Raw genomic sequence first — 56,437 nt, forward strand, 5'->3', positions numbered from 1 at the left:
ACCTACGATTCAGCCCCTACCCTCAACACTCTATTCTTTCTGATGGCGCAATACGGGCCTATGGCAGTCATTCCGCTGGACCTGATATGCCGTGATTATTTCAGCCACCTTCCTCCCGACAAGTTTCTGCGGAAGGCCAGCCTCGGCGAACTACCCATTCCAATCATACGGATGGAGGCCAGCCAGAAGTGCCATAAAGGCGTGCATATTCTGGACCTCGTCAACTATATCGACTCCAGACGCGAGGCTGCCACCAAGGAATACAAACAAATGCATGGCTAGCGGAATGACCCTACCCACGATTTACACCCTCCACGAAGCGGCCGAAAAGCTGCGTATGAAGCCTAATGCACTAGGCCGTTTGGCCCGCAGACAGGGTCTGTGCTCAGCACATGGCAGAGAGCTTTTCTTCAGCGAGCAGGATCTGACTGATATTTGGGAAGTGATGAGGGTGGCGGCACGAGACAACATAAGGCCGGCACACGTATTCCCGTCTGAAGCGAGACTGATGGAGAAACTTCGGAAACTCACAGAAAAGAAAACACGTCGTACGGTACGCTGAATACAACTTGCATTCCTGCAGACCTGCACGCATAGATTGCATCCATTGGGTTGGGGGAATTCCTATGAAGTTCAAAATGGTGGCGCTAGCTTCTGCGTGCGCTCTGACCGGCTGCATGAGCGCGAACGTGAACATGTATCCAATCCAAGGACCGCTCGCCAAACAAGTGCCGCTACCCACAGTGAAGGCCGTTGCGATGGGCGTAGAGAATAACAGCGGGCCCATCAAGGCCACTCTCGCTGACGGTCAGTTGTGCAATGGCACCTGGTCGTCGGCTGCACCACGAATTGGCGCCGTCACCACAGGATCGCTCTTCAGCCTTTACGGTGGAGCTGTATACGGCTCATCCGTGACAACTGGCATCATGCCAGGCGTCAACAAGGGCCAAGCCTTCATGACTTGCAATAGAGGCACCACGGTAGACGCTGAGTTTTATACGGGAAGCGGAACGGCAAGCGGATATGGAATCGCAAAGGATAGCGCAGGCAACGTTTACAAGATGTTGTTCTAAGCTCAGTTATCGACTTTTTTTCTAGGTGCCGATTTCGCAACCATACGGCCTTTTTCCGCTGGACTCTTGACGGCCGGCTCTTTGTGAACAGGAAGTGGTGGCAGGCTGGTCGCCGCGGCCCAATCTAAAGTGGCGAAGAGACTCCTAAAGTATGGGTAACATGCAAATACAGCTACCCGATTAAGGAAAACCATCGTGGCCTCTTCGTCGCAGTCGACCAAATTATCGTATGTAACTGCGTATTCAGCCTTACAGACAAGGGTTTTTTTCCTGCCGGTTTTAGCAGCGACTTCGAAGCCAATAAACGCCATGGCTACGCAGTCCTCATGTGAGAACTGCTGTCCACCTTTTATAACAACGTATCCAAGACTCCTGTCGGCTTCGTCAGAGAAAAATTCGGGCTTTACGTTAAATTCTACTGACGTCACTTGAACCGCCCTCAGCTGGGCAACTCCCACGACATGACTGTATTTTTCGAGCCGATCCTTTTTTTGGTCTGACGGCCCAGCTATTTCGGACTTTTTTGCCATGCTAAGCTGCTTCGAGTATGAGGTCGTCTGCGTAGTTCTCGTTCGCATATGTTTCTTGTGCGCCCCAAGCTCTGTACGCCTCGCGAGCCTGACAGGCCATAATTGCGAAACCTCTGTCCGCCGTAGCTTCGACCACACGGTTTTCGCGATCGGTGTGACGGCGCCCATACTTTACGAGCTTCGACTGGTAGTCAGCCTTGATATCCAGAACGTGCAATGCGCGCCCGACCAACTTAATCGTAGGGTTGGCTTCGGAAGAGAGGAGTTGGCTAACACGTGCACGCGTTACGCCCAGCAACTCTGCGAGACGAGCCTGCGTGATACCCTTGCTCTTCATGGCATCAAGAATAGCGAACTGAAAATCCATCAAAGCATTTTCTTCTGCCTCGATGAAATCATACTCTGCCCGTTTTGCTACGTTCTTCATCACCCTACCTCTTCTGATTTCTCAGCCGCCTTTTTTATTTTTTTTGGATCGGCTTTATCTTGTTTTTTGCTGGGATCGCACGCTGTTCCTACATACGCTTTCCTGCCTTTATATTGCTTGATGACGCCATATATTCGAAATTGATACGACTTAAACTCATGTATCTGCACCGTGTTCCCAGCGCCGTCTTTCGCGCGGCCCAACGACTTGAACATCTTCTCGCCAAGAGGCTGGCCGTTCGAGAACCTTTCAAAGTACCGAGGAAGCTGCGCTGCAGATCGACGACTAGTCTCGTCCGTACGGTCGAGGAGGGCCTCGTACTCTTCCCTGGCTTCACCAAACAACCAGACATCTGCATGAGACCCGGACGCAACCAGACCTTCGCGGCCGTTGTCGGAAGCGTCTTTTCCAGGCTGTCGCCTATGAGAATGTGCATTGCGATCGCGGCTTCTTCTGTCCATATTTCACTTCAAGAGTTAAGATATGCCTAAACACGAATCAAGAGGTATGGCAATGGTTAACACATCAACTTTTCTTTATTTCGATCGAAACTACCTCAAATAGATTAGATTTGTATTTGCACTATCGCATAAATGTAACAACTTTCCATGAAAGCTTTGAACCATCAACAGAAACTATGTGCTTGAGAAACCATAAGTTTTTGCATCATCGGTTCGCCCCACATCCACACAATGATCACCCCCCCCCGTGCAAATTCAGGGCTCATAGACTAGACGGTGAGCGCCAAACCTCACCGTCATTTTTAATTGAAATCTGTGTATAGGATGAGCCGTAGGCCTTTAGTCCGTATTGCCACTGCCAATTGAAGGGCAGTTTGGAAGCGTCGGCTCCCCCGGGCCGGCAACGCCTGCCAAAGAGGATACCGCTTCTTTTTCACAGCAGGCCCAACGAGGCTCGAACCTCTGGTAATTTGCGTTCTGGAGGATCGGGCCTCACCTTTTGTTAACCATACAGGCGCACGCTTTGCACTGACTATAGTGCCCACTTTGTCGGCACCCGGCCTGCTATCGTTGTTGTGCGTATGTGACAGGCAGGTCGGGATGTTCTATCCAGATTGGGAGATGGTGCCCGTAATGCGTAAGAATGACATGACCCGCTTATCTGTGTTCGACTTAATTTTCATTGTTTCGGCCGTCGCCTCTTTGTCGGTTCTCTGCTGGTTCTTCCCGTCATAGCCGCGCCGCCTCGGTAAAGAACTGATCAACCTGCTCTTCCGTAAACCCGAGCGCGTCAAACCCGAGCACCAGCATTTCATCTGTCCGGACGAATGAACCCGATTCTTCGAAGGCTATTTGGACAAGCTCCGGCTGAGAGGCGATCCAAGTCTCCACCTGCGCACTCAAACCCGAAATGGCGAGTTGCATCTTGAATTGTCTACGAGAGACGGTAGAGGGCACTGATGCGCGTGCCTTATCTTCCGCCGTGATCAGTTTCGACCAATCTATGTTATTCACTTTCGGGCTCCTCCGATGGAATTGCTACCGCCCCGTCGGGCGCGTTCAGTATCGGTTCCGGGAATGCGACGATTGGCGAAGGGTTAGGCCCGTGAGGAAGGAGCAACGTAGTCGGCTTCCCATTGGGCGTGCGCAGGACACGGCTTCTCGGCCGCCGTTTTCACGTCGTTGTTCATGTTGGATTCCTTGATTTTTCAGCCGATCGATTCAAATTCGAGAGAGTTTGAGCGGCAAGTTTTTACAGTTCGGTGGTGAAATCGCGCGTGGGGAGTACGTGCCAATGTCGCCGTGGAAAAAGAGTTCAGCAGAGATTGTCGAGTTCAACTCGGTGCGGTATCGGCGCAAGGTCAGGTCGTACTACGATAGGGTGCGATCAGTACTTAGCTTCGCGTTCAAGCTCTGTGTATTAGCAATGGCTGGCATCGGGCTATATATTGCGAGTTCGTTCGAACCTCCCGAGTATTCTAGCGCAAGCAGCCTGATTACCCGGCCATCATACGTTCCGCGGACCTGCAGGACGGCCCAACCTTCCGCACGTCGTGGTCAGCCAGGTTATTTTGCGCACCTCGATCGCGATAAGGATGGCATTTCCTGCGAGCCCCGGCCGAGGTAGCTATCTCAACTTCACATTCGATTGATTGGCCTTGCGAACGGTGGCAACGATGGTCGCAGGAAGCTCTCGCCTCATCTGTGCGAGTGCCTGTTCGGTTCGTGCCACGGCTTCTACGGAGGCGCCGCGGTTGTCGATTGTGGGATTAAAGTTCACCACGACACTCTGGCCACCGCCGCTTACGCCTCGCAGTGGCGGCATGCTCGGGGCGGTCAGTCGATGGTTCGGGATGATTTGCGCACCTTTCGGCACATTCATGAGTTCGGGGCCCTTTTCTCCCACCCATGCTAGGCCGCCAGGTGCATTGTTCGTGCCACCTGCAAACCCCATAATTTTGCCGAGGCCCGAGAAGATGTTGCCGAAAGAGCCGCCAGCGTCATTTCCGGATGCTGGTTTGAACAGTGAATCAAAAGCCTGATTGAGCAGCATGTCTCCAAGCTTCTTCGCCAGATCTGACAATGCGTCGCCAAGACTTTTCGCACCTGTAATCGCGTCGATCGCACCGCTTTTGAATGTATCGTAAAACTCGCCAGCAGCTTGCTCTGACTTATCTTGCGCATCCTGAACTTTGCGGAGCTCATTGGCCTGGTTGGCATACGCGGCCGACACCTCGTCGATTTTAGCCTTCTGATCGTCGGACAACTTGATGTTCTCGAGGTCCGTCTGGCCTTTTCTACGGGCCTCTTCGCGAAGGTCAGCCAGAGCGGACTGCTCTAGGTCAAGTGCCATGCGTCGGCGTTCTTGTGCCTCGTAGCCTTTGCCCACCATGGCTGTTTCTTCGGCTAAAGCGGCAGTTCGGTCCTTCGTGGCCTGTATGTCGTCGTTGAATCTACTGTCTGCAGTCTTCTTTACCGCTGGTGCGCCTTTCGCCTTTGTGGCCTTCGCGGGCACCTTATAATCCGCCAACGACACAGGGCGGATTGGTTTTCCGCCTGTTACGTCGAGCGTGGTGCCTGGTTTGTCCTCAGTCGCAGTAGCGCCAAACGCATCATTAATGCGCTGTTGAATCTGACGGTCAGAACGATACGGCGTGGCGCCAAGCGATCGGCCTACCTCGTCAAGGCCCGTGGCAGCACCGAACGCAGCGGACATCTCAAGGGCAGCTGTAGTGACAGCGCTGACCCACCCATGAAGTTTTTCCAAGGGCCCGACGAGCGAATTGATGATGTTGCCGGACTCTTTCATAGCTCTGGCCATCCTGTCGATGGTTTGTGCTAGAAGGACCGCTGCATCCGAATTGTTATCGAACTGGCGGGCGGTATCGATCAGGATATTCTGAAGACGAGTAAAACCCTGCGAAACCGTTAGCTGCGAACCGCCGACCTTATCTTGCAGTGTGCTGGCGCCTGCCTCGAATGCACGGAAGAACGCTTTGGACGACACCTTCCCATCCTTCACCAGGCGGGTTAGCGCCGAGACCGAGCCGCCAGCTTCCTTGAGACCGGCCGCTGTTGCCTGCAGGAGGGGCTGGGCGCCATCCAGCAAGGAATTGTACTCCTCTGCTTGAACAACGCCATTGCCGAGTGCCTGGGACAATTGCAGGAGTGCGCCACTAGCTTCTTGCGCCGAGGTACCGCCAACGCGCAACGACAGTGCAACGTTGTCTGTGAACTTGAGCAACTCCTGCTGACTCACGCCCAAATCCGTGGCGGACTGCGAGGCGCGTCCGTACAGTGTTACTAGATCCTCGATCGGCGCGGCGTTCTTCTGCGCGCTGGCGAACAGACTGTCATACACAACGTTAAGCTGCTCACCAGATTGGCCGGCAACCTTAAGGGCGTTGGAAATACGCGTCGACGTATCAATAAGCGACTGAGCACCCTTCAGTGCGCCAGCCGCTGCAAACGCTCCAGCAAAACCCTTGCCTGCAGAGGCAAAGGACGCCGACAAGTTGCTGTTCATCTTTTTAGCTCGCGCCTCGACTGCACGCATTTGTTTGTTCGAGATGCCGTTCGCGCGATTCATCGCGTTTTCGAATTTTTTGATATCGGCCGATAACGAAACGACGAGAGCTTGAAGGTCCTGAGCCATTACTGCTCGCCTCGCGGTGCGGCCCATGCCAACAAGAAGCATGTTGCATCGGCCTTACGGCCAGTGTCTGCACCCCACAGCGCAAGCGCCTGAGTGATAAACGCATCCGCAACGGTAGTTGGCTCGATATCGCCGGCAACAAGTCGATCGATGAGACGGTGGGCACCGCGTGTTGCGGTTTCAAATTGAGTCATGGATTTCTTCTTCTCCATATGAAAGGCCCGCTCGATGGCGGGCAAAGATGGTTAATAATTGGAGCTAGGTCCAAGTGACTAAATCGTAGTGTTTGCTCTGTTGGTAACGGAGTGTTAAGGATTGTTACGTCCGCAAAAGCGGCACGCCTATGTTGAAAATACTTGTATCGTCATCGATACACTTCAAATTCAAAGGAAAGCATGTGCCAGACCCAGAACACGGCCTCATCGGCCGCGGACAAACAGTATTAATGGCGATTCTACTAGTTGGCGTATTAACTCTATCTTGGAGTGTGGGCGCATGGTTGGCCCCGACCAATGACGATACTGCCATTGAAACTTACGCCTCTGAGGCGGGGATAGACCTCACCGGAACAAATCCTCATCAGGATCCGCAGCTTCAGGCGACCAACTGATCTTGCCCGCACTGACGGGCGTCGCGCCAAGCTGACCAAGAACTTGCCTCAAAAGCTGCATTCCTGGGACGCCGAGTGTGCCAGCCTGCATACTGGCCTGGAGATGAGCGGCCAATGCAACGATGCAGCGATGACTGCGGTTCAGCCAAGGCAGGCGGTTGGCCATGTCATGCCAAGCCTCGCTTTGCGGCTTGTTCAGCCAAAACGGAGGCGAGCCAAGGCCCTCCGCAACGTTAGGCTCAGTTCGGTTGCGATAACGCTGCGGATTCTTTGCGATTGCACCCGATAAACGGGCTGCTGCAAGTGGTTTACGAGGTGGTGCCATAAGCTTGACCCATTGTTTGATACGTGGAAATGCGCGCGATGCGGGGGCACAGGTCCGCGGAAACGACCAAGCGACGAGTTGCGAGGCACCCCCGGCCATGCCACTCTGAGACTGCGTAAGCATAACGGGAGATTCGCGGTGTCAGACTGGAATGCAGAAGAGTTCTACGAGGAGAACAGACAGAACGAAGCGACCTTCATCATAGCAACTCAACCCATGCATGAAGACCTTAGATCTACGCTGAACGTTGTGCTTTCACAGATATTGCATATGAAGATTGGTGGTTATGGATGTCTCGGTGTGGTACATACTGATGAGGGCGACGTCCATTTATCGCCAGAACAGTATGCTGATCTGCTTCGCATGCAGCAACGGTTCGAGGACGAGCAGCTAACCTGAGTTGTAAGAAGAAGACGCCGCGCGCAAGGCCTAAGCCAAGGGGACTCGCGCAGCGCCGTGCTCAAGATGAATGAAGGAAGAAAGGTTATGGCGGGCCTTCATTCACCGCGACCGAGCAGGTCGTCAACACCCCCCGCCGAATAGTTAGCCGCTCACCGTGCCGTACAGATCGCCTGTGATGAATGCATCAGGACGAAACACAGCCAATGCCAAACGTGACTCGATGCGTATGGTGGCACGGTTGGTAACAAAGTCGTCTTCGTTCTCAGTCGAGAGAAGGACTTCAGTTTCCAATCGATCGTATATGGAAGCTCCCTCACCGAAGGCACCGGTAAGAAACTCACCCGAAGCCATGGCGTTCGTCGCAACAATCTGAACGTTCCACAAACGCGGGTCAGTCAGACCGAATGGCGACTGCCCGGATATGTACCGGCCTTCACCATCTTTCACGTTTGTAATACGACGCCAGTCCCGCTTGTTGAGGATGACAGCGTTGACTGGAATGTCAGAGTCCTCGGCCTGGCTGATAGCCTGCAGGATGCGGTCAATGGCGGTTTCGCTGGTCGAGGTAAACTGCGGATCGAACGCGGTTGCCTGCGGAACAATACCCAGCAGATTTTGGCCAGTACCAGAGCCGTTAAGAACCTGTTGCTCTTCCACAAACTGGAGGCCATAGGTGCCGCGTCGACCAATGTATGCCGCGAGCGCAGGAGCGTCGTCCAGCATCTGCCTAGATATCTTAAACGTATGGGCCAGTGTACGAACTGGCGCAGACTCCATATTAAAAGCCAGATCAGACTTCGGCTTCAGGGTCGTTTCAGCAACTGGAGCAGCGTTGTTGGTGAAGCTAGTTTCACGGACGAACTCGACGCTGTTAGACGTTGTGCGAGCGCTGCCAATAACGTCGCGAATTTTCAGCTCGCGTTCGTATGGAGTGATGATACCAGCGACGCGATGTCCAGCAACCAGTGATGTGCCCTGAGAACGGCCAGCGCCCACCGTAGTATTTCCAGACGTGATGTCCGCCCGTTCACCCGCAAGCTTGACTACAGCCTTGCCACGGAAAGACGATGTCAGGTCCTGAATCTCCTGGGAAGCTGCAATGGCAGCCGCTAGGGGATTATTGTCGTTTGCGGCGCCAATGTAATTGTCATTATCGTAGTGTGGATCGCGGGCCATTCGCTTTTCGATTTCCGAAACGCGTGTGCCGTATTCACTCTTAAAATCATTGATAGAGTCGGCGATTGCGCCAATTTTACTTGCTAGTTCAGACATTTGGATTCCTTAAGGTTTGTAGCCGGCAGCTAATGCTGCCGTGCATGCGAGGCGTGCCTTCTGACGGGCGTCGATGCGTGCGGATTGTATGTTGGATGGATGTTGTGCGGTTTGGGTGGTGGCTAGCTTGGTGCCGAGGGACGCTGCCAACCTGGCGAGTGCGTCGCCGTGGTCGTCGTGAATAGCGTCCTGTTCCGCAATGAGCTCGTTCAATCGGTAAAAAACCGATTCTCGCTTCGCTTGCGAAGACATTCCGTATTGAGCGTTTAGCTGTCGTGATAGGACAGCAGGATCCGAAATGTCGCTGTCTGCGTAGTCTTTGTTAAAGACGCCCTCTACGTCTAGATCGGGAGGCAAGCCGATCAATCCGCCCTCGAGCCGAGGGAAGATATAGGTCTTTTCAGTCATTTGATTTCCTTATTGGAAGGCTCTCTGGAGCCGAGCGAGTTCGACTAACGAATCCGCCTGAGTTGGCACATGTCCCTGCAGTTCAGCAGCAATCGCCATGAGTGCGTAACCGGGCACTATTGAAGCCTTGGCTGCGGTCTTGGTCGGGGTGTCGCTACCGTAGACGTGATGAGCGCCGTCAATGATTACCGAAACGCCTGGTGGGTCGTGTCGAAGAATGACGTGACCTACGTCGGCAGGAGGACCAAACAATACTTCGGAGAGTGCATCCCCGAAACGCAGGCCATTCTGGCTTGTAAGGCGCGAGAACGCCTCGACCGATGAATGAACATTACCCAGCCCATTGTCTGCCAATGTCGCTAGGACGAGGCGAGTAACCTCGATTTCGTTAAGTTCGGGCGGATACCTGCGCGAGCCTTCTGCTTTTGATATCTGGCCATCATCCGCCAACCTGGCTGCGATGTGATGCACGCGGCTGGGTAAAATATTGAGCCGACGTGCTAGAATTTCGACGGCATGCGATTTCCGCATCACGACGCCTCCATTTGTTGGTAATTGATATTGAGCGCTTAAAAAAACGCGGCGGAGGCTGACGAGTCACGGGAATGGGTGTGCCGTCCATTCCCGCGCTCAAGCCATCCACGATGAGGAGAAGCAAATCGTGGATTCGTTCGGGTCGCCAGTACATCCGTGGTCGACCAAAAAGTGTGGCGCTCGCCCCGCTACGGGAAACAAGCGCCGTATGCCGTGAGAACCGCCAAGAACGCACGGCAAAGAAAAAGGCCGCTCGAAAGCGACCTGAATTCTTGTCTCTACTATATACGCGCCCAGACGGCACGATTTGTAACATTCATGCGGCTTTTTCTTTTTCCTGTCCGTTGTCGTTCGCCACAAGCACCGAAACTGCGCGCAGGAAGGCATGCTTGCCAGCCTTGTCGGCATACCTGCCTTTGTATCCAAGTCGAGTTCCAATATCGGTAAAGGTCGAGTTTGAGAGTGCCTCCTCGAGAACGCGCGCCTCGGCCTCTGGCAATTCTGGCTTCTCGTACTGCTGCGCCAATGGTATCGCGCCCCGCGATGAAGTTTGCTTTGCTCTTACCACGCCACCAAGCCATATGGCGCCCTGGTAAGCGATGCCAGGCGGGCATTTGGTGACTGGAAATGCTGCGATTCTGTCCCGCCACACTGCAAGCTCGTTGTCCGCGTCTATCGCGCTGTCAGTACGCGACGCAGCTACATGCGCACCTCCCCGGAAGGACACTGGTACACGGTATTCATCGCTGCGATCGACGCCGCGCAAATCGAGATAACCAAGCTTGCGTGGATTGCGCTCGCCTACCGTGGGCAGCTTAACAACGCGTTTCTGCGTCTTGCCTCCCCTCGGCTTTTTAGTCTTGACCTCGGGTGCTACTGGCTTGCCTGCCTTGTCGGTTTGGTAGGAGACCATCAGGCCCGATGCGCGGCCATGCTCGCGGCGGATGGGATTGCTGCTGAAAACTAGGTCGCCAACACGTGTAGTGCGTCCTTCAGTGGCAGGCTGGTCGCCGTGCTCTAATGCAATCCATGTGGATGGCTTGGAGCTCTTTAACTGGCGCCTGCGCTCTACGGTGTTCGTTGCACGCGTGCGGTACGCCTGCGAAACCATGTCATCGGGCTTTGGCTTGGTTTCATGCAGATATTCAATAGATGGCTTTAGCGGGGTGTTGCCGTCTATATCTGTTTCACGTTCTAATGTTTGGTGGTTGTCATTGGCTGGCTTGCCGTATTGGCGCAGAACGTAACCTGCCTTTGGGTCTTGCTTTAACAGCCAGGTTACGAGGCGAGCGCCTCCGCGGAATCTATATGTGCTCATGCGTGTGAAATCATTTTGGCGGTTCCTTTGTTGAAGCCGGCGTCATTGCTGGCGTTTCTACAGTGTCTGATAAACATTAGATCGCGCAATCGAATGCGTGAATCTATGCCCTCTATACTGTTAGCAGATGATATCAGACCCACTTCTGATCTGTGTTAAGGGGCCATTTACTCAAAAAATAAATGTGGTGGAGGAGGCTATCGCTCTGGCAAGCGGTGTCTAAATGGGCGCCTCATCAGGAAAAAACACTCGCGGAGGATGGCAAGCGGGAACGTCAGCAACTCTAAGGGGCGCAAGACTCACTCTCTGGTTGGAGTCTACTCCAGTCCCAGAAGTTCTTGGCCGTTGGCTCCGGTCATTCTTGTCAACGTATGCCACACACAAGATAGAGTGTGTCGTTCCAGTTATGTTCACGCTATATGTTGCGTGAGCAATGTTGATGTGAGATAATAAAAAAACGGTCACGAAGGTTCGTAACCGTCTTTCTTTGTTTCTGGTGTTGCTGCGGTTTCGTGCTGCCGTCTCTACAACAGAAGGCGCGAATCCAACGTCCTGACAGGCTTGGTGTAGCGCTAAGAGGGATCCAATTCAAGCACAACGGAATACTCGAATGCTAAATGGTTTGTATAGGGTTCAATTCTCTACCCCTCAGGGCGGTATGGGCGCAGGTGTTGTGTTTGCGCAAGACGGTAAGATGTATGGAGGCGATTCGGGAATTTATTACTTGGGTGCTTATCGTGCAGCTAACGGGCAGATGCAGGCGCAAGTACACATAAACCGCCATACTTACGATCCAAACATCGTATCAGTGTTTGGCAAGGATCAAGTGACAATTGATATCGTTGGCAGTTACGATAACCAGAACAATGTTAAATGCACGGGAACGTCTGCCCAGGCGCCAGGGGTACCCTTTACCGCTGAGCTTAATTTGCTGCCCGGCTGATATACTCGTTACAACGCCCCTGCTTCACGGCCGGGGCGTTTATTCCTTTTTACGATGCTGGCCTGCTTAGAAAAAGTAATTGCAGCCTATTACAACTCAGGGGACAAGTAATGAACCCACACTCACACTGGCTTGAAGAACAAATAGCAAACCTCAAGCAAATAATTGCGGCGCTTGAAGGCGGCAACTATCGAACTTGGGATTGGAACCACGGCGAGAAGCAAAGGGAAACCACGCAAGACAATTTGGCCAAAGCCAAAAAGGATTTGCCCGAATTAGAGTCCCTGCTCGCCAGATTGAAGGCTGAATAAGAAGACACCTGAAGATCGCGGCGGCCTCCAGTAGTCTTGATACGTGAAGCGTGCGATATCTTTGCCTGTTGGGGGACAGAGTCATGAATAGCAACACCGCATCAATTATCGCATCAGTGTTTACCGCCTTGGCCACCATCGTCATTGGCTATGTCGGCTATTCTGTTAAGGCGGATAGCGAGAGAACGGTCGAGGCGATTCGGTCGCAAACAGCCCTACAGCAATCACTTATGAACTCACAATACCAAGCCAGACAGCTTGATATTGAAATGGTCAAACTAGCCCTCAACATACTCGGCGGCGATATCAGTGACAAAACCAACCAAAGCCGGCAGTTCGCAGTACAGGTCCTTCAACGCTATTCAGGAGTGGAGTTGAAGGACGAAGTAGTTGCGGAATGGGTTAAGACGGGTACTGTGGCTTTCAAACTGCCAGATCAAGGATTGTCTTCCGGTACATGGAAAGACCTACTGTCAGAGCGCACCGCTGTAATGCGCCAATTGGAAAACCTAGGAAAATACGGAGCAGACGGAGCGGATGCCTATCCTCAATTGAGACAGATTGAGCCTACTCCTCAATTGAAGCAGAGATAACGTCCATATCTAGAGATGGCGACATAAATATACGGTACGATCCCTATTTGACGGCGGACACATCTCAATATCTTGATTGATATATACAATATTATAGCAATCAGTGGCTTGCGCAGCACAGCGACTCATCGGATTCTATTCGATAGCCCTGTCAACCCCTGGCAGAGCTCGTCAAGAATAGAAAGGCAGGTGAGTTCAAATGAGTAAGATTGGCCGTAACGCAGGTAGTGGGAAGTTTACATCGGTGAAAACCGCCGTAACACATCCCAAAACCCACGTCGTTGAAACGATCAAACCGACTAAGAAATAGTCTGGAATGATCGGGGATCTGGGCGGTTGCTTTGGAACGGAGCCGCCCAGGTTCTTTTAGTAAGCGTATTCGCTTACTGTGTCACGTGAACTGTTAAAAAGTTTCCACACATTTGAGTGTCACGCCGCTTCCTGCAGATTGTCATTCTCGGGATGAGGCAAGTCACCTTCCAGTGAGCTAGCCACGTCACAGAAAATCAATCCGTCTTCTTGATTGATGACGACAAACTCAAACGACGAGTCTGTGCTTAAGGCCGGTCTGATGCCAACCACACTCACTGGTACGAGCGTGCCGCGTCTGTTCCACAACGCGCTAAACGGTGTGATCGGTGTGACTACAGGCTGAGGAACTGTGACCGCAGCAATGCGTTCCTCGATCAACGCTTCTATTTCATACGGTTCCATTATGCGGCCTCCTTGAGTGGTGCGTAGGAGATGATGCCTCGGTCAATCGTGACACTCAGGGGCGTGTAGTGCAGAGAGCAGGTGTCGTTTAACGTTCCTTCAAATCCAACAGCCCGCATGACGTCGAACAGAAATTGCTGCCCGCGCTCTTGCTTCGCCTGGTCTGAAGATTGGACAAGGAAAGTGTGGTCTACGGTGTTGCCTTGAACACCGCCTAACTCAATGGTTAGGACAACCTGCTCGTTATGCGGATCCAAGGTCGTGACCTCACTGCCGACGATCTGGGCATTGAACGTTCCAAATGGTGAGAACGGGCCAACGTCCCATTCGCTAGCCGGAGTCATCGGCAAGTCATCGTTGTCGGCAACGGCTGGTTTCTTCTTGGCTGGCTTAGGTTCGCGTTCCTTCTTCACATACGCGGAAGGCGGGTCTTCAAGGTAGTGCCGATCACGAAGCCACACATGCAGCCGTTTACGCGGTGCGTCTGGATTGTTCTGCGCCTTCCATGCATCGCGCCAGGCGGTTGCTGCTGCTAAGAGCGCCTCCATGTCCCATGTGCGTTTGGCAAATTCAGCCTCTGCCTCGGCCAGACTCTTCTTTACGCCATACGCAAGCCATAGAGTGTGGAAAGCTGAATCCTCCTTCCGTGCGTTTGCCGTGGCGGGCACCAGCCCAGCCACGGGCGGAACGCATGCATCCATATCTACCCCCGTCTCCGGGTCTGGTACCCGGGTCGGGGTAGATGGGTCTTCGTTCGCAGAATCCCGAACGCTATCGTCCGTAGTGTACGTATTTTCCAGAACGCATGTGTTAGTGTTTTCCCGAACGCTAGCTTCATCTTCTGTAGTGTTCGGGATTTTACGAACGCTAGCTAGTTTTTCCCAAATTGGGACATAGCGGCTGGCTTTGCGACCGCTCCCTTTTTGCTGATCCAGATACCCCCATGTCACAAGGTCAGTCAGTGCCTTGTGTATATCCCCGGCGTAAAGCCCCCTCTCGGATGGATCTCGTTCTTTTGTGATGCCGACAATATGGCGGACGCTTGCGAGAGCATCACCATATTTCGAATGGTACCAGTCGAGAATAAACCCATATACAAGGATATGTTTTCTCTTGGCGCGCGGGTCGTAGGGTAGCATCTGCAGGAGTTTGAACTTGGTTTCAAGAGATCCTGGCTTATCTGTGGTGGTCATAGGCTGTCGCCTCCAAGGCTGCTATCGCAGCTTCTGTGATTTCTTGAGCAATGATGGGGTGGAAGGTGGCAACGTTCTTCCCGCAAGAATGCGGGGAATGGATCCTGACCTTGCCATCGGCATTCTTTTTCAGCAGCAAGCTGTAGAGCCTGACGTGCTCGGTTAGCTCGACATCGACGCGAGCTAAAGCGGCCGGCCCATCTAGGCGCCGGATCGAAAGGATTCTCATGGAATCTCCTAGTTGGATGACTTCGGTAACTGCCTGCAATCAAATCAAAGGCTTGATGCTAAGGTGCGGTTAAAGCCGCTTCAGTTAATTAATGTTAAGGATCAAGGCATTGGAACTATGGACCCCCTCTCAGCCGGAATTGATGCGCTTCGAGCAGGACTAACTCTTCACACATACGGCTCCAGCATATAATGTTCGGTACGACTGCGGGTGCCCCTGCAGCCCCCTGCATGTATCGAGCTGGGAGAGTACACCGCCATGGCCGGAACGCGGCGCAAGCTGACGACGATCTTCTCCGGAGATGTCCAGGACTATACACGCTTGATGCGTACGGATGAGGAAGGAACCCTCGACACCCTGAGAAAATACCGCGACGCAATGTCCCGGTTGATCGAAATCCATGGTGGCAGGGTCGTCAACACCTGGGGCGATGGACTGATCGCTGAATTCGCCAGCGTGGTCGAGGCGCTGCGCGCAGCGCTCGATGTGCAGAACGAGCTTGCGGGCTACAACGCCGACCGCCCCGACGACACACGCATGTTGTTTCGTATCGGCATCAATCTTGGCGATGTTATCGCCGAAGGAGACGATATCTACGGCGACGGTGTGAACGTGGCTGCACGCCTGCAGGCATCTGCGTCGGCTGGCGGCATCGTCATATCCAACACGGTGTACGACCACGTGCGCAACAAGGTTGCGGTGGGTTTCGATTGCTTGGGACAGCTGCCCGTCAAGAACATCGAAGGTGGTGTGCTCAGCTACGCCGTCAGGATCGGAGAAGATCCTGCCCGTTCTGCGCAACAGGACCCCATTTCAGTCAGGGGCACAGCCGATGAAAAAACATGGGACCCAGTACCACCTACGACCCGGGCTCCATGACACCAAAGTGGCGCAACTACGGCGTATTAGGCGCAATCTCAGCCGGAATCGTCGTCGTCAATTTGCTGTCGTGGGACGGCGAGTTCTGGGCGCCATGGCCAATCCTCGCTATAGCAACCGTGGCTGCACTGTCGTGGATGCGCACCAACCGACAGGTTGATCAGGTTCTGACGGTTCTCACGATAGTCGGTCTTGCCCTCACCTGCATCAATCTGCTTTCCTGGCACGGCACTTTCTGGGCCGCTTGGCCACTGCTTGCGATGGCTGTCCTCGGCAGCATCCGCTGGTTTACGCGCCGCCGCGCGGAGCCCTGAACGCCAGGGTGTCAGATACAACCTCACGGAGTAAACTATGCGTTTTGTCGTTTTTGCTGGTTTGGTGGTGATTTTGAGCGGTTGTGGCGGTGGCGCGTTCCAGCGGCTCAATCCAAGCCCTGACGCGGAAGCGCAATATCGCCTCGGCGGCTGTCAGCTGCGCGGACATGGCGTTTGCAAGGACCTGCAGGAATTCTCTGTTCCCAGCCAATAAGCGCACTGATATCCGGGATTCCGTATAAAAATCATCGCGCGCGTAAAATATTATTTTGCGGCCCTTGAAAACTTGCCCGGGTAGTTCTACTTTAATCCTTGCGTAACGAGTGGTTCTCCTCCCATTTTTTCACTCGTTGCGTGTTCCCCTCTGGACGCTTTAGCGTTCACAATTCGCCGGGCTTCTGCCCGGCTTTTTTGTTTCTTCGATTTCGACTGGGTATCACCCGAATTTTACTTTCCCTTCTCAATTTTCGCGTATCAAAGGGAAATGGGTTCTGGGGTACACAATGTTATGAGCACGGGTGAAAAGGCACGCGTCGACTGGGTCGATATCGCCAAGGGTATCTGCATCATCTTTGTCGTGATGATGCATTCGGTGCTCGGCGTCGAGAACGAAGCCGGTGCGCGTGGCTGGATGCATCCTGTCGTCGCTTTCGCCCAGCCTTTCCGCATGCCGGATTTCTTCATGATCTCGGGTCTGTTTCTCGGCCTTGTCATCGACCGCTCGTGGCTGCGCTATGCCGATCGCAAAATCGTGCACTTCGCCTATTTCTACGTGCTCTGGCTGACCATCCAGTTCCTGTTCAAGGCGCCAGGCATAGTGGCGGAGAGCGGTCCAGGGGGCGCGGTATCCGCCTATTTGCTGGCTTTCATCCAGCCATTCGGCACGTTGTGGTTCATCTATCTTCTGCCGGTTTTCTTTGTTGTCACGCGCCTCGTGAAAGGCGCCAACCTCTGGCTCGTCCTGCTGATCGCTGCCGGGCTCGAAACATTGCCGATCCATACGGGCTGGCTGGTGATCGATGAATTTTGCAGCCGTTTCGTCTATTTCTTCGCCGGCTATGCATTTGCACCGGCGATATTCCGCCTGGCCGAATGGCTGAGGCAGCGGCCCGTTACCGCCCTCCTCATCCTCGGCGTATGGGCACTGATCAATGGTTGGCTGGTGTTCACGCCCGCATCCGAGGCCTTCGCTGCCTGGATACCCCCGGAAGCCTATACGTCGGGCGGGCTTGGCGGATGGGCTAACGTGCCGCTGATCTCACTCGCAGCCGGAGGCGCCGGAGCGCTGGCGATCGTGTCTGTTTCCGCGCTGATTGCCCATATGGCGCAATCGTGGGACGCTATCGTGAAACCATTGCGCTGGCTTGGCGCGCATTCGATCGTCGTCTACCTCGCGTTCTTTTTGCCGATGGCGCTGGCTCGCACCGTTCTCCTGAAGAGCGGAATCATTACCGATATCGGCACGATCTCGCTTCTGACCGTCATCTGCGGCGTGATCGGTCCGGTCGTTCTCTATTGGCTGATCCAGTGGAGCGGCTACGGCCAGTTTCTGTTCAGACGGCCGCAATGGGCCCATATCGATCGCGCCCCTGCGCCACGGGGCGCGCTGGCTTCAGCCGAGTGATATTCACGCCACGACGGCCTGCAAAATGGTGTAAATCATAGACTAGTTGTGTTGACAAAGTGGATTCCCAAATCAGCTTCGGTATGATTCAAGGCTGCCTTTTAGGAGGTAGCTTTGGCTCGCGGAGACAGATGCCGAGTGGCGGATTATTAAAACGCTTCTCCGACCTCTTGCCGCTGCCGCCTCTTACACGCCAATCCTACGCGCTCATCTCTGTATGCCGCATGTCGCGCGCTGGGGGGCTACCAAACAAACGGCCGTATTCGCGGGTGAACTGCTGTACGCTTTCGTAACCAACGGCAAACGCCGCTGAGCTTATGCTCATGCCATCTGCCAGCATCCGTCTGCGTGCCTCGATCAGGCGCAAGTGCTTTTGGAACTGCAATGGCGATAGAGTGGTGATTTCGCGAAAATGTTGGTGGAACGATGAGGTACTCATGCCCGCCGCAGCAGCTAACTCTTCTACGCGCATAGGTCTGGCATAATACTGTCTGATCATTGAGACGGCGCGCGCGACGCGTTGTGCGTGGCTGTCAGTGATGCCGAGACGGCGAATTGCCGTGCCATGCTTACCTGTCAGCAGCCAGAAATGGATTTCGCGAAGAAGTTGTTTTCCCAGCATCGGCAGCGCTGCGGGTCGGTCCAAAAGCCGCATCAAGCGCAGTGCCGCATCGGAAACATCTTCATCTGTTGGTTCGATCCGCACGGGGCTGTCGTCCCCATCGGGAATGGCCGCGATCTCGACTGAAAGTTCTCGCACCAAGGCTGGGTCGAGTTCAAGCACCAGCGAATAGTACGGCGCAGCGGGGCTTGCTTGTATGATCTGGCTGACCGTGGGAACGTCTGCCGAGATCAACAGCGACTCGCCTGGCCCGAATTCGAAACTGTCGGCCCCCATCGAAACGCGTTTCCTGCCTTGCAGCAGTATGGCCACCAGCGGTTTGTTGACAGCGACTTGCAATTCGTCTGTCTGAATCGCGCGTATCGCGGCCATCCCGGGAATGGGAGTCGGAGCAGCGCCGAAATGGTCGGCATGATCGTCGGCGTATCGCCGCACAAGATCCAGCAGGTTTCCTGTCATGCCATAAGAATGGACTTTGTCGTAGCTTCAGGCAAGGAGATATCTGGGATCAAGCAAGGTAATTCGACGTTTTCCGCACGACAGCGAGTATGATCAACGCTACATTTGTAGGATCAGGCAAAGTAGCGCGAGGAACGGGCAACACAAGACGCAGCATTTACTCCATCTTCCCGACATCACTTTTGATGAAAGGAAACTACTATGACCAGCATCTCTCTCGTAACAGGCGCAAACCGCGGCCTCGGACGAAACACGGCCATCAGCATCGCCAGACTTGGCGGGGACGTAATCATTACCTATCGCGGCAACGACGTTCAGGCTCGTGAAGTGGTGGCCGAGATCGAGGCTCTAGGTCGCAGGGCCATCGCGCTACAACTCGACATCGCCAGAATCGACAGCTTCCCCGTTTTTGCGGACACCTTGCGCGCCGCACTGCTACAGACCTGGGACCGCGACACGTTCGATCATCTGATCAACAACGCTGGCCATGGCGAATTCGCCATGATCGGCGAGACCACCGAGAGCCAGTTCGATGGGCTATTCGATGTCCATGTCAAAGGAGTCTTCTTCCTCGTACAGACTCTTTTGCCTCTTATCGCCGATGGGGGTCGGATCGTGAACTTCTCCTCCGGCTTGACCCGGGTCTCTTATCCAGGTTTTTCTGCATATGCCGCCGCGAAAGGAGCGATTGAGATTCTGACCGTTTATATGGCTCGTGAGTTGGGTAGTCGCGGAATCACGGTAAACACCGTCGCTCCAGGGGCTATAGAGACCGATTTCGGTGGCGGACTTGTCCGGGATAATGCCGACGTAAACGCCCAATTCGCAAGTATGACGGCACTTGGCCGAGTGGGGGTGCCAGACGATATCGGGCCGATGGTTGCAGGCCTGTTAGGTAATGACAATCGATGGGTTACCGCGCAGCGGATCGAGGTATCAGGTGGTCAGGTGATTTGACCTGACCACTTGTCGTCCAAGGCAACTCATTTCCTGTAAGTGCCGGCCCGATAAGTCTAGTTATCGGGCCGCCCGATGGCAAAAGGGAAAGCCAGATAAATTATAGGGCTTGTCCCGCTCAGGTCCTACAGTTCGATTACGTTCCAGAGCCACCAGAGACCGCCCCAGTCATGCAAAGTGTGAGAACGAGGCGGACCCGCCTGACGTTGCGGACGAATCGTTCTCCGTCCGGTGTAGCTTTGAATTTTTGATATCGCCGATGCCACCAATCAATGGCAGCTATAAACGCGGCGAAGGAGAGGACAGCGCCGACATACAAGCCTCTCTGGTAAGCCGCTCGTCTCGATTATGCCAAACGAATAGTTTTTTAAGTTCCGTATAGGCAACTATTTCTTATAGACCCATTTGGAAGATGCGCCCGACACCACTTTGTCAACACGGCCTAGCTATGCGCAAAGATATCCTGCTCGTCCCATCCCATCAGATCAAGCCTGGAGCGGGTTGGCAGGAACTCGAAGCAAGCGGCCGCTTCCTCCGAACGCCCATCGCGAATGAGCCGTTGCTGCAGGATCGTGCGCAAACGGTGCAGATAGAGTACGTCTGAAGCGGCATATTCAAGCTGCGCCTGCGACAGATCGGGCGCCCCCCAATCCGATGATTGCTGCTGCTTGGAGAGATTGACTTCCAAAAGCTCGCTGCAGATATCCTTCAGACCATGGCGGTCGGTGTATGTACGCACCAGACGCGAGGCGATCTTCGTGCAGAACACCGGCCTCGGCATGACCCCGAAAGCGTGGAAAAGCACCGCGAGGTCAAACCGTCCGAAATGAAAGATCTTGGTGATGGCGTCATCGCCAAGCAATTTGACGAGATTGGGCGCCGCCGTCTGACCCTTGTCGATCTGGATCACATCCGCCGAACCATTGCCCGGAGATATCTGCACCACGCAGAGCCGGTCGCGGTGCGGATTGAGCCCGAGCGTTTCGGTGTCGATGGCAACGGCATCGACCTGATAGTTCGTGAGATCGGGCAGATCATTGCGGTGAAAGCGGATGGTCATTGTCGTTTCCTGTCACTTCTATTTTTTGTCCGCGAACTTCCAAACGGAAAACCGTTTCACACTTGTCCTGGAATTGCCAAAGCGTCGAGAATGCGCGCCCAGGAGCGCTGACCCTTGTGGAAGGAGGTCAGTTCGTATTTTTCATTCGGAGAGTGGATGCGGTCATCTTCCAAACCGAAACCAACGAGCAGCGATTCCATGCCGAGCATACGCTGAAAATCCCCGACGATCGGAATTGATCCGCCCATGGCGATCAAAACGGCAGGCTTCGGCCACTCGTCGCTCAAAGCATTCTTCGCCTTGCTGAGCAGTGGCGATTCGTAGGAAAGCTGGATTGCGGGAGATGCACCGTGTTCATGGAACTCGACCGAGCAATCGGCGGGAACACGTTCGCGTACGAAAGCACGAAAAGCTTCGCGGATTTTCGCCGGATCCTGCTTGTGCACAAGCCGAAACGACACTTTAGCAGAGGCTTCGGCCGCGATCACCGTCTTGAAGCCCTGCCCCGTATAGCCGCCGGTGATGCCATTGAATTCGGCTGTCGGGCGCGCCCAGATCAGTTCAAGGAGCGAACGGCCCTTTTCTCCGGATGGTATCGAAAGGCCGACTGGCCCCAGGAAATTCTCCGGCGTAGCATCGAGCCCCTTCCACATCTGCAGGATCTGCGTCGGCGTTTCCTCAACGCCGTCATAGAAGCCTGGAATGGTTACCGCGCCATTCTCGTCGTGAATATCGGCAAGAATCTTGGTGAGGATGCGGATGGGGTTGGCGGCAGCACCGCCGAACATGCCGGAATGAAGATCACGATCCGCAGCCTTGATGACGATTTCTTCGCCGACAAGACCGCGCAGACCAACCGAGATAGCGGGTGTCTCTCCGTCCCACATGCCCGTGTCGCAGACGAGAGCAAAATCCGCCTTCAATTCGTCCCGGTGAGCGTCGAGAAACGGCTTCAACGAAGGGGAGCCTGATTCCTCTTCGCCTTCGAAGAGAATGGAAATCTTGACCGGCAACTTGCCATGCACCTGCTTGTAGGCGCGGCAAGCTTCGACGAACGTCATCAGCTGGCCCTTGTCATCGGATGTGCCGCGACCCGTCAGGATCTTGCGGCCATTGCCGACGTCCTTGATCGCCGGTTCGAAAGGATCGTGATCCCACAGATTGAGCGGATCGACCGGCTGCACGTCGTAATGACCATAGAACAATACATGGGGAGCGTCGGCGCCTGGGCCTTCATGATGACCAACGACCATGGGATGACCCGGTGTGTCGCGAACGCTGGCTTCAAAGCCGATCGACTTCAGATCAGCAGCCAGCCATTCGGCTGCCCTGCGGCACTCGGATTTGAAGGCGGGATCCGTCGAGATCGACTTGATTTTCAGGAGATCGAAAAGTCGCTCCAGACTTTTGTCCAAATTATTATCGAGCGTATTCAACACAGGTTCGAGAGCTGACATGCTATTTCCTGATTCTGGGCCGGAATTCGTGAAGGGAGTTCTTCTTAGCGCATTTTGCCGGGAGGAGCACAAAAAAGTACCAATATGCCGAGCAAGTTTTGTTCAGCCACAATAAAATTGCCGCATGAAACACCAAGCGTGGTTCGACAAGCTCACCACGAGGGAGATTGGCGGACTGCACGATAATCGCCGCCATTGCGGAACCTGGCTCCTTGTAACCCACGACTTCCCTCATGGTGAGCTTGTCGAACAACGGACAACGGAAGGGCGGCTCTTTTTTGCCGCTGGCTTACGACAACGCCACAAAAGAAATGGCCGCCGTGGCGGGGGGACCACAGGCGACCAGATCACTACACTCACTTTGCGGTCAACCCTGGAGAGGGGGATGAGGCTGGCCGCAAGTCCGGTGTTAGGCGGGGGACGAGCCTTATAAACCGGACATCGATCTAACGTCGACAAGTATGGATTTGGGGGGCAAACCGTGGCAATTCAAGGGCACAAGAGATTACATATTTGTAACAAAGGTGTGATGCGCAAATGTCAGGATGATTATGTTTCCAAGGGTAGTTTCCTCGAAACCGAAAGACACCGCATTTCCTTTTTCCCGATCATCATTTAATCGTAGGCGCCATGAAAAAAGGTGATCATCTCTTCCTCGTCGACGGTTCCGGTTATATCTTCAGAGCCTATCACGCACTACCTCCCCTGACCCGCAAATCCGACGGTTTGCCGGTTGGCGCTGTGTCAGGTTTCTGCAACATGCTGTGGAAGCTGCTGCGGGAAGCGCGCGACACGTCCGTCCGCGATACGCCCACACACTTTGCCGTGATCTTCGATTATTCGTCGCATACATTCCGCAAGGAAATCTATCCGGACTACAAGGCAAACCGCTCGGCACCGCCGGAGGATCTCATTCCGCAGTTCGGCCTTATTCGCCAGGCAACCAAGGCTTTCAATCTGCCCTGCATCGAAAAAGACGGCTACGAGGCGGACGATCTGATCGCCACCTATGCCCGCCAGGCCGAAGCGGCAGGCGCGGAGGTCACCATCATCTCTTCAGACAAGGATCTGATGCAGCTCGTCACGCCGATGGTGACGATGTACGACAGCATGAAGGACAAGCAGATCCGCATCCCCGACGTCATAGAGAAATGGGGCGTGCCGCCCGAGAAGATGATCGACCTGCAGGCGATGACCGGAGATTCAACCGATAATGTGCCGGGAATTCCGGGCATCGGACCGAAAACGGCGGCGCAATTGCTGGAGGAATTCGGTGATCTCGATACGCTGCTTGCAAGGGCCGGCGAGATCAAGCAGCAAAAGCGGCGCGAGAATATCATCCAGTATGCGGAACAGGCCCGCATCTCGCGCCAGTTGGTCACTTTGAAGACAGACACTCCGGTCGACGTCGGCATCGAGGATTTTAGCCTTGAACCCCAGAACGGCCCCAAGCTCGTCGCGTTTCTCAAGGCAATGGAGTTCAATGCGCTGACGCGGCGCGCGGCAGAGGCAACAGGCGTCGAGGCCAGCGAGATCGAACCGGCAAACGTGCTCATCCAGGCGGTTGCAGAGGCGCACGGCCCGGACCTCGATGTGGCATCCGAAGACGATCTCCCCAGCCCGCCAAAACCGGCTTCATCCGCATCGAACGGCGCCAAGCCGGCTTTTGGCAATGTGGAGGGGACACCGGCGGGCCTGGTGAAGGCCCGCACCGACCAGGCACTTGCCGCCAAGATCGATCGCAATTCCTATGCGACCATTCGGGATGTTGCTGCACTGCAGGTCTGGATCGACGAAGCGATGGCATCGGGTGTCATCGCCTTCGACACGGAAACCACCTCCGCAGACCCTATGCAGACCGAAGTCGTTGGACTATCGCTGGCGACGCGGCCGGGACGTGCCGCCTATATCCCGATCAATCATGTATCCGGCGACGGCGATCTTCTCGGCGGTGGGCTGGTCGAGCACCAGATACCCGAGCGCGAAGTGTTTCGCATGCTGAAGCCGCTGCTCGAAGACGCGTCGGTCCTCAAGATAGCGCACAGCATGAAATATGAGTGGCTGGTCATGCACCGCTACGGCATCGATCTTCATCCACTCGACGATACGATGCTTATCTCCTATGTGCTCGATGCCGGTGAAGGCAGTCACAGCATGGACAGTCTTTGCGATCGCTGGCTGGGCCACAAGCCTCTCGCCCATAAGGAGTTGATCGGCTCGGGCAAGTCTTCGGTCACCTTCGACAAGGTTTCCATCGAGCGGGCAACGGAATATGCGGCGGAAGATGCCGATGTCACCTTGCAGCTCTGGCGTTTGCTAAAGCCTCGTCTCGTCGCCGACGGGCTGGTGTCGGTGTATGAGCGGCTGGAGCGGCCGCTTATACCTGTGCTCGCGCGCATGGAAGAGCGCGGCATTTCCGTCGACCGGCAGATACTTTCGCGCCTGTCGGGCGACCTTGCCCAATCCGCCGCAGCGATCGAAGAAGAGATTTACCGGCTTGCTGGCGAGAAGATCAATATCGGCTCACCGAAACAGATGGGCGATATCCTGTTTGGCAAGATGGGCTTGCCAGGTGGTTCCAAGACGAAGACCGGGCAATGGTCCACATCGGCCCAACTCCTTGAAGATCTTGCTGCGGAGGGACACGAGCTGCCACGCAAGATCGTCGACTGGCGCCAGCTGACGAAGCTCAAATCGACCTATACCGACGCCCTGCCCGGCTATATCAACCCCCGGACCAAGCGCGTGCACACCTCATACGCCATGGCGGCAACCTCCACAGGCCGCCTTTCATCGTCCGAGCCGAACCTGCAGAACATTCCGGTACGCACGAGCGAGGGCCGCAAGATCCGCACCGCCTTTATTGCCGAGCCGGGAAACAAGCTGATTTCCGCCGATTACAGCCAGATCGAATTGCGGGTCCTTGCGCATGTCGCCGAAATTCCGCAACTGACGCAAGCTTTTGCCGATGGCATCGACATCCACGCCATGACTGCCTCCGAAATGTTTGGCGTGCCGGTGAAGGATATGCCGTCGGAGGTGCGCCGCCGCGCCAAGGCGATCAATTTCGGCATCATCTATGGCATTTCGGCATTCGGTCTCGCCAATCAGCTGTCCATTCCGCGCGAGGAGGCCGGCCAATATATCCGCACCTATTTCGATCGTTTCCCGGGAATCAAGGACTACATGGAAGCGACGAAAGCCTTCGCCCGCCAGCATGGCTATGTCGAGACGATCTTCGGCCGGCGCGCGCACTATCCGGAGATACGTTCGTCCAACCCGACACACAGGGCATTCAACGAGCGTGCCGCCATCAATGCGCCGATCCAGGGCTCAGCGGCCGACATCATTCGCCGCGCCATGGTACGAATGGAACCCGCCTTGAATGAAGCCAAGCTCTCGGCGCGCATGCTGCTGCAAGTGCATGACGAATTGATCTTCGAGACTGCCGAGGAAGAGGTCGAAGCGACTATTCCGGTCATTCGTCATGTGATGGAAAATGCCGCCATGCCTGCAGTGTCGCTGTCAGTGCCGCTGCAGGTCGATGCGCGTGCGGCGCATAATTGGGATGAAGCACACTAATCCATGCGCTGCATGATTATTGTGCGTGATTCGCCCTTCGACAAGCTCAGGATGGGGCTCACCATGAGGGAGGTGGGTTGTTTGCAGTAGGGAGATCAAGAAATTGCAACATATGCGATTATCGTTGCAAAACTACTACCTCCCTCATGGTGAGCCCCGTCGAACCACGCACAATCGCAATGCAACCTTCCTCAATAATTACTGCAGCGAATCCAGCACTTTGCGCTGGGCGTGCATTTCAAGAAAAATACGATAGTCGCGATCGAGGCGAGCCCGGGCGGTCGGGTCAGGCTGGCGCGATCGGCCACCCTGTTTCATGGCCAAACAAGCAGCAGGCAAGTCGGGATAGAGACCGGCTGCCGTCGCAGCCACCATGGCCGTGCCGAGCAGTACGGCGTCTTCGGCCGCCGACGTGATCACCGTGCAGCCGGTAGCGTCGGCATAGAGCTCCATCAGCAAAGGGCTTTTGGTATGACCGCCTGTCACATGCATCGTGTCGATGGCATAGCCCTTGTCGTTGAGCGCATCGAGAATGTGCCGGACACCCAGCGCAATCCCGACGCAGGTGCGCCAGTAGAGGCGGCACAGGCTGTCGAAAGATGCATCGAGTGTCAGACCGCTGATCACACCCACCGCGTGCGGATCAGCGAGCGGTGAGCGGTTGCCATGAAAATCCGGAAGAACGTGCAGGCGGCTGGCGAGATCCGGCCCTTCGCTTTCGCGCAGTTCCATGATGCGTTCGGTGATTTTCCTGTGTACGGCAGCATTTGGATCACCGACGGCTCCATGCCAGCGGGTGATATGGTCCAGCAACGCTCCGGTCACGGACTGGCCGCCTTCGCTGAGCCAGCAATCCGGCAGAGCAACGCCATAATACGGCCCCCAGCCGCCGCTGAAGGAAATCGGCTCCGGCGAGAGCGCCATGAGGCAGCTCGATGTACCGGCGATCAGCGCAAGGTGGCGATCGATTTGCGACAGATCGCCGGCAAAGCCGCCGAGTACGCCGAGCGCGCCAGCATAGGCATCGATCAACCCCGCTCCGACGTGGCAGGAAGTGGTCAGTCCGAGCGCCTTGGCAGCTTCGGGCGTCAATCGCCCGACATCTGCCCCCACGGGACTGGCACGGTCGGGCAGATTGCCGCGTTCGACCAGATCTTCGAGGCCGATGGTTTCAAGGTAGTCCGGCTGCCAGCCCTCCAGCTCATGCGCAAGGTACGTCCATTTGCAGGTCAACGTGCATTGCGAACGAGCGAGCGAACCCGATGCTCTCCAGCTCAGATAATCTGCAAGGTCGAAGAAATAGCCGGCTTTGTTCCATGTCTCCGGCAAATGCCGTTTCAGCCACATCAGCTTCGGGGTCTGCATTTCCGGCGACATGACGCCGCCAAGATAGCTCAGCACTTTGTGGCCGGTCGCCGTGCATTCATCCGCCTCGTCGAGCGCGCGGTGATCGAGCCAGACGATTGTATCCCAACGTTTCTCGTCGGAAGTCGAGACAGTGAGCGGCCTGCCGTCCCCGTCCCGGACAACGAGGGAACAGGTGGCGTCAAAACTTATGCCAACGACATGAGAAGGATCGACCCTGGAGGCGGCGACGGCGCCCTGTACGGCGATACAGACAGACTTCCATATGTCTTCAGAATCATGCTCTGCATGACCCGCAAGCGGCTGATTCATCAGGATTGGATGTTCGACGCGACCAAGGAGTTTTCCGCTGGCATCAAGAATGCCCGCACGCGCGCTCCCTGTCCCGACATCTACCGCGCAGACAAATTCCGGCATCAACGAACTTTCGGTGTGACCTGCGTGAGCAAGCCCGGCAACTCCAACATGTCGCTGAATATACGGTCTGGATTGCGGGACGCAAGTGCAGCCTCAAGCCGTCCGCCGCGCGAGTGCGTACCGCCTGTGAAAGCAAAGACCCGCATGCCGGCGCTCTTGGCCGCCTCGATTCCTGCCGGGCTATCCTCGATCACGAGGCAGTCCTTTGGTTCGACCTTCATCGTTTTCGCAGCCAGCAGAAAAAGATCCGGTGCGGGCTTGCCATGTTTGACCATGGTGGCACTGAAAATATGCGGATCCAGAAGGTCGAGCAATCCCGTCAACTTCAATGACAGGCGAATGCGATCGGGCTGGCTTGATGAGGCCACGCAGCGCGGCACATCAAGTTTGCGCAGAGTCTCGGCTATACCCGGTATCGGCTGCAGATCAAGCTCAAAGCGAGCGAACAGATTGGCCCGCATCTCGTCGAGATCTGCCTCGCTTGCGGCGAAACCGTAATCTTCATGCAGGACCTTGCTGATCGTCGTCATGCTGCGCCCGAGGAAGCGGTCATAGGCGTCATCCTCCGACATCACAGTGCCATTCTTGGCGATCATCTCGAGCAGGACGGCGATGGAAATCGGTTCGCTATCGACGAGAACACCGTCGCAGTCGAATATCACCAGATCTGGTTTCGCTGTCGTCAAAGCTTGTCATCCAGGTAAAGCCTGAGGGTGTCGCGAGCGCCCTTGTCCCAGAGCGTCCGGAGGATTCGCGAGAACGATTCGGCGAAAATCGGCGATGTGCCGACCTCTCCGAAAATATCGGTCATCGCGAGGAATGCTTTCGGATCGTCCTTGGCCTTCAAGGCTTCAACTTTCAAGCGTTCAGCACTGGCGTCAAGATAGTTCGTCGGCTTGCCTGTATCGGTCGTCCCTGCACAGAAGCGGCACCAAAGTGCTGAAACCAGCGACAGGCCGGTGACGCTCTTGCCCGCTTTCAGCCGGTCGGCAGTCGTCGGCAGAATGAACTTCGGCTGGCGATTGGAGCCATCCTGGCAGAGGCGCTGGATCGTATCGCCGATCTTCGGATTGGAGAAACGCCGTACGATGAGGTCGAAATAGTCCTCGAACGGCATGTCGGGAACGGGCGGCAGGACCGGAATGATCTCCTCCCGCTCAAGTTTGGTCAAGAATTCGCGAATCAACGGTTCTTCCATGGCCTCGTGGACAAAATGAATATCCATCAAAGCTGCGGGATAGGCAATCGCCGCGTGACCACCATTGAGAATGCGGATTTTCATCAGCTCATAGGGTGCGACGTCCTTGACGAAGGTAACACCAACCTTTTCAAGCGCTGGCCGGCCTGTCGGGAAATGATCCTCCAGCACCCATTGCTTGAATGGCTCGCAGAAGACCGGCCAATTGTCGTCTATGCCGAAATCCGTGGCCAAGAGGTTGCGTTCGCGATCGGTCGTCGCAGGCGTGATGCGATCAACCATGCTGTTTGGGAACGCAACGTTTTGCCTGATCCATTCGGCGAGATTCGCATCCACAAGGGTGGCCAGACCGCTGACGGCATCGCTGGTTACGTGGCCATTGCCTGGAATATTATCGCAGGACATGACCGTGAACGGCGCGGTGCCTTCGTTGCGGCGGCGAATGAGGCCGGCGAGGATCAGGCCAAACACGGTCTTCGGATTTGCGATGTCGGCTGCATCGGCCACGATGGCGGGATGCTGGGGGTTGAAAACACCCGAAGCCGGATCGATGAAATAACCGCCCTCGGTGATGGTCATCGAAACGATACGGATTTCGGGATCCGCAAGTCGGGCGATGGTGTTGGCGCTGTCTCCAGGTTGCAGATAATCGATCATCGACGACGTGACATGCGCGACCCGGTGTCCGCTGTCCTGTTCGACGACCGTGGTCAGCCAATCCTGCTCCTTGAGCTTCTGCCGCATGACCTCATCGGAGGCAAGCACACCTGCACCGACAAGACCCCATTCGTGATCTGTCCCCGCCTTGAACAACGCATCGAGATAGACGGCCTGATGTGCACGGTGGAAATTCCCGATGCCGAAGTGAACGATCCCGGCCTTGAGGTCGGACTGGCTATAGCCCGGAACGCCGACATTCTCCGGCAGCTTTTGCAGCGCGGCTTTCGAAAGTTTTACAGTCATCGGGCCTAACCCTTCTATTCTTATAGGTTGCGTGCACCGTTCAGCGCCGCTGAAACGTCAGCTCATCCAATTGCCGCCGTCGACATTGTAGGTCTGCGCGACGATGTAATCGCTCTCGCTGCTTGCGAGGAAAATCGCCATGCCAGTCAGATCTTCGGCGGTGCCCATGCGGCCATAGGGCACGGCTTCACCGACGAGGCGTTTCTTCTCGCCGCGCGGCCTGTTTTCATACTTGGCAAAGAGCGCATCGACGCCTTCCCAGTGCTCGCCGTCGACCACACCCGGAGCAATCGCGTTCACGTTGATGCCATGTTCGATAAGGTTCAGGCCGGCGGACTGGGTCAGGCTGATGACGGCCGCCTTCGTGGCGCAGTAAATCGCCACCAGTGGCTCGCCGCGACGTCCCGCCTGACTTGCCATGTTGATGATCTTGCCGCCCTTGCCGCGTGCGATCATCGCCTTGGCGACAGCTTGCAAGGTGAACAGCGTGCCGGAGAAATTGACCGCGAACAGCTTTTCATAGCTCTCGCGACTGATTTCGACGATCGGTGCCAGATCGAACAGAGCGGCATTGTTGATCAGCACATCGACGCCGCCAAACTTGTCGATTGTTTCCTTGACCGCAGCATCAATAGACGCCTGATCCGTAACATCAAGGCGGACGGCGTGCGCCTGGCTGCCAAGTTCCCTGGCGGTCTCCTGCGCACGCTCCAGATTGATATCGGCGATCACCACATGCGCGGCGCCTTCGCGTATGTAAGCCTCCGCGAACGTTCGGCCGATGCCCCGCGCCGAGCCAGTGATAAATGCCGTCTTGCCTGCCAGTCTGTTCATTTCAAATTGCCTGTCTTTCCATATTCACCCCCACCCGCAGCTTCGCTGCGACCTCCCCCATCAAGGGGGCGGTGGAAGATGCCACGACCCTCTTCACCCTCCCCTTGATGGGGAGGGTCGGACCGAAGGACCGGGGTGGGGTGAAATGTGCCTGATACGCCAGTTATGAGCATAATTCGAGCTAACCTCTAAATTGCCTGGCCGTTCGCATCGAAGCGATGCAGGCGCGCGGGCTCTGGTGTCAGGTAGACCTGCTGGCCGAAATCGGTGCTGAAATCGCCATCGGTCCGCACGGTGATCTTGCCGACGCCGTCGACCTGTACGTGGATGAAGGTGTCGGAGCCGAGATGTTCCGTCACGCCTACAGTGCCCTTCCAGGCGCCCTCGGTCTTCGAGATACGGACATGTTCCGGCCGCACGCCGAGTGTGACCGCATTTTGTTTCGCGGCTTCCTGTCCCTCGACGAGGTTCATGCGCGGCGAGCCGATGAACCCGGCAACGAAAACGTTCCGCGGGCTGCGGTAGAGGTCGAGTGGCGATCCGACCTGCTCAATGCGTCCGGCATTCAGGACGACGATCTTGTCGGCCATGGTCATCGCCTCGACCTGATCGTGGGTGACGTAAATCATCGTCGTTTTCAGCTGGTGATGCAGATCACTTATCTCCAGCCGCATGTTGCCGCGCAGCGCAGCGTCGAGATTGGATAGCGGTTCGTCGAAGAGAAACGCCTTGGGTTGGCGCACGATTGCACGGCCGATTGCGACACGCTGGCGCTGACCGCCGGATAGTTGTCCGGGCCGGCGATCGAGATAGTTGGTGAGATTGAGGATATGCGCCGCGTCCTTGACCTTCTTGTCGATCGCAGCCTTGTCCTGGCCATCCATCTTCAGGGGAAACGCGATGTTGCCGTAGACGCTCATATGAGGATAAAGCGCGTAGGACTGGAATACCATGGAGAGGCCGCGCTTGGCGGGCGCCTCGCTCGACATATCCTTGCCATCGATGATGATGCGGCCACCGCTCAAATCTTCAAGTCCCGCGATCATCCGCAAGAGTGTGGACTTGCCACAGCCCGAGGGACCGACGAAGACAACGAATTCACCATCAACGATTTCAAGGTCGATTTCCGGAATCACCGCTGTGGTTCCAAATGATTTCGATACTTTTTCGAGTGTAATGCTTCCCATAATATTTCCCCCTTATTTCACAGCGCCGAAGGTCAGGCCCCGTACCAGCTGCTTTTGCGAAAACCATCCCATGATCAGGATCGGTGCAATCGCCATGGTGGATGCGGCCGACAATTTGGCCCAGAAAAGGCCCTCGGGACTGGAGTAGGACGCGATGAAGGCGGTGAGAGGTGCGGCATTCGCGGCTGTCAGGTTCAGCGTCCAGAACGCCTCGTTCCATGCAAGGATAATGTTGAGGAGCATGGTCGATGCGATCCCCGGTACGGCCATCGGCGTCAGCACATAGACGATCTCCTTCATCAGCGATGCGCCGTCCATGCGCGCCGCTTCGAGGATTTCACCCGGAATTTCCTTGAAGTACGTGTAAAGCATCCAAACAATGATCGGCAGGTTGATCATGGTCAGGACCGCTACAAGGCCAAGACGCGAGTCCAGAAGCCCCCAATCGCGGAAGATCAGGTAGAGCGGAACCAGGACGCCGACCGGCGGCATCATCTTGGTGGACAGCATCCACATCAACACGTCCTTGGTGCGCTTGGTTGGCGAGAACGCCATCGCCCATGCTGCGGGAATGGCGAGAGCCAGACCTATCAGTGTCGAGCCGACCGAGATGACGACCGAATTCGTGACGTGTTTCATATAGTCGGATCGGCTTTGCACCTCGTGGTAGTTTTCCAGGGTCCAGTCGAAGAACAAGAACTGCGGAGGCGTCGCCACCGCCGTTCCTTCCGTCTTGAAGCTGGTCAGGAACGTCCACAGGATCGGAAAGAAGATCAACAGGCCGATAGCCCAACCGAGAATGGTGAATGTCAATTTGCGGCGATTTGTGACTGCTCGGGCCATGACTCTACCTCTCCAGGTTCTTGCCGATGAGGCGAATGAGGAAGAAGGCGACGATGTTGGCGAGGATCACCGCGACGATACCGCCGGCCGAAGCGCCGCCTACGTCGAACTGAAGAAGCGCCTGTGCGTAAATCAGATAGGTGATGTTCGTCGTCTGAAGTCCCGGACCACCGTTGGTCGTCACCAGAATTTCGGCGAAGACGCTGAGCAGGAAGATGGTCTGGATGAGGATGACGACCGTGATGGCGCGCGACATATGCGGCAGGACCAGATAGAAAAACCGAGAGAGCGCCCCGGCACCATCCATTTCCGCCGCCTCTATCTGTTCGCCGTCGAGCGACTGCAAAGCGGTCAGCAGGATCAGCGTGGCGAAAGGCAGCCACTGCCAAGCGACGATGAGAATGATCGAAAACAGCGGCAGCTGGGCGAACCAGTCGATGGGCTGGAACCCGAACGAGCGGGCGATCCACGCGAACAGGCCGTTTACGGGATGCATCAGCATATTCTTCCACACCAGCGCCGAAACAGTCGGCATGACGAAGAACGGCGCGATGACCAGAAGCCGGACGATGCCCTGCCCCCAGAATGGCTGGTCAAGTACCAGCGCCAGCAGGACGCCGCCAATGACTGTGATGAGCAGCGTGCCGCCGACCAGCATGAGCGTGTTGCCAAGAGCGGTGAAGAAAGCCGGGTCAGTAAGAAAGTACTGATAATTGAGAAAGCCGATAAATTCCTCGGTTCCCGGCATCAAAAGATTGTAGCGCAGGAACGAAAAATACAGCGTCATGACAAGCGGCACGATCATCCACAAAAACAGGAGGATGACGGCGGGCGACATCATGAGACGGGCGGTTGCACGTGTCTGAAGCGTAGCCATGGTCAGGGTTCCAATACAGCAATCATCAAAAAGCGAGAATGCAGAAGGAGGCCCGGGCGGATCCTGACATTCGCGTCAGGAAACCGTCCGGATGCCTGAGAGGACTCTACTTGATGTAGCCGCCCTTGGTCATCTCGCGAGTCGTGAGCGCTTGCGCACTCTGCAATGCCTGATCAACCTTCATCGAGCCGGCAAGCGCCGCCGAAAACTGCTGACCTACAGCTGTGCCGATACCCTGGAACTCGGGAATGGCGACAAACTGGCCACCCGTATAAGGCACCGGCTTGACAGTCGGCTTGGTGGTATTGGCAGCATTCATCGCATCGAGCGTAATCTTGGCGAAGGGAGCCGCCTTCTCGTATTCAGGGTTGGCATAAAGCGACTTGCGTGTGCCCGGAGGAACGTTGGCCCAGCCTTCCTTGCTCGCGACAAGCTCCGTATAGGCCTTGTCGGTTGCCCAGGAGACGAACTTCTGCGCAGCTTCCGCCTTCTTGGTGCCTGCCGGAATACCGAGGTTCCAGGCCCACAGCCAGTTACCATGGTTTTCGACGCCGCCTGTCGGGAACAGCGCATAGCCCACCTTGTCGGCAACCTTGGAATCCTTCGGGTTGGTCACGAAGGACGCAGCCACCGTCGCATCGATCCAGATGCCGCATTTGCCGGTCTGGAACAGCGCGAGATTTTCGTTGAAGCCATTGGACGAAGCTCCGGGAGGGCCCGCTTCCTTCATCAGGTCGACGTAGAAGGTCAGCGCCTTCTTCCATTCGGGCTGGTCGAACTGCGGGGTCCACTTTTCATCGAACCAGCGCCCGCCAAACGAATTCGACATTGCGGTCAGGAGCGCCATGTTCTCGCCCCAGCCGGCCTTGCCACGCAGGCAGATGCCGTAGGTCTCGGTCGACTTGTCCGTCATCTTCTTCGCCGCGTCGGCGATCTCGTCCCAGGTCGGCTTTTCGGAAATCTTGACACCGGCCTTTTCGGCCAGGTCCTTGCGATACATGACCATTGCGCTTTCGCCGTAGAACGGCGAGGCATAGAGCTTGCCGTCAACGGAGACGGCGGCATCGATAGCCGGCAAAAGGTCTGACTTGTCATAGTCGGCGCCAAGGCCGTCGAGCGGCAGGAGCCAGCCCTGCTTGGCCCAGATCGGCACTTCGTAGGTGCCGATGGTCATGACATCGTACTGACCGCCCTTGGTGGCGATGTCGGTCGTGACGCGCTGACGCAATACGTTTTCTTCGAGCGTCACCCACTCAAGCTTGATGTCCGGATTTTTCTTGGTGAAATCTTCGGTCAATTTCTGCATGCGGACCATGTCGCCATTGTTGACCGTGGCGATGGTCAGCGTTTCCGCATGCGCGAAACTCGACATGGCGAGTACCGACGCCGCGCCGAGCAGAAGCGTTCTTGATAACATCTCATTCCTCCCGAATGTTATGAGCAATTGCTTGTGGTATGGGCAAATACTCACACAATGGCAAAACAAGTCAAGAGCAATTCGTCGCTGCACTGCAATATTGAGAAGGATTTTTGCCTATTAACCCAATTCCGGACGGAAAACCGGTTCCCAATTTTCCTGGAATTGCTTTAGCCCGCGAGCAAGGTTTCCGCCGTGGCCTCATCGGTGATCAAGCCATTGATAAGACTGCCTTTTAGCGCCGCCTCGATGCCCGGCAGCTTTTTCGGCCCCTTGGCGATGGCGATGACCATGGCGGTGTCGCGCGAAGGAATATGCGCGCTGGCGACGCGGTCATTGGTCAGGCCCTTGAGCGGCACGCCGTTGCGGTCGAAGGCGCGCCCGACGATTTCGCAGACCCCGCCAGCCTGCCTGAGCGCCAGAAGTTCCTCGCGCGAGATGAAGCCATCGATGAAGAGTGGCGCATCCTCCGACAGGTCCCCGATGCCGAGGAAGGCGACATTCGCCTGTGCCGACAATTCAAGCACCGGGCGGATCATCGCCTGGCTATGCAGGAGCTCGCGCTCCTCCGGCGAAGAGGCGATGACCGGCAGCGGCATCGGGAAGGAGCGCGCCTTGATCTTGTCGGCAATATTGAAAATAACGTTGTAGAAAGCCGCCGAACCATCCGGCGCGATATTGCCGGTCAGCGACACCACCTTGTGCTGCGGGCATTCGATCGGTGACAGCAGCTCGATTGCCGCCTTCAGCGTGCGGCCCGTGCCGATGCCGAGAACAATCGGCGTTTCCGATTTCAGCCAGCGCGTCATCTCCGCCGCCGCCGCATCGGCAACGCCGAGCGTCGTCGAGGTTGAACCCGGGTCGGTCGGCACCACTTCCGCCATCTTCAGACCGAAGCGCTGCTTCAACTGCTCGGCGAGATCGAGACAGCGGGCGATCGGGTGGTCAAGCCGGACCTTGACCAGCCCTTCCGACACGGCGAGCGACACCATGCGCTGCGCCGACTGGCGCGAAATGCCAAGCTTGGCGGCAATCTCATCCTGAGTGTTGCCGGCGACATAATAGAGCCAGCCGGCGCGCGCCGCATCGTCCAATCTCGTTGTGGTGAGGTCGGGCTTGCTCACTTGTCTGCCCCGCCCTTAAGCTTCTCGCTTTGCTCGGCGCTGGCGGGGACCCCGGTATGCCCGTCCGAGTGGCCGAGATCGCGTTCCGGCCAGACGATATCGCGCACCTTTTGCTTCAGCACCTTCGCCTCGGGAAAGCCGCCATCGCGCTTGCGCTCCCAGATGAGATCGCCGTTGACATGGATCTCGAAGATGCCGCCGGTGCCGGGGATCAGGGCCACCTCGCCAAGATCGGCGCCGAAGGTGGACAGCAGTTCCTGCCCCATCCAGGCGGCGCGCAGCATCCAGCTGCATTGGGTGCAATAGGTGATGGTGATGCGCGGTTTCGTTGTCATGGTTCGTCTTCTAGCATTTCCGCACCCGGATGTAAGCTGCCGTCTGGCGCAACCATTGCACAATGGTTCGTGGCAACAATCCGGGACATCGCGACGATCCCACTACGAGCCCGTTCGGCCATCTCGACGGTACCGCAGAGCGGAAACAGCGGATCTGGATGATCGTCCTTCGAGTCCTCCAGCCTTATTCCGGTACAGCGGTGCTTGCTCCGGCATTGCGGATTCTTGCAGGTCTTGTGGTTTTGGGGGCGTTGATTTACTGGATGGCATCGCTGCTGTGCGTGGTTCGACAAGCTCACCATGAGGGAGATTGAGGACTGCACCGCTGGCCACAGACTCCACTTGGCTGCACCGCTAGTCACCGACCCTACTTGCCTCCACTGCAACCAACCCACTTCCCTCATGGTGAGCTCGTCGAACCACGCACAGCAGCGATGCCATCCGGAAAATCAACCCACCCAAAAAATTCCCCACTTCCTGACATCCTCCTGACAGTAGGTTGTCAGGAGCCCTGCGCTATATCTATCCACGAAACGGGATGAAATAACGGGAGGACAGCATCATGGACGGAGCGATCGACACCCTTGGCAGCGCAGCCGATTTTGATTTTTTCATCGGCGACTGGAACATCCGCAATCTCCGTCTGAAGGAACGTTTTGCCGGCTCCGATAACTGGGAGATCTTCCCCGCCACGTCGAGCGTGCGCAAGATTCTCGAAGGCACGGGGAATTTCGAAGAGATGCACATGCCCTCGCAGGGCTTTACCGGGATGACGCTGCGCCTGTTCAACCCGCGCGATGGATCATGGTCGCTGCATTGGGCCGACAGCCGCGCGAATGTGCTGTTTCCGCCGGTGATCGGCCATTTCGACAACGGCAAGGGCGTTTTCTACGGCGAGGATATGGATGACGGCGTGCCGGTGCGCGTGCGCTTCCTTTGGACCCCCTCGCCCGAAGCGCCACTTTGGGCGCAGGCGTTTTCCAGGGATGGCGGCGAAACCTGGGAAACCAACTGGGTGATGGAGTTTACGCGAGCGTAGCGTAAAGATCGTCCGCGCGCGGGTCGACGCTTTCCATCAATGCGGCACAAAATTAGCGTATTGCATAGTCTGATTGCCCTGCTTTGCGCCACGCCGCCCAAGGGTGAGCAGCGTGGCGCGATAGTTCAATGATTGATAATCAGCAGCTTGTCCTCGGGCTTGCCAGAGGCGGACTTGGGAGGTCCCCCATTGCCGCCGAGAGCAATGCCGCCGCTTGCCCCACCGAGCATCCCGGCCTGTGCCAACGCAATCTCAGCCAACCGCTGTTCACGCCCGAAGTTCTGCAGCTCGATATCGGTGATGGCAACCTTGCCACTCTCCTTTGGGAAAGCCAGCTTCAGTTCCTTGAGGTGTTCAAGATCGATGCCCTCGAAAGCCTTGAGCGGGATGGCAACCATGTTCATCAGGATCTTCACCTGCCCGTTGGCGTAGGGTGCGTCGGCCATATGATCGAGGAAAGGAATGTCTTTTTTGGGATCAGGTTGGCCAATCGATACAGCTGTGACCGAAATTCCCAAGGCAGGATCAGGTTGGCCGATCGAAGCTACCGCAGGCGGGGTTTCCGGGAACGGTGCGTCTCCTGCTTTGCGTCTCGGCGCATAGAGGGCATTGGTGAAATTGCTCGCTGTCACGGTGGCCGATTTGCCGGCAGTATCTGTTAACTTCACCAACACTTCCTGACCCATCGGACGCACGACGGCGATGCGGAATGTCAGGGAGTCGAAGTCTTTGGTAGAGAGATCTTTGAGATCGGTGGTGATCGCTCGCTCTACCGGCTGCGTATCCGTTTTTGGTTTCGACCAGGCAAGCTCCGCATGATCGGCAATGGAACGTAGCCCATTAACTCCGCCGCCATTGAATTCGAATCCTGACAGCCGTTTGGGCGTGCAGGCGCCCTCGCGATAGGCACCCGCGGGCATTTCGCAGCGGGCTATATCATCGAAACCGGACAAATTGATTGTTCCGTCAAGCAGATTTGTTGTTAGACTATTGCCGGATCCAAACCGCTGGATCAGCTTGCGTTTTGCTCCATCCTTTTGCACGGTCAGAACGAACCGCTCGTCGCATCGCCCGTGTGTCTTGGGGCAGGCCGCCTCGGGCACCTGGGCCAAACCATTCCAATAGGTGGCAAATATCTTCTCACCGCCGACGTGATACCGCATGAAAGAGTTTATGACGAACAACCCGGTGTTACGCTGATCTTCATCGCTCAGGCGAATGCTGTCCGTCCTGTTTTTGTCCCTCAAGCAAAAGTCTGGGCCTCTACCGAAACGGAAGTCATCATTTGTCCAGATCGTATTGTAGTCGTTGTGATTGGCGCCGTTGACCATGATCTGATAGCGCGGCGCGCGATCTTCATCGGTGCCAAAACGATTGTGATCGTAGGCCACAGCACCTTGCAACTCGGCCATGTCTCCATCGCAGGACGGCAATAGCACTGCGAGCGGTACGTGATAGATACCCGTACTACCGCCGAAGTCTGTGGGCGCCAGCAAGAATGCGCCTTTGAATTGATAGGACGGTGGTTCGTTTGCATTGCCGCTGCCGGCTGCGAAGAAGATGTTATGTTTCGTGATTGCGCTGGCAAGCTTTGCTTCGTCAACGCTTCCAGCTGTAGTAATGGCGGCAGTAAGATCGGGATAGCCGGAAAATCGAGGCCGGACTGCGGCGACGGCTGCGATCAGATCCCGCTCGGTTGTGCCGCGCCGGACCATATTGAACAGGATCGTGTTTGTAACGCCCTGACCGCCGCGCGAATGGCCCATGATGCCGATGCGCGAGAAATCCAGCTTGCCTTTCAAACCATTGAGGGCGCCTGGCGTGCCATCCGGATTGATCTGACCCTGCTCGTTGACTTGGCGAAGACGGTCGAGCGTGCCCAGCATCAGTTGTGCACGTGATTGACTTGAAGCATCACCAGCCCAAGGGTCAACCCCCCGAGTGCCGAGGCCATTGATTGCATTTGCATCGATCGACAGCACGACGTAGCCATGTGTCGCAAGGTGTTCAGCAAGATAATCATAGCCTTTGTAGCTTGCGTCCGCTGCGCTATGGTTGCCGTGCAAGAGAATAATAACCGGGAAGGTCGTTGATAGCGGCGGTCTGATCGCGTCTCGGGGATAGCGGATCCAGCCATGGATCGGTGTGAGAAGCGTGGTCCCATCGCCGAATGTGGTGGAATCACCACTTGCCACGGCAACCAAATTGCCAAGATTATACTCGTAGGCCGGTGAGGACCAGAATGTCTGCCCACCAATGGTATCCGGTGCTACCTCGATAAACCGGCTTGCCCCCTTGCTGGCGGCGGTATCGAGCAAACCTTCGATGGGGCTGGGCTCACCGCCGGTCGTCACTGGCGGCTTCGGGTCGGTTTCTGGAACCTTTGTGACATCACCAACGACCGGCTCCTTCGGCACCTTTGTGTCATCGATTACCGTTGTCTTAATTTCGGGAAAGGTTGGTTCCGGGTTGGGTTCAGGCGCGCTACTGTCATTGTTACAGCCCATCAATAGGGCAAGCAGCGCACTAAACAGGCACGCGCGGGTCAATTCCCGCGTCTTCGATTTCTTCATTGGAAACTCCTGACCTGGCAGATGCCCGCCGCAGCGAACGATCCGCCTTGAAAACACACAAAATATCGATGGCAGGGCCGCTTAAAATGGATGCGGCCGGCCGGCTAACAGAACTTGAAATGCAACAAGCGTGCCAGATCCTGTCGTTCTAGACAAAGGTATGAGTTGTCCACCGGACGCTCGTCAGTCCTCCCAGCCAAACGCCGGTTCGCTCAATCTGCGTACATGGTCGCGCACATCCGCGGGCCAGCCTTCCGTCAAATCCGTAAAGCGCTGAACGTTGCCGGCATAGAGCGCCCGCGCCGCTTCCTCGTAATGCGGCTCGTTGCCGGCGATCACCATCATGAAACGGTCGGCCGCACCTTGCGCCTGTCGCTTCCTTTCGCGCCCGCCATTTTCGTTACGTGCCGCATCGACGAGCTTGCGCAACGTAACGGAAGCGCCGCCCGGCTGGCCGCTCAGCCAGTCCCACTGCCGCGGCAGCAGCGTTACCTCACGTGCCGTAACGCCGAGCTTCGGCCGCCCCGGCTTGCGCGGCTCACTTTGGTCCAGCCGCGCGGCGATTTCCACATCGCTGCCGCGCAGGTCGAATTCGACCTGTTTCCCCGTGGCATCGTCGAAGACGAGGATCGCCTCGCCAGTATCCCCCGCGCGCTTCAGCGCCAGCGCCACCTCGACACGCGTTCCGCTTGCAATCTTCCGCATGCCCTGAAAGGCCGTGCATGTCTGTTCCGTCGTTTCCATGTTCCTGTTCACCTGTTGGATGGCAGGCTTTTACCCGGTAAAACACCTTCGTCAATATACCCGGGTAAAATTATTCTCCGCTATTCTATGACCACCCGCACGCTACCCTTCCAAATCCGCCCGAAATGCTCTATGTGGCGCGCATGAGCACTCCACTAGATCACATTCGTAATTTCTCCATCGTCGCCCATATCGACCATGGCAAATCCACCCTTGCCGACCGGCTGATCCAATCGACCGGCGGGCTGGAGCTGCGCGACATGAAGGAGCAGGTGCTCGACTCGATGGATATCGAGCGCGAGCGCGGCATCACCATCAAGGCGCAGACCGTCCGGCTGAACTACAAGGCCAACAATGGCGAGACCTATGTCCTCAATCTGATCGACACGCCCGGCCACGTCGATTTCGCCTATGAGGTGTCGCGGTCGCTGTCTGCCTGCGAAGGTTCGCTGCTTGTCGTCGATGCCTCGCAGGGCGTCGAGGCGCAGACACTCGCCAATGTCTATCAGGCCATCGACAACAACCACGAGATCGTCGTTGTCCTCAACAAGGTCGATCTCCCCGCCGCCGAGCCCGAGCGTATCCGCGAACAGGTCGAGGAAGTCATCGGCATCGATGCGAGCCAGGCCGTCCTTATTTCCGCCAAGACCGGCCTCGGCATTCCGGATGTACTCGAAGCCATCGTCAACCAGCTGCCGCCGCCGCGCGAAGGCGACCGCACCAAGCCGCTCAAGGCCATGCTGGTCGATAGCTGGTACGATGCCTATCTCGGCGTCATCGTCCTCGTGCGCATCATCGATGGCGTGCTGAAAAAGGGCCAAACCATCCGCATGATGGGCACCGGCGCCAAATATCCGGTCGAGCGTACCGGCGTGTTCACGCCGAAGATGCTCGCCGTCGATGAGCTTGGCCCGGGCGAATTCGGCTTCATCACCGCGTCGATCAAAGAAGTCGCCGACACCCGCGTCGGCGATACCATCACCGAGGACAAGCGCCCGACCGCGTCGATCCTGCCCGGCTTCAAGCCGGCGCAGCCCGTCGTCTTCTGCGGCCTCTTCCCCGTCGATGCGGCCGATTTCGAGGATCTGCGCGCCGCCATGGGCCGCCTGCGCCTCAACGATGCCTCCTTCTCCTTCGAGATGGAAAGCTCCGCTGCGCTCGGCTTCGGCTTCCGCTGCGGCTTCTTGGGGCTGCTGCATCTCGAGATCATCCAGGAACGGCTGGAGCGCGAGTTCAACCTCGATCTTATCGCCACCGCGCCGAGCGTCGTCTACAAGCTCAACATGACCGACGGCACCCAGCGCGAGTTGCACAATCCCGCCGACATGCCGGAGGTGATGAAGATCGCATCCATCGAGGAGCCGTGGATCCGCGCGACGATCCTCACCCCCGACGATTATCTCGGCTCGATCCTCAAGCTCTGCCAGGACCGCCGCGGCATCCAGATCGATCTGAACTATGTCGGCAAGCGCGCCATGGTCACCTATGACCTGCCGCTCAACGAGGTGGTGTTCGATTTCTACGACCGGCTGAAGTCCATCAGCCAGGGCTATGCCTCCTTCGACTATCATTTGTCGGATTACCGCGAGGGCAACCTCGTCAAGATGTCGGTACTGGTGAATGGCGAGCCGGTGGACGCATTGTCGATGATGGTGCACCGCGCCGCCGCCGAAAAGCGCGGCCGCGACCTTTGCGAAAAGCTCAAGGACCTGATCCCCAAGCACATGTTCAAGATCCCGATCCAGGCGGCCATTGGCGGCACGGTGATCGCGCGCGAAACCATCTCGGCGCTGCGCAAGGACGTGACGGCCAAGTGCTATGGCGGCGACGTCTCGCGCAAGCGCAAGCTTCTGGAAAAGCAGAAGGAAGGCAAGAAGCGCATGCGGCAGTTCGGCAAGGTCGAAATCCCGCAGGAAGCCTTCATCCAGGCGCTGAAGATGGGCGATAGTTGAGCGCTTTGGCCCTCAACTCCCCGTCTTGATGATCCCGATGCGCCCAGCCACTCTCTCGCTTCTCGCCCTGATCCTGTGCAGCGCGGCGTTTGCCGGCTGCAGCACGACCGCGCCGCGCACCCCGCCTGTACCCGCGCCCATCGCGCAGGGCGACGACCAGCCCGAACCACTGACGCCCGGCATCAAACCACTGACGGTGGAACAGGAAGAGCAGTTCGGGGGGTAGTGCCGAATTTATGACGCTGGAGATGTTGCCGCTTTAATTGGTCTAAGGCCCTTGAGGATTAATGTTCCCGAAACTTCGTTCTCAACATAAGCTGGGCTGCGGTCCTCGATGCGCGGGACCTTTTTGCCATCCGACCATTCTTGTGCCTTGCCCGTGCTGTCTTTTCGCTTCCTTTTTTCAAAAATATCGCGGTATCGGCGGGGAGATATCCCAATAAAAGGCTCAAAAATTACGTGCGAATCAGCATCATTTGAATAGAACGAAATTGAATCAGAATGCAGTTTTTCAGCATAACTTTTTGGATAAGGCTCCAGAAAAACTAAGCGTCTGATACCTGATGCCACTATATGCTTTGCACAGACGTGGCAGGGGAATGTTGTACAAAAAAGAATCGAGTTCTTTACAGCTTTACCGAGGCGGGCGGCATCCGTAATTGCGAGCATTTCCGCATGGATCATTCGACCATATTCAATGATGTCCATTAATTGCGATTCTTTGATAAGCGGATTTTCGGTTAATACTCCGACTTGTTCGTATACGTCTCCTTTGCTTGTTAATGTGTCCGACAAATATCCTTGCTTTCCAAGCCTCTCTACAAAGTCATGAAGAATTTCCATCTTTCGTTGTTGGTTTGCATCGCCACCCTCATCGAAGTCGCGATGAGTAGCACCCAAATCATCGCACCAATAAGATCCTCCAAACGCTTTTGGAACTTCATTACAACCAGCAGAGATGATTTCACCATCAGGTGAAAATATAGCTGCGCCTACTTGGCGTGAAAGATCAATGGACCGTAACGCCGCGCCTGCAGCGGCATACATTCCATATTCCATCTTTGTCGGTGAGACACCGTTGTTTCCAAAAAATGATTCAATGAACCTATTGATAGTCCGGTAAGCCTCAGTTTTCTCTCGACCTAGAACAAATACGTCGCCGAGATGAAAAACGTCCGAAATCCTTTGACCGAATTCATCGTTTTTTTCGTGGTTGTCTACATCAATCAAATCGATTGCTTGTTTCTCGCAATCTGCATCTCCAATACTTTTCATGGAGAAGGCTCTTATTTTCTTCATTATTATTTTTTTGCGCTCTTCCTTATCGAGAAAAATTGAAATTTGAACGAACTTCCTTCCATAAATAGAACGAAGGAGACGAATTTCTTCCTCACGCTTAAATTGACGGATTATATAGGCTGTACCGAGCAGTGGAATGCTAGCTTTGTCCTCCGGCTTGAGATCTTTGTTCTCATCTGACTTCGAGCGTATCTGCCTAATTTTTTGTATGGCTAACGCCGCTAATGCAGCATTATTTCTGGCACTCTTTCGGATATCATCCGCAAAGCGAATTAAGGAAAATAGTCTTTTTTATCGACCAAAATATCAGAGCTAAATGACTGCATAAGCTCGGTCACCCGGATGATTTGTGTCTTATACCCAACTGATTGGAGAGATTCTACCAACGACTCCTGAACTACATCGAGATCAACTCCGATAGGCCCCACTAAACCGAAAAACAGCTCGGGATTCTCCACGCCACTCGTATTTTCCATGTTATGGTTTATCGCCCCCGCTAATGAATTTTTAACAAATTGTGCTCAACTTTCGTTTGGCTCAATCATTAACACGTACTACCTTACGTGTGATTCGAGGCCATCCTTTGGAGGAGGATATTTTAATGCAGCAGAAAAAGACAGAAGCTCAAATAAGCAAGCAAGCTGATGAATTCTCTGCGTTTGTATTTAATCAAATCGAAGATGCAATAGAACGCAATCGTGAAACTCCACTTTCACGTAGAGGCCCCATACTATTTTCAGATGATGATTTTCAAGGGCAATTTCAGTTGAATAGAGATTGAAATATAGAGGCGTTAGGTTCGGAGTAACGCAATCTACTACTAACCTACAATGTTGGTGGCCGGAACTATAACGTCCGATCATACCACCCATGCGCATATTGCACTGCACAATATCCACCTCTGCGCCTATGCTGTGTCTGTTGAACCAGACCCACCAGGAAACAGGCCATGAGCTTTCTTATTGATTTTGCTACGCGCGGCCGCCGCAATGACAGTGCTTATCGCGAGGCGCTTGCCATGCTGCAGGGCATGAGCGCGCGGGATCGCGCCGATATCGGCATCAAGCAGGGTGATTTCGCCCGCATCGCGCGCGAGATGTCGCGCCGCTGATTTCCGGGGCTTGTGCGACGGCTGCCCGCGCCGATTATCGGAGAGCGCGTTCCTCTCCGATATCTTGAGCTGCCACCTCTCCGTTATCCTCGGGCCTGACCTGAGGATAACGGAGTGGATGCAGTAGCCCCGGCTGAATGAAAGATCATCCCCGAGCGCGACCAACAGTAATCAAACGCCGATCTTGCCGCCGCCCTTTTTGGTGATGGCGAGGACAGAGGGGCGAACCGGCATATTGTCCTTGAAATCCGGCCAGCGGGTGGAGAGGTCCTCGTAATAGGATGGACGGCCGAAGGGCTTCCAATCCTCGCCGCCATCGCCCGGATGCTGGACGGCAACCATGAAGGTCGCCATATCCGGCAGCATGAGCGGACCGCACATTTCGGCGCCGACCGGCACGCGGAAAAACAGTTTCGACGTGCCGCGGGCGGGACCGTCCGTATCCACGGCCCAGATGCCATCGGTGCGGCCAGTGTCCTTGGGTGAATTGCCATCTGTTGACACCCAAAGGCGGCCTTCCGCATCGACAGCACAATTGTCCGGCATGCCGAACCAGCCATTCTTGGTGGTATCGGTGGAGAAGGATGCACCGACATCGGCAACCGATGGATCACCGCATTTCAAGAGGATTTCCCACTTGCCCTTGGTGGCGGCGAAGTTTCCATCTTCCTCGGCGATCTCGACAATATGGCCGAAGGCGTTTTTGGCGCGCGGATTGACGGCATCGACCTGATCGTCCTTGCGCTTGGTGTTGTTGGTGAGCATCACATAGACCTTGCCATTGACCCCGTTCGGGCCAATGTCTTCGGGGCGATCCATCTTCGTCGCGCCAAGCAGGTCGCCAGCACGGCGGGTTTCGATCAACACGTCTGCCTGGCTGGCAAAGCCGTTGGCTTCCGTCAGCGGGCCTTGGCCAAAGACGACCGGCAGCCAGTTGATGGTGCCGTCGACATCGAATTTGGCAACGTAAAGCGTGCCATCATCAAGAAGATTCATATTGGCAGCGCGGTCATCCGGGTTGAATTTGCCGGTGGTGACGAACTTATAGACATAATCGAAACGCTCATCATCGCCGAGGTAGAAAACAACCCGGCCATCCTTGGCGACGATGGAATCGGCGCCCTCATGCTTGAACCGGCCCATGGCAGTGCGCTTCTTGGGAATGGAATTGGGATCGTTCACATCGATCTCGACCACCCAGCCAAAACGGTTGGCTTCGTTCGGGTCCTTCGACAGATCAAAGCGATCATGGAAGTTGCCCCAGTCGTAAACGCCTTCAGGAATGCCCATGCGCTTGTAATTGGCGGCTTCCTTGCTGCCTTCCGGCAGTTTGCCGGTGAAATAGCCATGGATATTTTCTTCGCCCGAAACATAGGTGCCCCAGGGCGTAACACCGCCAGAGCAATTATTGATCATGCCGAAAACTTTTTTGCCGGAAGAATCGGCATTGGTCTTGACGCGGTCATGGCCGGCAACCGGGCCGGACAATTGCATTTCCGTGTTGGCAGTGATGCGGCGGTTGAGCTTGCCGTCCTTGACGACCTGCCACTTGCCGTCGGTCTTTTTGATTTCGACAACTGTGCCGCCATGGGCGGCCATTTCGATATCGACACGCTTCTGGTCAGCCGGCGCGATCTCGATCTTGGCGTCGCCCTTGTCATCCTTGACGACTTTGACGATACCCGGGAACATCAGATGTTCATTGGTGTATTCGTGATTGACGACGAGCAGACCGTGCTCGGAAGAACCGTCGATCGGAATATAGCCGACATAATCATTATTGTAGCCGAACTGCTTGGCCTGGCTTTCCGGTGTCTGGTTCAAGGGATCGAACTCGGGCGAATCGGCAAAAATGCCATCACCCCAGCGCAGAAGGACATCCGCGTCATAACCGGCGGCGACGTGGTGCGTCTCATCGATGCCGACCTCGACTTCCTCAAAAGTGAAAGCCGACTTGCTCTCGCCGGCGCGCGCATCGTCGGCCATCATCAGGGCCATGGGGCTGACAGTTGCGGCGATGGCGGATACGGCAAGAGAGCCCTTGAGAAAACCCCGCCGCGAGAAGCGCGCGGCAATGAGTTCGCCCATGGTGGCATTGTCGGTCGGGTTGTGGCCCGGACCGTCATTCTCCTCGAGCTGGCTGGTGCGGAATGGCTGAGACTGGTCGTTCATGGCGCTTACCTCTGGCTATCTGGCTGGGTCGTCAACGTCTCTTAAACGTACCTCCCCGCTATGACGCCAGAGTAACAATATGATGACAGACGCGCGTGTTTTGTGCCTCTGAGACGAAGGTCTAAGCTGCCGCGATGAATTCGCCATAGAGGTCGAGATCGACATTGCCGCCGGATAGCACGACAGCAACCGTCTTGCCCTCGATATCGACTTCGCCGCTCGCCAAAGCCGCGAGCCCGACGCAGCCGCCGGGTTCGACAATCAATTTCAGGTGGTTCGCTGCGTCGCGCATCGCGGCCTTCACGGCGTCATCGGTGACCGCGATGCCGCCGGCGAGATTGCGCTTGTTGACCGGGAAAGTGAGATTGCCCGGCTGCGGCGTCAGGATCGCATCGCAGATCGAACGATGACCGGGTTCATTGGCAACCGGCTGACCCGCGACGAGCGAACGGCGCAGATCATCGAAATTTTCCGGCTCGACGCCCCAGATGCGCGTTCCGGGAGAACCAGCCTTCACCGCCACGGAAATGCCGCTGATAAGGCCGCCGCCACCGCTCGGTACGAACAATTCGTCAAGTGTCAGCCCGCGCTCATTGGCATCGGCCACAAGTTCAAGCCCGATCGTTCCTTGCCCCGCCATGATGGAAGGATCATCATATGGCGGCACCAGGACCATGCCGCGCTCCTCGATATAGGGTGCGGCGACCTCATCGCGGGTCTGATTGTAGCGGTCGTAAAACACGACCTCCGCGCCATATGAACGCGTGTTTGCAACCTTTGTCTGCGGCGCATCAAGCGGCATGATGATGGTGGCACGAATTCCGAAAAGCCTGGCTGAGCTGGCAACGCCCTGGGCGTGATTACCCGAGGAATAGGCGATGATGCCGCGCTTGTGTTCGTCCCCGGTGAACTGGCTGATACGGTTGTAAGCCCCACGGAATTTGAACGAGCCCGTGCGCTGCAGACATTCCGGCTTGAACAGGATACGCGCCTTGTACTTCGCGTTCAGGGCTTCGGATTCGACAAACCGCGTCGACACGATCTGGCCCTTGAGCCTTGCGGCAGCGGCCTCGACGTCACCTATATCAATTGCCAAGCCCTGACTGTCCATGCTGTCCTCGCTTTAGGTCTTACAATGCGAAGGATTGATAGCACCGCGATCCGTAACAGGCACTCAAATCATTGTCATCATAGCAATCGGAGGGGGCGGTGCTCCAGATCAAGATTGAGCACGCTTTTCCAGAAACTGCGGCAATTCGGCGATGGAACCCAGGATGGCATCGCTGAGATGCGCAAGGTCGTCCAGCGTGCTGTTGCCGGACAGGACGCCGATGGCAAGGCCGGCGCCAGCTGCATGGGCCATTTCCAGATCGTGCGCATTGTCGCCGACCATGGCGACAGAATTTGGCTCAAGGCCGGTCTTGGCCGCAAACAAATGCAGCTGGTCCGCATGCGGTTTGGCGCGCGTCACGGAATCATAACCGATAATCACGCTGAAAAATGCAGTCAGGCCGAGCGCTTCCGCCGTTGCTCGGGCGCCGGCTTCCGAGTCGTTGGTGGCGATGCCGAGGACAAACCCTTGCGCGACCAGCGCTTCCAGCGTCGCGTACAAACCTTCGATGCCGATGGCACGGCGCGAACCTTCCTGCACGGCATAGGTGTTGTAAGCGCTGATGCGCTCACGCTTCTCCTCAAGCGTCAATTCGGGATGCCACAGATCGACAATGTCATTGACAGTTCCCGCGGCGATGACGGAGCCGCCGCGAAACTTTTCCATCTCCCAATCATAACCGCCCGCTTCGACCAGTGCCCGCGCCCGTGCCTCATCACCATCGGCTGCCTTGTGCGCCAGTTCCATCGTGATTCCGAACCAGGTGCGGTTGAAATCGACGAGCGTGCCATCCTTGTCGAAGAGGATGCCCCGTATAGCAGTGGAACGAGCCGTCGGCATCAGGCTTCCAGTGAGCCAGGCCGGGCGTTTTCCGAACGCTTGTCGCCGAGGAGTTTCAACAAATCATCGCCGCGACGGGTATAACGGTGGCTACGGCGCGTGAGAATCCGCCCTGCCTGCGGTGCGGTCAGCGTGATATCGCCTTGCGGATCACCTGGGATAGTTACCACTGTCACCAGCTTGGCGCCGGCTTCGACCTCAGTACCGATATCGACGTGGAACAGGATCATCCCGCCCTGCGGAGCACGGATCATCTCGACATTCTCGAGTGGCGTCACCGGGCCATTGAAATCTACATTCAGCTTGACGCTGTCGTCGATGATCACACCGCGATGGACCAGGAACCTGTACAGGCCATCGGCGTCGTGTTTGCCGGTTTCGATATCGACATCGTTCAGGCCGCGAAACTCGACGGTGGTAACCGCGCGAGCCTTTCGCTCCTGCTCGGACAGATGCAATGCCGGATGCGCACACGCCTCTTCGAAGGCGGCGTCGGCCGTGCTGTCCCATGAAAGGATGGCGGTCGAACCAAGCGCGGAAGCAAGATCGTACATTTCCGGCAGGAAAGCCTGATGGATATAAAGGTAGTTCTCGCTCTCGTCGTCGCAGTGCAGGTCGAGCACGATTTCGTGCGGCAACGCCAGACGCAGGAGCTGCGCCTTCAACCGCTCCGCCAGAGATTTCGGTGCATCGATGGCGGGGAGCCCAGTGGTATCGAAGGATTCGAGCAGCGGGAAAGAACGGTTGAAATTGACACCGGAAAAATAGTCGAAACGGCCAAGATGCTGATGCGCCTGCCATTGCGCCGAGCCAATCGGATTGGCCTGCGGAACCACGGTGATGTTGCCCGCGACGCGGCCTTCGCTCTCGGCCCTCTCGAGCATCGGAATGAGGAAATGCAATGCCGCCTGGCCCGGCAATTCCGAACCATGCAGCGACGATTGCAAATAAGCGCTCACAGCTTCGTTGTTTCCGCCCTCAAAGCGCAGGACGCGCAGTTCAATGCTGTTGCCCGGCACATCGCCGGCCAGCGTGATCTTTTCCGTCTTCATCATTCTTTTCCGATTATTTCGTGTGACTTTAGCTTTATTTGCCGCGGCGCTTGCGCAGGTGCGCGACAAGACCTTGCGTGGAAGCGTCCTTGTCCTTCGGCTTCACCTCACCGGAGACTACCGGCAGAAGTTCCGTCGCCAGTTCCTTGCCAAGTTCGACACCCCACTGATCGAAGGCATTGATGCCGTAAAGCTGCGCTTCGACAAACACCCGGTGCTCGTAAAGAGCAATCAGGCGTCCAAGCGTATAGGGATCGAGAATGTCATGGATAATGGTAATCGACGGGCGGTTGCCGGTGAAAACCCTGTGCGGCGCTATGCGGTTCACCTCGGATTTGGGCAGGTTCTTTGCTGCGAGTTGCGCCTTGGCTTCGTCCAGTGTACGGCCGCGCATCAAGGCTTCCGATTGGGCGAGGCAGTTTGCGAGCAGCATTTCGTGCTGGTTGTCGAGCTGCGGCTCGTGACCCTTGGCGGCAACGATGAACTCCACAGGAATTGTGTCTGTACCCTGATGCAGAAGCTGGAAGAAAGCGTGCTGACCGTTGGTGCCGGGCTCACCCCAGACGACGGGTCCGGTCGGCCCGGTAACCGGCTTGCCATCGATGGTCACGCCTTTGCCGTTCGATTCCATGTCGAGTTGCTGCAAATAAGCAGGCAACCGGGCGAGCCGCTGGTCGTAAGGGATTACAGCGCGACTGGTGTAGCCGGAAATGGCGCGATGCCAATAACCGACGAGTCCGAGCATCATCGGCAGGTTCTTCTTCAGTGGAGTTTTGCGGAAGTGCTCGTCCATGGCATGGGCGCCATCGAGAAAGCGGCCGAAATTCTCCGGTCCGATGGCGATCATCAGCGGGAGACCGATCGCCGACCAGATGGAATAGCGGCCGCCGACCCAATCCCAGAAACCGAAAATGCGGTCTGCGGGAATACCAAAGGCGTCGACCTTGTCGAGTGCGGTGGAGACAGCAGCGAAGTGCTTGCCGACGGCCTTCTCGCCCAGCGCATCGGCGATCCACTTGCGCGCCGCCTTGGCGTTGGTCATGGTCTCGATGGTGGTGAAGGTTTTCGAGGCGATGATGATCAGCGTCGTCGCCGGATCGAGACCGGCAAGCGTGTCGGCGATATGCGCACCATCGATATTGGAGACGAAATGCGCTTTGGGCCCATCATGGTAGGGCGACATGGCCAGCGTGGCCATGGCCGGACCGAGATCCGAACCGCCGATGCCTATATTGACGATATCGGTGATCGGCTTGTTCTTCGCGCCCTTGATTTCGCCGGAGCGCAGACCGTTGGCGAAGGCGGCCATGCGATCGAGCACCTCCTTGACGCCCGGCATGACGTCTTCACCATCAACCTTGATCGGCTTGCCGGAGCGGTTGCGCAATGCAATGTGCAGCACTGCGCGGCCTTCCGTATTGTTGATTGGTTTGCCGGCAAACATTGCATCGCGGCGTTCTTCTACCTTGGCTAACTTGGCCAGTTCCCCAAGCAGCGACAGCGCTTCGTCGTCTACGAGGCATTTCGACCAGTCGAGGAGCAAATCGTCCAACTGAAGCGAATAGCGGGAGAATCGCTTCGGGTCATCGGCGAAGGTCGCGCGCATATTTTTTGGTGCGCCATTTTTCCAATGAGCCTTCAATGCCTGAACCGACCGCTTGAGATCGTTCGCTTGTCCTGACGCCATGTCTGTCTCCTGAAATCACGCTTGATGGTGGGCAAACTGCCACCGGAATGGTTTTAGTTCAATCAACCGGAAGAAGAATCTCGGTGTTTCCATAATACGGCAAGTCTGTGCCGCAAATGCTGGCGGAACTGCGGCGCCGCGCCACTTCTATTTGCCAGAATATTATTCTAGCTTTGTGACAGCAGGGAGGGCTGAGCATGGACTTGACCGGAGAAGAACGAATTGCCGCATCGCGCGACACCGTCTGGAAAGCCTTGAACGATCCGGAAGTATTGAAGGCATGCATACCCGGATGCGAAAGCCTTGAGAAAATCTCGGATACGGAGCTCGAAGCCACCGTCAGCGTCAAGATGGGACCCGTGAAGGCACGCTTCAGCGGCAAGGTTGAACTTACAAATCTCAATCCCCCCTCTTCCTATACGATCTCCGGCGAAGGCAAGGGCGGGGTTGCCGGATTTGCCAAGGGTGGAGCGGATGTGGTCTTGACTGACGAGGGCGCCGAAACCGTGCTGGCATATACGGTCAATGCGGATGTTGGCGGCAAGATCGCCCAACTCGGCAGCCGGTTGATCGCCTCGACCTCCAAGAAACTCGCCACCCAGTTTTTCGAGAACTTCAACGCGGCGGTGAGCGGGACCTAGGAAACGACCATCTGTCGCAATTTCCATAAGCCATGGCGGAAAGCCGTTTGGGTTTACGGACTCGAAGCCGGATATCCTGAGCGCATGCAATAACGCATTTGGAAATGGCATGCATGCGCTCCTTTGATTTCATCATTGTCGGATCAGGATCGGCCGGATCAGTCGTCGCGGAGCGACTTTCAGCAAATGGACGACATTCCGTGCTGGTGTTGGAGGCCGGTGGCTCGGACCGGCGCTTCTTCGTGACCATGCCGCTCGGCTATGGCAAGACGTTTTACGACAAATCCGTCAACTGGATGTACCGTGCGGAACCTGATCCCGGCCTTGACGGCAATACCGACTACTGGCCGCGCGGCAAAGTGCTCGGCGGATCGAGTTCGATCAATGCCATGGTCTATGTTCGCGGCGCACCCGAAGACTTTGACGAGTGGCGCGACAGGGGCAATCCGGGCTGGGGCTATGCGGATGTTCTCCCGGTCTTTCGCTCGCTTGAGGATCATGACGGGCCAGCACAAAACCTTGGCAAGGGCGGGCCGCTGCATATCAGCGACTGCGCAAAGCTGTTTCATCCGCTAGCCAACCAGCTGATCAAGGCGGCACAGGAAGCCGGACTTGCCTATAATCCTGATTTCAATGGCATGCGCCAGGAAGGTGTCGGGCCTTTTCAATTGACAACGAAAGGCGGAAGGCGAGTGTCCGCGGCGCGGGCTTTCTTGCGACCCGCGATGAAGCGGCCCAACGTCACCGTCATCACGCAAGCCATGGTGACACGCATACTTTTCGATGGAAAACGCGCCTCTGGCGTCGAATTCACCCGCCACGGCAAGAGCGAGACTGTCATGGCTGGCCGCGAGGTCATACTCTGCGGCGGCACGATCAATACACCGCAGCTCCTGGAGCTGTCGGGTATCGGCGATGCCGCGCGTCTGCACGATCTTGGCGTTGCTGTGGTACACGACAACGCCCAGGTGGGCGAAAATCTGCAGGACCATCTCGGCATCAACTACACCTACCGGGCCAATGTTCCCTCGCTCAACCAGGTGTTGCGGCCATGGTGGGGAAAGGCGCTTGCGGGCATGGAATACCTGCTGCTGCGGAGCGGACCCCTGTCAATCAGCATGAACCAGGGCGGCGGCTTTTTTCGCAGCGATCCATCGCGCAAGCGCGCCAACATGCAGCTCTATTTCCAGGCTTTTTCAACGCTGGTCCCCAAGAATGGCGAACGGCCGATCCTGACGCCCGACCCATGGCCAGGCTTTTCCATCGGGCTTTCGAATTGTCGCCCGACCAGTACGGGTTCGATCCACATTCGCTCAAGCAATCCGATGGAGCAGCCGCGCATCGTACCGAACGCGTTTTCCACTGACCATGACGTGGCCGAGATGCTCGATGCGGTGAAATTCCTGCGCAAGATCGCCGCAACGCCGACAATGTCCAAGCTGATCGTCGACGAATTGTTGCCGGGCCCAGCCTGCCAGGGCGACGAAGAATTGATCACGGATTTCCGGCGGCGTAGTGGCACGGTCTACCATCCCGTTTCCACCTGCCGCATGGGTCCCGATCCGACGCAATCCGTGGTCGATCCGCGTTTGCGGGTTCACGGTGTGGAGGGCCTGCGTATCATCGACTGCTCGGTATTTCCCAATATCGTTTCCGGCAATACCAACGCCGCGGCCTTGATGGTCGGTGCCAAGGGAGCTGAACTCGTGTTGGAGGATCAGCTATAGTTTAGAACTTGCCTGTCCCTTGTGCGTGGTTCGACGGGGCTCACCATGAGGGAGATTTGTGGGCTGCACAGATAATCGTCATTGTTGCAGAACTTGGCTCCCTGCAATCAACCTAATTCCCTCATGGTGAGCCCCGTCGAACCACGCACAAGGGACAGGCAATCTTCCCAAGGAGGGTACAAGAGCTCAGCTATATCTGGCTTCGAGCAGATCGATATCCCGCACCATTTTGCTGGCCACGGTGCTTTCCAGCCGCCGCGCCCGCACCAGACGGTAGATTTCCTGCCGCTCTGCCTTCAGCGCGGTAATGTGCAGCTGTTTTCCGATTTCCTCGCTTCGTGCCGCCTGTTCGCGTTCCTCACCGAGGTGCATGCGCCCGTCGATCCGTTTCCGATAGAGCTCCATGATCTGCGTGGCAACATCGGTGAAAGCATCGGCGTCGGCACGGCCGGATGCGAGTTCGTGTTGGGCCTTTTCGATGGCCATGATCGCGGCTTCGGCGGCGGCAATACGGGCGTAGTCCTCCTCCCGCTGGTGGGAATCTTCTATCGGCAGGTCGATATTCTTAAGCACGCGCGGAAGACAAATGCTTGCCATAATGAGGGACAGGATAATGACGCCTGCCGCCAGGAATATTACAAGATCACGGGCGGGAAACAGGCTTCCATCGTTGAGGAAAAACGGCAGCGTCAGGATACCGGCCAAGGTGATGGCGCCACGAACCCCGGCAAAGGACATGGCGGCAACGAGCTGCCAACTTGGCCTCACGCCGGGCTGTCCACTTTTGGAAGACTGCCGGAAGGCGACGCGCCACGAGACCCAGACCCATGCGAAGCGAAGCGCGACCAGCGACGCATAAATAATCACCACGTAGACCGGCAACCACCAGTAACTCGCCCTCCCCACGTGATGGACGTTGTCGACCGCACCTGAAAATATGCCCGGAAGCTGCTCGCCCAGAAGCACGAAAATGGCGCCGTTGGCAGCAAATTGTGCCGTGTCCCAGACGGCGGTGCGTCTTACCCTTGTCAGAGCCAGAGACTGGCCGGTGTTCTCGGCGTAGCTCATGGTGATGCCGGCGGCGACGGCTGCAAGAATGCCGGAGGCATGTACGTGTTCTGCCAGAAGATAAGCACCGAAGGGGATGAGCAGGCTGATAAGGATTTGCGAGCCGCTTTCTTCACCAAGATGCCGGGTCAGGAACGCCTTGCCCCTGGTGACGCCAAGGGTGACACCAACACCGATTACAATCCCCGCAAAGGCAAGCCAGAGGAATGTCAGGAATGCCGCCTGCAGCGAAAACGCGCCGGTAAGCATGGCGGCAACTGCAAAGCGCATGCAGACAAGGCCGGACGCATCGTTCAGCAGCGATTCGCCTTCGAGAATATGCATCATGCGCGAGGGGATTGGCACGCGTGCCGCAATGGCGGAAACGGCGATCGGGTCGGTTGGCGAAAGGATTGCGGCAAGCGCAAAGGCGACCGGCAAGGGCACGGACGGGATCATCCAATGGACGAAGAAGCCCACGCCGACAACCGTAAAAATAACAAGCCCAAGCGCCATCTCGAGAATGATGCCCTTGTCACGGAATAGCCCTTCCTTGGGAATGCGCCAGCCATCGAGGAACAGCAGAGGCGGGAGAAACAGCAGGAAGAAGATGTCCGGATCGAGCTGGACGCGAATATCCGTCACCGAGGCGATCGCCGCCCCAAGACCGATTTGCACCAGCGGCAGCGGTACTGGAAGGGGAAGGATCCGGATGATGGAATCGCTGACCACCACGGCCAGGAGCATCAGCAGGACAATGGTTATTGTTTCCACGGAGAATCCAGTTTTGATCGGGAACAGGATGGAGGAGATGCGGGTGCTTTGTCGAGCCGAACCTTGGCGACTTTGTGCCCAGATAGTGCCAAAGAGGTGAATTGCACGATTTCGTCGAAGGATCTGGCAGAATGATTTTACGTTTACGTCAATGTA

55 protein-coding genes and 1 pseudogene (1 of these 56 running past the window's edge) are annotated in these 56,437 nt (G+C 56.3%); 19 read left to right on the forward strand and 37 right to left on the reverse strand.

Annotated features, from left to right (window positions below; genetic code table 11):
- Together N8E88_RS15980 and N8E88_RS15985 are read left to right on the forward strand one after the other, a co-directional pair.
- Positions 1 to 282: the 3' portion of a pyocin activator PrtN family protein gene (locus N8E88_RS15980; protein ID WP_262294528.1), read on the forward strand. The gene continues 12 nt to the left of window position 1, outside the view; 282 of the gene's 294 nt are visible here — the last part of the coding sequence; its start codon lies beyond the left edge, outside the window; its stop codon occupies positions 280 to 282.
- 407 nt (positions 283 to 689) lie between these two features.
- On the forward strand, positions 690 to 1,073 hold the full coding sequence (locus N8E88_RS15985; RefSeq protein ID WP_262294529.1) for a hypothetical protein: 384 nt from the start codon (positions 690 to 692) through the stop codon (positions 1,071 to 1,073).
- A 2-nt stretch (positions 1,074 to 1,075) separates the two neighbouring features.
- On the opposite strand, the gene N8E88_RS15990 is transcribed toward N8E88_RS15985, so the two are convergent.
- The 4 genes from N8E88_RS15990 to N8E88_RS16005 all read right to left on the reverse strand — a co-directional run bounded on the left by N8E88_RS15990 (position 1,076) and on the right by N8E88_RS16005 (position 3,505).
- Positions 1,076 to 1,603 carry a hypothetical protein gene (locus N8E88_RS15990; RefSeq protein ID WP_262294530.1) on the reverse strand — a complete coding sequence of 176 codons (528 nt, stop codon included), beginning with the start codon at positions 1,601 to 1,603 and terminating at the stop codon, positions 1,076 to 1,078.
- 1 nt (position 1,604) lies between these two features.
- The gene (locus N8E88_RS15995) at positions 1,605 to 2,030 is read right to left on the reverse strand and encodes a helix-turn-helix domain-containing protein (protein WP_262294531.1); all 426 of its coding nucleotides are present in this window, start codon (positions 2,028 to 2,030) and stop codon (positions 1,605 to 1,607) included.
- Entirely contained in the window at positions 2,030 to 2,491 is a 462-nt protein-coding gene (locus tag N8E88_RS16000; protein ID WP_262294532.1) for a hypothetical protein, read from the reverse strand. Before N8E88_RS16000 ends, N8E88_RS15995 begins: the two co-directional genes overlap by 1 nt.
- Before the next feature lie 729 nt (positions 2,492 to 3,220).
- Positions 3,221 to 3,505, reverse strand: a complete 285-nt coding sequence (locus N8E88_RS16005; protein ID WP_262294533.1) for a hypothetical protein — start codon at positions 3,503 to 3,505, stop codon at positions 3,221 to 3,223.
- A 412-nt stretch (positions 3,506 to 3,917) separates the two neighbouring features.
- On the opposite strand from N8E88_RS16005, the gene N8E88_RS31855 reads away from it, so the two are divergent.
- Positions 3,918 to 4,118 (forward strand): excalibur calcium-binding domain-containing protein, encoded by a 201-nt coding sequence (locus N8E88_RS31855; protein ID WP_410010679.1) that lies wholly within the window; start codon positions 3,918 to 3,920, stop codon positions 4,116 to 4,118.
- Here N8E88_RS31855 and N8E88_RS16010 read toward each other — a convergent pair whose 3' ends face one another.
- The 3 genes from N8E88_RS16010 to N8E88_RS16020 all read right to left on the reverse strand — a co-directional run bounded on the left by N8E88_RS16010 (position 4,119) and on the right by N8E88_RS16020 (position 7,081).
- Complete coding sequence (locus N8E88_RS16010; RefSeq protein ID WP_262294534.1) at positions 4,119 to 6,146, reverse strand: tape measure protein; 2,028 nt, start codon at positions 6,144 to 6,146, stop codon at positions 4,119 to 4,121.
- The gene (locus N8E88_RS16015; protein ID WP_262294535.1) at positions 6,146 to 6,340 is read right to left on the reverse strand and encodes a hypothetical protein; all 195 of its coding nucleotides are present in this window, start codon (positions 6,338 to 6,340) and stop codon (positions 6,146 to 6,148) included. Before N8E88_RS16015 ends, N8E88_RS16010 begins: the two co-directional genes overlap by 1 nt.
- 366 nt (positions 6,341 to 6,706) lie before the next feature.
- On the reverse strand, positions 6,707 to 7,081 hold the full coding sequence (locus N8E88_RS16020; RefSeq protein WP_262294536.1) for a hypothetical protein: 375 nt from the start codon (positions 7,079 to 7,081) through the stop codon (positions 6,707 to 6,709).
- Positions 7,082 to 7,219: 138 nt separating this feature from the next.
- Between N8E88_RS16020 and N8E88_RS16025 the strand changes: the two genes are divergently transcribed.
- Entirely contained in the window at positions 7,220 to 7,480 is a 261-nt protein-coding gene (locus tag N8E88_RS16025) for a hypothetical protein (protein WP_262294537.1), read from the forward strand.
- Positions 7,481 to 7,624: 144 nt separating this feature from the next.
- Here N8E88_RS16025 and N8E88_RS16030 read toward each other — a convergent pair whose 3' ends face one another.
- From N8E88_RS16030 to N8E88_RS16045, 4 genes are all read right to left on the reverse strand, one after another.
- Complete coding sequence (locus tag N8E88_RS16030) at positions 7,625 to 8,755, reverse strand: phage major capsid protein (protein ID WP_262294538.1); 1,131 nt, start codon at positions 8,753 to 8,755, stop codon at positions 7,625 to 7,627.
- A 9-nt stretch (positions 8,756 to 8,764) separates the two neighbouring features.
- Positions 8,765 to 9,163, reverse strand: a complete 399-nt coding sequence (locus tag N8E88_RS16035) for a hypothetical protein (RefSeq protein WP_262294539.1) — start codon at positions 9,161 to 9,163, stop codon at positions 8,765 to 8,767.
- 9 nt (positions 9,164 to 9,172) lie between these two features.
- Positions 9,173 to 9,694: a hypothetical protein gene (locus tag N8E88_RS16040; RefSeq protein WP_262294540.1), complete on the reverse strand. Its 522-nt coding sequence runs from the start codon at positions 9,692 to 9,694 to the stop codon at positions 9,173 to 9,175.
- 319 nt (positions 9,695 to 10,013) lie between these two features.
- Positions 10,014 to 11,015, reverse strand: a complete 1,002-nt coding sequence (locus N8E88_RS16045) for a hypothetical protein (RefSeq protein ID WP_262294541.1) — start codon at positions 11,013 to 11,015, stop codon at positions 10,014 to 10,016.
- 610 nt (positions 11,016 to 11,625) lie between these two features.
- Here N8E88_RS16045 and N8E88_RS16050 point away from each other — a divergent pair.
- The 3 genes from N8E88_RS16050 to N8E88_RS16060 all read left to right on the forward strand — a co-directional run bounded on the left by N8E88_RS16050 (position 11,626) and on the right by N8E88_RS16060 (position 12,862).
- Complete coding sequence (locus N8E88_RS16050) at positions 11,626 to 11,958, forward strand: GrlR family regulatory protein (RefSeq protein WP_262294542.1); 333 nt, start codon at positions 11,626 to 11,628, stop codon at positions 11,956 to 11,958.
- A gap of 110 nt (positions 11,959 to 12,068) precedes the next feature.
- Complete coding sequence (locus N8E88_RS16055) at positions 12,069 to 12,269, forward strand: hypothetical protein (protein ID WP_262294543.1); 201 nt, start codon at positions 12,069 to 12,071, stop codon at positions 12,267 to 12,269.
- Positions 12,270 to 12,352: 83 nt separating this feature from the next.
- Positions 12,353 to 12,862 carry a hypothetical protein gene (locus tag N8E88_RS16060; protein ID WP_262294544.1) on the forward strand — a complete coding sequence of 170 codons (510 nt, stop codon included), beginning with the start codon at positions 12,353 to 12,355 and terminating at the stop codon, positions 12,860 to 12,862.
- Positions 12,863 to 13,291: 429 nt separating this feature from the next.
- On the opposite strand, the gene N8E88_RS16065 is transcribed toward N8E88_RS16060, so the two are convergent.
- Genes N8E88_RS16065 through N8E88_RS16075 form a run of 3 tightly spaced genes read right to left on the reverse strand, consistent with a single transcriptional unit; the run spans position 13,292 to position 14,998 of the window.
- Positions 13,292 to 13,576: a hypothetical protein gene (locus N8E88_RS16065; protein WP_262294545.1), complete on the reverse strand. Its 285-nt coding sequence runs from the start codon at positions 13,574 to 13,576 to the stop codon at positions 13,292 to 13,294.
- Positions 13,576 to 14,769 (reverse strand): hypothetical protein, encoded by a 1,194-nt coding sequence (locus N8E88_RS16070; protein WP_262294546.1) that lies wholly within the window; start codon positions 14,767 to 14,769, stop codon positions 13,576 to 13,578. Before N8E88_RS16070 ends, N8E88_RS16065 begins: the two co-directional genes overlap by 1 nt.
- Positions 14,753 to 14,998: a hypothetical protein gene (locus tag N8E88_RS16075; protein WP_262294547.1), complete on the reverse strand. Its 246-nt coding sequence runs from the start codon at positions 14,996 to 14,998 to the stop codon at positions 14,753 to 14,755. The genes N8E88_RS16070 and N8E88_RS16075 overlap by 17 nt, the downstream gene beginning before the upstream one ends.
- 258 nt (positions 14,999 to 15,256) lie before the next feature.
- Here N8E88_RS16075 and N8E88_RS16080 point away from each other — a divergent pair.
- The 3 genes and pseudogenes from N8E88_RS16080 to N8E88_RS16095 all read left to right on the forward strand — a co-directional run bounded on the left by N8E88_RS16080 (position 15,257) and on the right by N8E88_RS16095 (position 17,815).
- Positions 15,257 to 16,191 (forward strand): annotated as a pseudogene (locus N8E88_RS16080) (adenylate/guanylate cyclase domain-containing protein).
- A 37-nt stretch (positions 16,192 to 16,228) separates the two neighbouring features.
- Positions 16,229 to 16,405 (forward strand): hypothetical protein, encoded by a 177-nt coding sequence (locus tag N8E88_RS16090; RefSeq protein WP_262294550.1) that lies wholly within the window; start codon positions 16,229 to 16,231, stop codon positions 16,403 to 16,405.
- Positions 16,406 to 16,699: 294 nt separating this feature from the next.
- On the forward strand, positions 16,700 to 17,815 hold the full coding sequence (locus N8E88_RS16095) for an acyltransferase family protein (RefSeq protein WP_262294551.1): 1,116 nt from the start codon (positions 16,700 to 16,702) through the stop codon (positions 17,813 to 17,815).
- A 199-nt stretch (positions 17,816 to 18,014) separates the two neighbouring features.
- Here N8E88_RS16095 and N8E88_RS16100 read toward each other — a convergent pair whose 3' ends face one another.
- Positions 18,015 to 18,896 (reverse strand): AraC family transcriptional regulator, encoded by an 882-nt coding sequence (locus N8E88_RS16100; RefSeq protein ID WP_262294552.1) that lies wholly within the window; start codon positions 18,894 to 18,896, stop codon positions 18,015 to 18,017.
- A gap of 201 nt (positions 18,897 to 19,097) precedes the next feature.
- Here N8E88_RS16100 and N8E88_RS16105 point away from each other — a divergent pair, with 201 nt between their 5' ends.
- Positions 19,098 to 19,853: an SDR family NAD(P)-dependent oxidoreductase gene (locus N8E88_RS16105; protein ID WP_262294553.1), complete on the forward strand. Its 756-nt coding sequence runs from the start codon at positions 19,098 to 19,100 to the stop codon at positions 19,851 to 19,853.
- Between the two features lie 442 nt (positions 19,854 to 20,295).
- Here N8E88_RS16105 and N8E88_RS16110 read toward each other — a convergent pair whose 3' ends face one another.
- Positions 20,296 to 20,913: a ribonuclease D gene (locus N8E88_RS16110; RefSeq protein WP_262294554.1), complete on the reverse strand. Its 618-nt coding sequence runs from the start codon at positions 20,911 to 20,913 to the stop codon at positions 20,296 to 20,298.
- Between the two features lie 56 nt (positions 20,914 to 20,969).
- The gene (locus N8E88_RS16115; RefSeq protein WP_262294555.1) at positions 20,970 to 22,370 is read right to left on the reverse strand and encodes a M20/M25/M40 family metallo-hydrolase; all 1,401 of its coding nucleotides are present in this window, start codon (positions 22,368 to 22,370) and stop codon (positions 20,970 to 20,972) included.
- A 630-nt stretch (positions 22,371 to 23,000) separates the two neighbouring features.
- On the opposite strand from N8E88_RS16115, the gene polA reads away from it, so the two are divergent.
- Positions 23,001 to 25,952, forward strand: a complete 2,952-nt coding sequence (polA, locus tag N8E88_RS16120) for a DNA polymerase I (RefSeq protein ID WP_262294556.1) — start codon at positions 23,001 to 23,003, stop codon at positions 25,950 to 25,952.
- Positions 25,953 to 26,150: 198 nt separating this feature from the next.
- Here the strand turns inward: polA and N8E88_RS16125 are convergent, their stop codons facing one another.
- The 10 genes from N8E88_RS16125 to N8E88_RS16170 all read right to left on the reverse strand — a co-directional run bounded on the left by N8E88_RS16125 (position 26,151) and on the right by N8E88_RS16170 (position 36,512).
- On the reverse strand, positions 26,151 to 27,734 hold the full coding sequence (locus N8E88_RS16125) for an FGGY-family carbohydrate kinase (protein ID WP_262294557.1): 1,584 nt from the start codon (positions 27,732 to 27,734) through the stop codon (positions 26,151 to 26,153).
- A complete protein-coding gene (locus N8E88_RS16130) occupies positions 27,734 to 28,420 on the reverse strand; it encodes an HAD family hydrolase (RefSeq protein WP_262294558.1) in 687 nt (228 codons plus the stop codon). Before N8E88_RS16130 ends, N8E88_RS16125 begins: the two co-directional genes overlap by 1 nt.
- On the reverse strand, positions 28,417 to 29,895 hold the full coding sequence (locus N8E88_RS16135; protein ID WP_262294559.1) for a mannitol dehydrogenase family protein: 1,479 nt from the start codon (positions 29,893 to 29,895) through the stop codon (positions 28,417 to 28,419). The genes N8E88_RS16130 and N8E88_RS16135 overlap by 4 nt, the downstream gene beginning before the upstream one ends.
- A 57-nt stretch (positions 29,896 to 29,952) precedes the next feature.
- Complete coding sequence (locus N8E88_RS16140; protein WP_262294560.1) at positions 29,953 to 30,729, reverse strand: L-iditol 2-dehydrogenase; 777 nt, start codon at positions 30,727 to 30,729, stop codon at positions 29,953 to 29,955.
- A gap of 188 nt (positions 30,730 to 30,917) precedes the next feature.
- On the reverse strand, positions 30,918 to 31,916 hold the full coding sequence (locus N8E88_RS16145; protein ID WP_262294561.1) for an ABC transporter ATP-binding protein: 999 nt from the start codon (positions 31,914 to 31,916) through the stop codon (positions 30,918 to 30,920).
- 12 nt (positions 31,917 to 31,928) lie between these two features.
- Positions 31,929 to 32,759, reverse strand: a complete 831-nt coding sequence (locus tag N8E88_RS16150; protein ID WP_262294562.1) for a carbohydrate ABC transporter permease — start codon at positions 32,757 to 32,759, stop codon at positions 31,929 to 31,931.
- A 4-nt stretch (positions 32,760 to 32,763) separates the two neighbouring features.
- Positions 32,764 to 33,636, reverse strand: a complete 873-nt coding sequence (locus tag N8E88_RS16155) for a carbohydrate ABC transporter permease (RefSeq protein WP_112525590.1) — start codon at positions 33,634 to 33,636, stop codon at positions 32,764 to 32,766.
- A gap of 106 nt (positions 33,637 to 33,742) precedes the next feature.
- On the reverse strand, positions 33,743 to 35,053 hold the full coding sequence (locus N8E88_RS16160) for an ABC transporter substrate-binding protein (protein ID WP_262294563.1): 1,311 nt from the start codon (positions 35,051 to 35,053) through the stop codon (positions 33,743 to 33,745).
- A 170-nt stretch (positions 35,054 to 35,223) separates the two neighbouring features.
- Positions 35,224 to 36,177 (reverse strand): sugar-binding transcriptional regulator, encoded by a 954-nt coding sequence (locus N8E88_RS16165; RefSeq protein WP_262294564.1) that lies wholly within the window; start codon positions 36,175 to 36,177, stop codon positions 35,224 to 35,226.
- Positions 36,174 to 36,512, reverse strand: a complete 339-nt coding sequence (locus N8E88_RS16170) for an Rdx family protein (RefSeq protein ID WP_262294565.1) — start codon at positions 36,510 to 36,512, stop codon at positions 36,174 to 36,176. Before N8E88_RS16170 ends, N8E88_RS16165 begins: the two co-directional genes overlap by 4 nt.
- Before the next feature lie 62 nt (positions 36,513 to 36,574).
- On the opposite strand from N8E88_RS16170, the gene N8E88_RS16175 reads away from it, so the two are divergent.
- Both N8E88_RS16175 and N8E88_RS16180 read left to right on the forward strand, forming a co-directional pair.
- Positions 36,575 to 36,826: a hypothetical protein gene (locus N8E88_RS16175; RefSeq protein WP_262294566.1), complete on the forward strand. Its 252-nt coding sequence runs from the start codon at positions 36,575 to 36,577 to the stop codon at positions 36,824 to 36,826.
- A gap of 248 nt (positions 36,827 to 37,074) precedes the next feature.
- Entirely contained in the window at positions 37,075 to 37,551 is a 477-nt protein-coding gene (locus N8E88_RS16180) for a hypothetical protein (RefSeq protein WP_262294567.1), read from the forward strand.
- A gap of 125 nt (positions 37,552 to 37,676) precedes the next feature.
- Here the strand turns inward: N8E88_RS16180 and N8E88_RS16185 are convergent, their stop codons facing one another.
- Positions 37,677 to 40,124, reverse strand: a complete 2,448-nt coding sequence (locus tag N8E88_RS16185) for an alpha/beta hydrolase family protein (protein WP_262294568.1) — start codon at positions 40,122 to 40,124, stop codon at positions 37,677 to 37,679.
- Between the two features lie 183 nt (positions 40,125 to 40,307).
- On the reverse strand, positions 40,308 to 40,868 hold the full coding sequence (locus N8E88_RS16190) for a DUF2239 family protein (RefSeq protein ID WP_262294569.1): 561 nt from the start codon (positions 40,866 to 40,868) through the stop codon (positions 40,308 to 40,310).
- A gap of 143 nt (positions 40,869 to 41,011) precedes the next feature.
- Between N8E88_RS16190 and lepA the strand changes: the two genes are divergently transcribed.
- Positions 41,012 to 42,820 (forward strand): translation elongation factor 4, encoded by a 1,809-nt coding sequence (lepA, locus tag N8E88_RS16195; protein ID WP_112525767.1) that lies wholly within the window; start codon positions 41,012 to 41,014, stop codon positions 42,818 to 42,820.
- A gap of 12 nt (positions 42,821 to 42,832) precedes the next feature.
- On the opposite strand, the gene N8E88_RS16200 is transcribed toward lepA, so the two are convergent.
- Both N8E88_RS16200 and N8E88_RS16205 read right to left on the reverse strand, forming a co-directional pair.
- Positions 42,833 to 43,003, reverse strand: a complete 171-nt coding sequence (locus N8E88_RS16200) for a hypothetical protein (protein ID WP_262294570.1) — start codon at positions 43,001 to 43,003, stop codon at positions 42,833 to 42,835.
- Positions 43,004 to 43,054: 51 nt separating this feature from the next.
- Positions 43,055 to 44,392, reverse strand: a complete 1,338-nt coding sequence (locus N8E88_RS16205; RefSeq protein WP_315975312.1) for an anti-phage dCTP deaminase — start codon at positions 44,390 to 44,392, stop codon at positions 43,055 to 43,057.
- A 328-nt stretch (positions 44,393 to 44,720) separates the two neighbouring features.
- On the opposite strand from N8E88_RS16205, the gene N8E88_RS16210 reads away from it, so the two are divergent.
- Complete coding sequence (locus N8E88_RS16210) at positions 44,721 to 44,900, forward strand: hypothetical protein (RefSeq protein ID WP_262294571.1); 180 nt, start codon at positions 44,721 to 44,723, stop codon at positions 44,898 to 44,900.
- 168 nt (positions 44,901 to 45,068) lie between these two features.
- Positions 45,069 to 45,230: a hypothetical protein gene (locus N8E88_RS16215; protein ID WP_262294572.1), complete on the forward strand. Its 162-nt coding sequence runs from the start codon at positions 45,069 to 45,071 to the stop codon at positions 45,228 to 45,230.
- A gap of 171 nt (positions 45,231 to 45,401) precedes the next feature.
- Here N8E88_RS16215 and N8E88_RS16220 read toward each other — a convergent pair whose 3' ends face one another.
- From N8E88_RS16220 to pgi, 5 genes are all read right to left on the reverse strand, one after another.
- Positions 45,402 to 47,402, reverse strand: coding sequence for a PhoX family protein (locus tag N8E88_RS16220; RefSeq protein ID WP_262294573.1), 2,001 nt, complete (start codon positions 47,400 to 47,402; stop codon positions 45,402 to 45,404).
- A 121-nt stretch (positions 47,403 to 47,523) separates the two neighbouring features.
- Entirely contained in the window at positions 47,524 to 48,513 is a 990-nt protein-coding gene (locus N8E88_RS16225; protein WP_410010654.1) for a threonine ammonia-lyase, read from the reverse strand.
- Between the two features lie 108 nt (positions 48,514 to 48,621).
- Positions 48,622 to 49,353: an HAD family hydrolase gene (locus N8E88_RS16230; protein ID WP_262294575.1), complete on the reverse strand. Its 732-nt coding sequence runs from the start codon at positions 49,351 to 49,353 to the stop codon at positions 48,622 to 48,624.
- Positions 49,353 to 50,405, reverse strand: a complete 1,053-nt coding sequence (locus tag N8E88_RS16235; protein ID WP_262295498.1) for a M14 family metallopeptidase — start codon at positions 50,403 to 50,405, stop codon at positions 49,353 to 49,355. The genes N8E88_RS16230 and N8E88_RS16235 overlap by 1 nt, the downstream gene beginning before the upstream one ends.
- A gap of 34 nt (positions 50,406 to 50,439) precedes the next feature.
- Positions 50,440 to 52,092 (reverse strand): glucose-6-phosphate isomerase, encoded by a 1,653-nt coding sequence (pgi, locus tag N8E88_RS16240; protein WP_262294576.1) that lies wholly within the window; start codon positions 52,090 to 52,092, stop codon positions 50,440 to 50,442.
- Between the two features lie 197 nt (positions 52,093 to 52,289).
- Here pgi and N8E88_RS16245 point away from each other — a divergent pair, with 197 nt between their 5' ends.
- A complete protein-coding gene (locus N8E88_RS16245; RefSeq protein ID WP_262294577.1) occupies positions 52,290 to 52,733 on the forward strand; it encodes an SRPBCC family protein in 444 nt (147 codons plus the stop codon).
- A 113-nt stretch (positions 52,734 to 52,846) separates the two neighbouring features.
- Complete coding sequence (locus N8E88_RS16250; RefSeq protein ID WP_262294578.1) at positions 52,847 to 54,460, forward strand: GMC family oxidoreductase; 1,614 nt, start codon at positions 52,847 to 52,849, stop codon at positions 54,458 to 54,460.
- A gap of 186 nt (positions 54,461 to 54,646) precedes the next feature.
- Here the strand turns inward: N8E88_RS16250 and N8E88_RS16255 are convergent, their stop codons facing one another.
- On the reverse strand, positions 54,647 to 56,281 hold the full coding sequence (locus tag N8E88_RS16255; RefSeq protein WP_262294579.1) for a Na+/H+ antiporter: 1,635 nt from the start codon (positions 56,279 to 56,281) through the stop codon (positions 54,647 to 54,649).
- Positions 56,282 to 56,437 lie beyond the last annotated feature (156 nt).

Origin of the sequence: Phyllobacterium zundukense, assembly GCF_025452195.1 — a bacterium.
Lineage (GTDB): Bacteria > Pseudomonadota > Alphaproteobacteria > Rhizobiales > Rhizobiaceae > Phyllobacterium > Phyllobacterium zundukense_A.

Excerpts from the sequence above, each read along its gene's own strand:
- N8E88_RS15990 (WP_262294530.1), bottom strand. The coding sequence starts at position 1,603 with ATGGCAAAAAAGTCCGAAATAGCTGGGCCGTCAGACCAAAAAAAGGAT.
- N8E88_RS15995 (WP_262294531.1), bottom strand. The coding sequence starts at position 2,030 with ATGAAGAACGTAGCAAAACGGGCAGAGTATGATTTCATCGAGGCAGAA.
- N8E88_RS16000 (WP_262294532.1), bottom strand. The coding sequence starts at position 2,491 with ATGGACAGAAGAAGCCGCGATCGCAATGCACATTCTCATAGGCGACAG.
- N8E88_RS31855 (WP_410010679.1), top strand. The coding sequence starts at position 3,918 with ATGGCTGGCATCGGGCTATATATTGCGAGTTCGTTCGAACCTCCCGAG.
- N8E88_RS16010 (WP_262294534.1), bottom strand. The coding sequence starts at position 6,146 with ATGGCTCAGGACCTTCAAGCTCTCGTCGTTTCGTTATCGGCCGATATC.
- N8E88_RS16015 (WP_262294535.1), bottom strand. The coding sequence starts at position 6,340 with ATGACTCAATTTGAAACCGCAACACGCGGTGCCCACCGTCTCATCGAT.
- N8E88_RS16020 (WP_262294536.1), bottom strand. The coding sequence starts at position 7,081 with ATGGCACCACCTCGTAAACCACTTGCAGCAGCCCGTTTATCGGGTGCA.
- N8E88_RS16030 (WP_262294538.1), bottom strand. The coding sequence starts at position 8,755 with ATGTCTGAACTAGCAAGTAAAATTGGCGCAATCGCCGACTCTATCAAT.
- N8E88_RS16035 (WP_262294539.1), bottom strand. The coding sequence starts at position 9,163 with ATGACTGAAAAGACCTATATCTTCCCTCGGCTCGAGGGCGGATTGATC.
- N8E88_RS16040 (WP_262294540.1), bottom strand. The coding sequence starts at position 9,694 with ATGCGGAAATCGCATGCCGTCGAAATTCTAGCACGTCGGCTCAATATT.
- N8E88_RS16045 (WP_262294541.1), bottom strand. The coding sequence starts at position 11,015 with ATGAGCACATATAGATTCCGCGGAGGCGCTCGCCTCGTAACCTGGCTG.
- N8E88_RS16050 (WP_262294542.1), top strand. The coding sequence starts at position 11,626 with ATGCTAAATGGTTTGTATAGGGTTCAATTCTCTACCCCTCAGGGCGGT.
- N8E88_RS16055 (WP_262294543.1), top strand. The coding sequence starts at position 12,069 with ATGAACCCACACTCACACTGGCTTGAAGAACAAATAGCAAACCTCAAG.
- N8E88_RS16060 (WP_262294544.1), top strand. The coding sequence starts at position 12,353 with ATGAATAGCAACACCGCATCAATTATCGCATCAGTGTTTACCGCCTTG.
- N8E88_RS16065 (WP_262294545.1), bottom strand. The coding sequence starts at position 13,576 with ATGGAACCGTATGAAATAGAAGCGTTGATCGAGGAACGCATTGCTGCG.
- N8E88_RS16070 (WP_262294546.1), bottom strand. The coding sequence starts at position 14,769 with ATGACCACCACAGATAAGCCAGGATCTCTTGAAACCAAGTTCAAACTC.
- N8E88_RS16075 (WP_262294547.1), bottom strand. The coding sequence starts at position 14,998 with ATGAGAATCCTTTCGATCCGGCGCCTAGATGGGCCGGCCGCTTTAGCT.
- N8E88_RS16090 (WP_262294550.1), top strand. The coding sequence starts at position 16,229 with ATGCGTTTTGTCGTTTTTGCTGGTTTGGTGGTGATTTTGAGCGGTTGT.
- N8E88_RS16095 (WP_262294551.1), top strand. The coding sequence starts at position 16,700 with ATGAGCACGGGTGAAAAGGCACGCGTCGACTGGGTCGATATCGCCAAG.
- N8E88_RS16100 (WP_262294552.1), bottom strand. The coding sequence starts at position 18,896 with ATGACAGGAAACCTGCTGGATCTTGTGCGGCGATACGCCGACGATCAT.
- N8E88_RS16105 (WP_262294553.1), top strand. The coding sequence starts at position 19,098 with ATGACCAGCATCTCTCTCGTAACAGGCGCAAACCGCGGCCTCGGACGA.
- N8E88_RS16110 (WP_262294554.1), bottom strand. The coding sequence starts at position 20,913 with ATGACCATCCGCTTTCACCGCAATGATCTGCCCGATCTCACGAACTAT.
- N8E88_RS16115 (WP_262294555.1), bottom strand. The coding sequence starts at position 22,370 with ATGTCAGCTCTCGAACCTGTGTTGAATACGCTCGATAATAATTTGGAC.
- polA (WP_262294556.1), top strand. The coding sequence starts at position 23,001 with ATGAAAAAAGGTGATCATCTCTTCCTCGTCGACGGTTCCGGTTATATC.
- N8E88_RS16125 (WP_262294557.1), bottom strand. The coding sequence starts at position 27,734 with ATGCCGGAATTTGTCTGCGCGGTAGATGTCGGGACAGGGAGCGCGCGT.
- N8E88_RS16135 (WP_262294559.1), bottom strand. The coding sequence starts at position 29,895 with ATGACTGTAAAACTTTCGAAAGCCGCGCTGCAAAAGCTGCCGGAGAAT.
- N8E88_RS16140 (WP_262294560.1), bottom strand. The coding sequence starts at position 30,729 with ATGAACAGACTGGCAGGCAAGACGGCATTTATCACTGGCTCGGCGCGG.
- N8E88_RS16145 (WP_262294561.1), bottom strand. The coding sequence starts at position 31,916 with ATGGGAAGCATTACACTCGAAAAAGTATCGAAATCATTTGGAACCACA.
- N8E88_RS16150 (WP_262294562.1), bottom strand. The coding sequence starts at position 32,759 with ATGGCCCGAGCAGTCACAAATCGCCGCAAATTGACATTCACCATTCTC.
- N8E88_RS16155 (WP_112525590.1), bottom strand. The coding sequence starts at position 33,636 with ATGGCTACGCTTCAGACACGTGCAACCGCCCGTCTCATGATGTCGCCC.
- N8E88_RS16160 (WP_262294563.1), bottom strand. The coding sequence starts at position 35,053 with ATGTTATCAAGAACGCTTCTGCTCGGCGCGGCGTCGGTACTCGCCATG.
- N8E88_RS16170 (WP_262294565.1), bottom strand. The coding sequence starts at position 36,512 with ATGACAACGAAACCGCGCATCACCATCACCTATTGCACCCAATGCAGC.
- N8E88_RS16175 (WP_262294566.1), top strand. The coding sequence starts at position 36,575 with ATGGTTCGTGGCAACAATCCGGGACATCGCGACGATCCCACTACGAGC.
- N8E88_RS16180 (WP_262294567.1), top strand. The coding sequence starts at position 37,075 with ATGGACGGAGCGATCGACACCCTTGGCAGCGCAGCCGATTTTGATTTT.
- N8E88_RS16185 (WP_262294568.1), bottom strand. The coding sequence starts at position 40,124 with ATGAAGAAATCGAAGACGCGGGAATTGACCCGCGCGTGCCTGTTTAGT.
- N8E88_RS16190 (WP_262294569.1), bottom strand. The coding sequence starts at position 40,868 with ATGGAAACGACGGAACAGACATGCACGGCCTTTCAGGGCATGCGGAAG.
- lepA (WP_112525767.1), top strand. The coding sequence starts at position 41,012 with ATGAGCACTCCACTAGATCACATTCGTAATTTCTCCATCGTCGCCCAT.
- N8E88_RS16200 (WP_262294570.1), bottom strand. The coding sequence starts at position 43,003 with ATGCCGGGCGTCAGTGGTTCGGGCTGGTCGTCGCCCTGCGCGATGGGC.
- N8E88_RS16210 (WP_262294571.1), top strand. The coding sequence starts at position 44,721 with ATGCAGCAGAAAAAGACAGAAGCTCAAATAAGCAAGCAAGCTGATGAA.
- N8E88_RS16215 (WP_262294572.1), top strand. The coding sequence starts at position 45,069 with ATGAGCTTTCTTATTGATTTTGCTACGCGCGGCCGCCGCAATGACAGT.
- N8E88_RS16220 (WP_262294573.1), bottom strand. The coding sequence starts at position 47,402 with ATGAACGACCAGTCTCAGCCATTCCGCACCAGCCAGCTCGAGGAGAAT.
- N8E88_RS16225 (WP_410010654.1), bottom strand. The coding sequence starts at position 48,513 with ATGGACAGTCAGGGCTTGGCAATTGATATAGGTGACGTCGAGGCCGCT.
- N8E88_RS16230 (WP_262294575.1), bottom strand. The coding sequence starts at position 49,353 with ATGCCGACGGCTCGTTCCACTGCTATACGGGGCATCCTCTTCGACAAG.
- N8E88_RS16235 (WP_262295498.1), bottom strand. The coding sequence starts at position 50,405 with ATGAAGACGGAAAAGATCACGCTGGCCGGCGATGTGCCGGGCAACAGC.
- pgi (WP_262294576.1), bottom strand. The coding sequence starts at position 52,092 with ATGGCGTCAGGACAAGCGAACGATCTCAAGCGGTCGGTTCAGGCATTG.
- N8E88_RS16245 (WP_262294577.1), top strand. The coding sequence starts at position 52,290 with ATGGACTTGACCGGAGAAGAACGAATTGCCGCATCGCGCGACACCGTC.
- N8E88_RS16250 (WP_262294578.1), top strand. The coding sequence starts at position 52,847 with ATGCGCTCCTTTGATTTCATCATTGTCGGATCAGGATCGGCCGGATCA.